The organism is Mycobacterium celatum (assembly GCF_002101595.1).
GTDB classification, from domain to species: domain Bacteria; phylum Actinomycetota; class Actinomycetes; order Mycobacteriales; family Mycobacteriaceae; genus Mycobacterium; species Mycobacterium celatum.
Map to the genome: position 1 here is coordinate 57,672 of NZ_LQOM01000050.1, position 57,289 is coordinate 114,960.

At 65.9% G+C, this 57,289-nt stretch carries 56 protein-coding genes and 1 pseudogene (2 of these 57 only partly in view); 35 read left to right on the forward strand and 22 right to left on the reverse strand.

The window, feature by feature from the left end; all coding sequences use genetic code 11:
- The 6 genes from eccD (AWB95_RS21500) to AWB95_RS21525 form a co-directional block, all read left to right on the forward strand.
- Positions 1-152, forward strand: partial view of a type VII secretion integral membrane protein EccD gene (gene eccD / locus AWB95_RS21500; RefSeq protein WP_084707037.1) — the 3' end only. It extends 1,381 nt beyond the left edge of the window; only the last 152 of its 1,533 coding nucleotides appear in the window; its start codon lies beyond the left edge, outside the window; its stop codon occupies positions 150-152.
- 75 nt (positions 153-227) lie between these two features.
- Entirely contained in the window at positions 228-410 is a 183-nt protein-coding gene (locus AWB95_RS21505) for a hypothetical protein (protein WP_062539441.1), read from the forward strand.
- Positions 407-1,066: a hypothetical protein gene (locus tag AWB95_RS21510; RefSeq protein ID WP_062539440.1), complete on the forward strand. Its 660-nt coding sequence runs from the start codon at positions 407-409 to the stop codon at positions 1,064-1,066. The genes AWB95_RS21505 and AWB95_RS21510 overlap by 4 nt, the downstream gene beginning before the upstream one ends.
- A 167-nt stretch (positions 1,067-1,233) precedes the next feature.
- Positions 1,234-2,394 carry an EspA/EspE family type VII secretion system effector gene (locus AWB95_RS21515; RefSeq protein ID WP_062539439.1) on the forward strand — a complete coding sequence of 387 codons (1,161 nt, stop codon included), beginning with the start codon at positions 1,234-1,236 and terminating at the stop codon, positions 2,392-2,394.
- A gap of 15 nt (positions 2,395-2,409) precedes the next feature.
- Entirely contained in the window at positions 2,410-2,727 is a 318-nt protein-coding gene (locus AWB95_RS21520; RefSeq protein ID WP_062539438.1) for a type VII secretion target, read from the forward strand.
- 54 nt (positions 2,728-2,781) lie between these two features.
- Positions 2,782-3,282: a hypothetical protein gene (locus AWB95_RS21525; RefSeq protein WP_062539437.1), complete on the forward strand. Its 501-nt coding sequence runs from the start codon at positions 2,782-2,784 to the stop codon at positions 3,280-3,282.
- 25 nt (positions 3,283-3,307) lie between these two features.
- Here AWB95_RS21525 and AWB95_RS23385 read toward each other — a convergent pair whose 3' ends face one another.
- The 10 genes and pseudogenes from AWB95_RS23385 to AWB95_RS21575 form a co-directional block, all read right to left on the reverse strand.
- Entirely contained in the window at positions 3,308-3,661 is a 354-nt protein-coding gene (locus AWB95_RS23385; protein ID WP_169714725.1) for an MmpS family transport accessory protein, read from the reverse strand.
- Between the two features lie 439 nt (positions 3,662-4,100).
- Positions 4,101-4,997 (reverse strand): hypothetical protein, encoded by an 897-nt coding sequence (locus AWB95_RS21535; protein ID WP_084707040.1) that lies wholly within the window; start codon positions 4,995-4,997, stop codon positions 4,101-4,103.
- Between the two features lie 1,062 nt (positions 4,998-6,059).
- Positions 6,060-6,371, reverse strand: a pseudogene (locus tag AWB95_RS24225) (WXG100-like domain-containing protein); the annotation flags it as partial.
- A 3-nt stretch (positions 6,372-6,374) separates the two neighbouring features.
- Positions 6,375-7,412: a PC4/YdbC family ssDNA-binding protein gene (locus AWB95_RS23125; protein WP_139818536.1), complete on the reverse strand. Its 1,038-nt coding sequence runs from the start codon at positions 7,410-7,412 to the stop codon at positions 6,375-6,377.
- Positions 7,413-7,957: 545 nt separating this feature from the next.
- Positions 7,958-8,308 (reverse strand): YbaB/EbfC family nucleoid-associated protein, encoded by a 351-nt coding sequence (locus AWB95_RS21550; protein ID WP_180276011.1) that lies wholly within the window; start codon positions 8,306-8,308, stop codon positions 7,958-7,960.
- Complete coding sequence (locus AWB95_RS23130) at positions 8,305-9,834, reverse strand: PPE domain-containing protein (RefSeq protein WP_139818537.1); 1,530 nt, start codon at positions 9,832-9,834, stop codon at positions 8,305-8,307. The genes AWB95_RS21550 and AWB95_RS23130 overlap by 4 nt, the downstream gene beginning before the upstream one ends.
- 19 nt (positions 9,835-9,853) lie before the next feature.
- Positions 9,854-11,242 carry a type VII secretion protein EccE gene (gene eccE / locus AWB95_RS21560; RefSeq protein ID WP_062539983.1) on the reverse strand — a complete coding sequence of 463 codons (1,389 nt, stop codon included), beginning with the start codon at positions 11,240-11,242 and terminating at the stop codon, positions 9,854-9,856.
- Positions 11,239-12,576, reverse strand: a complete 1,338-nt coding sequence (mycP, locus tag AWB95_RS21565) for a type VII secretion-associated serine protease mycosin (RefSeq protein WP_269745733.1) — start codon at positions 12,574-12,576, stop codon at positions 11,239-11,241. Before mycP (AWB95_RS21565) ends, eccE (AWB95_RS21560) begins: the two co-directional genes overlap by 4 nt.
- Positions 12,577-12,764: 188 nt before the next feature.
- Positions 12,765-13,106 (reverse strand): GNAT family N-acetyltransferase, encoded by a 342-nt coding sequence (locus AWB95_RS21570; RefSeq protein WP_062539982.1) that lies wholly within the window; start codon positions 13,104-13,106, stop codon positions 12,765-12,767.
- A 12-nt stretch (positions 13,107-13,118) separates the two neighbouring features.
- A complete protein-coding gene (locus AWB95_RS21575) occupies positions 13,119-14,102 on the reverse strand; it encodes a pirin family protein (RefSeq protein ID WP_062539981.1) in 984 nt (327 codons plus the stop codon).
- A 113-nt stretch (positions 14,103-14,215) separates the two neighbouring features.
- Here AWB95_RS21575 and AWB95_RS21580 point away from each other — a divergent pair, with 113 nt between their 5' ends.
- The 3 genes from AWB95_RS21580 to AWB95_RS21590 are packed head-to-tail and all read left to right on the forward strand — an operon-like array spanning position 14,216 to position 16,247.
- Positions 14,216-15,040: a type VII secretion target gene (locus AWB95_RS21580; protein WP_062539980.1), complete on the forward strand. Its 825-nt coding sequence runs from the start codon at positions 14,216-14,218 to the stop codon at positions 15,038-15,040.
- 25 nt (positions 15,041-15,065) lie between these two features.
- Positions 15,066-15,701, forward strand: coding sequence for a hypothetical protein (locus AWB95_RS21585; RefSeq protein WP_139818538.1), 636 nt, complete (start codon positions 15,066-15,068; stop codon positions 15,699-15,701).
- A 12-nt stretch (positions 15,702-15,713) separates the two neighbouring features.
- The gene (locus AWB95_RS21590; protein WP_062539978.1) at positions 15,714-16,247 is read left to right on the forward strand and encodes a WXG100 family type VII secretion target; all 534 of its coding nucleotides are present in this window, start codon (positions 15,714-15,716) and stop codon (positions 16,245-16,247) included.
- A 7-nt stretch (positions 16,248-16,254) separates the two neighbouring features.
- Here the strand turns inward: AWB95_RS21590 and AWB95_RS21595 are convergent, their stop codons facing one another.
- Positions 16,255-17,634 carry an acyl-CoA dehydrogenase family protein gene (locus tag AWB95_RS21595; protein ID WP_062539977.1) on the reverse strand — a complete coding sequence of 460 codons (1,380 nt, stop codon included), beginning with the start codon at positions 17,632-17,634 and terminating at the stop codon, positions 16,255-16,257.
- 71 nt (positions 17,635-17,705) lie between these two features.
- Positions 17,706-18,119 (reverse strand): WhiB family transcriptional regulator, encoded by a 414-nt coding sequence (locus tag AWB95_RS21600; protein ID WP_062539976.1) that lies wholly within the window; start codon positions 18,117-18,119, stop codon positions 17,706-17,708.
- Positions 18,120-18,262: 143 nt separating this feature from the next.
- On the opposite strand from AWB95_RS21600, the gene AWB95_RS21605 reads away from it, so the two are divergent.
- The 5 genes from AWB95_RS21605 (at position 18,263) to AWB95_RS21625 (ending at position 21,756) form a co-directional block, all read left to right on the forward strand.
- Positions 18,263-19,006, forward strand: a complete 744-nt coding sequence (locus tag AWB95_RS21605) for a helix-turn-helix domain-containing protein (protein ID WP_062539975.1) — start codon at positions 18,263-18,265, stop codon at positions 19,004-19,006.
- Between the two features lie 8 nt (positions 19,007-19,014).
- Entirely contained in the window at positions 19,015-19,836 is an 822-nt protein-coding gene (locus AWB95_RS21610; RefSeq protein WP_085168627.1) for a C40 family peptidase, read from the forward strand.
- Positions 19,837-19,899: 63 nt separating this feature from the next.
- Positions 19,900-21,081, forward strand: coding sequence for a DUF4226 domain-containing protein (locus tag AWB95_RS21615; RefSeq protein ID WP_062538699.1), 1,182 nt, complete (start codon positions 19,900-19,902; stop codon positions 21,079-21,081).
- Positions 21,082-21,121: 40 nt separating this feature from the next.
- Positions 21,122-21,439: an ESX-1 secretion-associated protein gene (locus AWB95_RS21620; RefSeq protein WP_062538700.1), complete on the forward strand. Its 318-nt coding sequence runs from the start codon at positions 21,122-21,124 to the stop codon at positions 21,437-21,439.
- Positions 21,436-21,756: a DUF2694 family protein gene (locus AWB95_RS21625; RefSeq protein ID WP_062538701.1), complete on the forward strand. Its 321-nt coding sequence runs from the start codon at positions 21,436-21,438 to the stop codon at positions 21,754-21,756. Before AWB95_RS21620 ends, AWB95_RS21625 begins: the two co-directional genes overlap by 4 nt.
- On the opposite strand, the gene AWB95_RS23390 is transcribed toward AWB95_RS21625, so the two are convergent.
- Entirely contained in the window at positions 21,748-21,891 is a 144-nt protein-coding gene (locus AWB95_RS23390) for a hypothetical protein (RefSeq protein WP_169714726.1), read from the reverse strand. The genes AWB95_RS21625 and AWB95_RS23390 overlap by 9 nt on opposite strands.
- A 315-nt stretch (positions 21,892-22,206) precedes the next feature.
- Here AWB95_RS23390 and AWB95_RS21630 point away from each other — a divergent pair, with 315 nt between their 5' ends.
- The 14 genes from AWB95_RS21630 (at position 22,207) to eccA (ending at position 39,382) form a co-directional block, all read left to right on the forward strand.
- Complete coding sequence (locus tag AWB95_RS21630) at positions 22,207-23,124, forward strand: DUF5631 domain-containing protein (RefSeq protein ID WP_306306542.1); 918 nt, start codon at positions 22,207-22,209, stop codon at positions 23,122-23,124.
- Positions 23,125-23,160: 36 nt separating this feature from the next.
- Entirely contained in the window at positions 23,161-23,478 is a 318-nt protein-coding gene (locus tag AWB95_RS21635; protein WP_062538703.1) for a DUF2710 family protein, read from the forward strand.
- The gene (locus AWB95_RS21640) at positions 23,475-24,383 is read left to right on the forward strand and encodes a transglycosylase SLT domain-containing protein (RefSeq protein WP_062538704.1); all 909 of its coding nucleotides are present in this window, start codon (positions 23,475-23,477) and stop codon (positions 24,381-24,383) included. The genes AWB95_RS21635 and AWB95_RS21640 overlap by 4 nt, the downstream gene beginning before the upstream one ends.
- 2 nt (positions 24,384-24,385) lie before the next feature.
- On the forward strand, positions 24,386-25,879 hold the full coding sequence (gene eccB, locus AWB95_RS21645; RefSeq protein ID WP_062538705.1) for a type VII secretion protein EccB: 1,494 nt from the start codon (positions 24,386-24,388) through the stop codon (positions 25,877-25,879).
- 2 nt (positions 25,880-25,881) lie between these two features.
- Positions 25,882-29,961: a type VII secretion protein EccCa gene (gene eccCa / locus AWB95_RS21650; RefSeq protein WP_062538706.1), complete on the forward strand. Its 4,080-nt coding sequence runs from the start codon at positions 25,882-25,884 to the stop codon at positions 29,959-29,961.
- Between the two features lie 12 nt (positions 29,962-29,973).
- Positions 29,974-30,273, forward strand: a complete 300-nt coding sequence (locus tag AWB95_RS21655; RefSeq protein ID WP_373280750.1) for a PE domain-containing protein — start codon at positions 29,974-29,976, stop codon at positions 30,271-30,273.
- Positions 30,274-30,283: 10 nt separating this feature from the next.
- Positions 30,284-31,465 (forward strand): PPE domain-containing protein, encoded by a 1,182-nt coding sequence (locus AWB95_RS21660; protein ID WP_062538707.1) that lies wholly within the window; start codon positions 30,284-30,286, stop codon positions 31,463-31,465.
- 167 nt (positions 31,466-31,632) lie between these two features.
- Positions 31,633-31,929, forward strand: coding sequence for a hypothetical protein (locus tag AWB95_RS21665; protein ID WP_084706941.1), 297 nt, complete (start codon positions 31,633-31,635; stop codon positions 31,927-31,929).
- Positions 31,930-31,950: 21 nt separating this feature from the next.
- A complete protein-coding gene (locus AWB95_RS21670; RefSeq protein WP_062538709.1) occupies positions 31,951-32,241 on the forward strand; it encodes a WXG100 family type VII secretion target in 291 nt (96 codons plus the stop codon).
- Positions 32,242-32,262: 21 nt separating this feature from the next.
- Positions 32,263-33,081: an ESX secretion-associated protein EspG gene (locus tag AWB95_RS21675; RefSeq protein WP_062538710.1), complete on the forward strand. Its 819-nt coding sequence runs from the start codon at positions 32,263-32,265 to the stop codon at positions 33,079-33,081.
- 4 nt (positions 33,082-33,085) lie between these two features.
- Positions 33,086-34,567: a type VII secretion integral membrane protein EccD gene (gene eccD, locus AWB95_RS21680; RefSeq protein WP_084706942.1), complete on the forward strand. Its 1,482-nt coding sequence runs from the start codon at positions 33,086-33,088 to the stop codon at positions 34,565-34,567.
- The gene (gene mycP / locus AWB95_RS21685) at positions 34,564-36,093 is read left to right on the forward strand and encodes a type VII secretion-associated serine protease mycosin (protein WP_085168628.1); all 1,530 of its coding nucleotides are present in this window, start codon (positions 34,564-34,566) and stop codon (positions 36,091-36,093) included. Before eccD (AWB95_RS21680) ends, mycP (AWB95_RS21685) begins: the two co-directional genes overlap by 4 nt.
- Positions 36,090-37,601 carry a type VII secretion protein EccE gene (eccE, locus tag AWB95_RS21690; protein ID WP_062538712.1) on the forward strand — a complete coding sequence of 504 codons (1,512 nt, stop codon included), beginning with the start codon at positions 36,090-36,092 and terminating at the stop codon, positions 37,599-37,601. Before mycP (AWB95_RS21685) ends, eccE (AWB95_RS21690) begins: the two co-directional genes overlap by 4 nt.
- Positions 37,598-39,382, forward strand: coding sequence for a type VII secretion AAA-ATPase EccA (eccA, locus tag AWB95_RS21695; RefSeq protein WP_062538719.1), 1,785 nt, complete (start codon positions 37,598-37,600; stop codon positions 39,380-39,382). The genes eccE (AWB95_RS21690) and eccA overlap by 4 nt, the downstream gene beginning before the upstream one ends.
- A 28-nt stretch (positions 39,383-39,410) precedes the next feature.
- Here the strand turns inward: eccA and AWB95_RS21700 are convergent, their stop codons facing one another.
- A complete protein-coding gene (locus AWB95_RS21700; RefSeq protein WP_062538713.1) occupies positions 39,411-39,851 on the reverse strand; it encodes a nitroreductase family deazaflavin-dependent oxidoreductase in 441 nt (146 codons plus the stop codon).
- A gap of 1 nt (position 39,852) precedes the next feature.
- The gene (locus AWB95_RS21705) at positions 39,853-40,692 is read right to left on the reverse strand and encodes an NmrA family NAD(P)-binding protein (protein ID WP_062538714.1); all 840 of its coding nucleotides are present in this window, start codon (positions 40,690-40,692) and stop codon (positions 39,853-39,855) included.
- 113 nt (positions 40,693-40,805) lie between these two features.
- Between AWB95_RS21705 and sigI the strand changes: the two genes are divergently transcribed.
- Complete coding sequence (gene sigI / locus AWB95_RS21710) at positions 40,806-41,678, forward strand: RNA polymerase sigma factor SigI (protein ID WP_062538715.1); 873 nt, start codon at positions 40,806-40,808, stop codon at positions 41,676-41,678.
- Between the two features lie 5 nt (positions 41,679-41,683).
- Positions 41,684-42,103: an SRPBCC family protein gene (locus AWB95_RS21715; RefSeq protein ID WP_062538716.1), complete on the forward strand. Its 420-nt coding sequence runs from the start codon at positions 41,684-41,686 to the stop codon at positions 42,101-42,103.
- A gap of 6 nt (positions 42,104-42,109) precedes the next feature.
- Here the strand turns inward: AWB95_RS21715 and AWB95_RS21720 are convergent, their stop codons facing one another.
- Complete coding sequence (locus tag AWB95_RS21720; protein ID WP_085168629.1) at positions 42,110-43,258, reverse strand: MinD/ParA family ATP-binding protein; 1,149 nt, start codon at positions 43,256-43,258, stop codon at positions 42,110-42,112.
- Between the two features lie 644 nt (positions 43,259-43,902).
- Here AWB95_RS21720 and gltB point away from each other — a divergent pair.
- Positions 43,903-48,486, forward strand: coding sequence for a glutamate synthase large subunit (gene gltB, locus AWB95_RS21725; RefSeq protein WP_062541609.1), 4,584 nt, complete (start codon positions 43,903-43,905; stop codon positions 48,484-48,486).
- Positions 48,479-49,945, forward strand: coding sequence for a glutamate synthase subunit beta (locus AWB95_RS21730; RefSeq protein WP_062541608.1), 1,467 nt, complete (start codon positions 48,479-48,481; stop codon positions 49,943-49,945). The genes gltB and AWB95_RS21730 overlap by 8 nt, the downstream gene beginning before the upstream one ends.
- A 374-nt stretch (positions 49,946-50,319) precedes the next feature.
- Here the strand turns inward: AWB95_RS21730 and AWB95_RS21735 are convergent, their stop codons facing one another.
- The gene (locus AWB95_RS21735) at positions 50,320-51,168 is read right to left on the reverse strand and encodes an LLM class F420-dependent oxidoreductase (RefSeq protein WP_085168630.1); all 849 of its coding nucleotides are present in this window, start codon (positions 51,166-51,168) and stop codon (positions 50,320-50,322) included.
- Positions 51,169-51,198: 30 nt separating this feature from the next.
- Between AWB95_RS21735 and AWB95_RS21740 the strand changes: the two genes are divergently transcribed.
- A complete protein-coding gene (locus tag AWB95_RS21740) occupies positions 51,199-51,624 on the forward strand; it encodes a hypothetical protein (protein WP_062541607.1) in 426 nt (141 codons plus the stop codon).
- A gap of 104 nt (positions 51,625-51,728) precedes the next feature.
- Positions 51,729-52,733, forward strand: coding sequence for a PHP domain-containing protein (locus tag AWB95_RS21745; protein ID WP_062541606.1), 1,005 nt, complete (start codon positions 51,729-51,731; stop codon positions 52,731-52,733).
- Between the two features lie 4 nt (positions 52,734-52,737).
- Here the strand turns inward: AWB95_RS21745 and dinB are convergent, their stop codons facing one another.
- Together dinB and AWB95_RS21755 are read right to left on the reverse strand one after the other, a co-directional pair.
- Positions 52,738-53,946 carry a DNA polymerase IV gene (gene dinB, locus AWB95_RS21750; protein WP_085168631.1) on the reverse strand — a complete coding sequence of 403 codons (1,209 nt, stop codon included), beginning with the start codon at positions 53,944-53,946 and terminating at the stop codon, positions 52,738-52,740.
- 24 nt (positions 53,947-53,970) lie between these two features.
- Positions 53,971-54,609 carry a TetR/AcrR family transcriptional regulator gene (locus AWB95_RS21755; protein ID WP_085168632.1) on the reverse strand — a complete coding sequence of 213 codons (639 nt, stop codon included), beginning with the start codon at positions 54,607-54,609 and terminating at the stop codon, positions 53,971-53,973.
- A 77-nt stretch (positions 54,610-54,686) separates the two neighbouring features.
- Here AWB95_RS21755 and AWB95_RS21760 point away from each other — a divergent pair, with 77 nt between their 5' ends.
- Positions 54,687-56,156 (forward strand): flavin-containing monooxygenase, encoded by a 1,470-nt coding sequence (locus AWB95_RS21760; RefSeq protein WP_085168633.1) that lies wholly within the window; start codon positions 54,687-54,689, stop codon positions 56,154-56,156.
- Positions 56,157-56,158: 2 nt separating this feature from the next.
- Here the strand turns inward: AWB95_RS21760 and rraA are convergent, their stop codons facing one another.
- From rraA to AWB95_RS21775, 3 genes are all read right to left on the reverse strand, one after another.
- Positions 56,159-56,641 (reverse strand): ribonuclease E activity regulator RraA, encoded by a 483-nt coding sequence (gene rraA / locus AWB95_RS21765; protein ID WP_099539684.1) that lies wholly within the window; start codon positions 56,639-56,641, stop codon positions 56,159-56,161.
- Between the two features lie 2 nt (positions 56,642-56,643).
- Entirely contained in the window at positions 56,644-57,147 is a 504-nt protein-coding gene (locus tag AWB95_RS24000) for an Rv3852 family protein (protein WP_085168634.1), read from the reverse strand.
- A 100-nt stretch (positions 57,148-57,247) separates the two neighbouring features.
- Positions 57,248-57,289 carry the final stretch of a copper resistance CopC family protein gene (locus AWB95_RS21775; protein ID WP_085168635.1) on the reverse strand. 462 nt of this gene lie beyond the right edge of the window, so the window shows 42 of its 504 coding nt (coding positions 463-504); the start codon falls outside the window, past its right edge — the gene reads right to left on this strand; the stop codon is at positions 57,248-57,250.

Here is a 57,289-nt window from a genome sequence, read left to right on the forward strand (position 1 = left end):
TTGCAGTCGGGGCGACAGCCGGCATCGGTCGTGTTTCGCCGGTGACGAAGCGAATTCTGGAATTGATCGACGGCACGGCGATCGCCGCTATTATTCCGTTGCTGCTGTGGATCGCTAGTGTCTACGACCTGATCCGGAATATCAGGCTCTAAATCGCTGCATTTCGACCTTGGTATGACCGGTTAGGATTTGCTCAACAGAAAATCACAGCGGCGGGGAGGTTAGCGATGACGCATGAGACGCTGAAAGTGGATACAGAGCGTTTGGCGCAGGCCGCGGCGAAGTTAGGCATGCATGCCGACGAGATCCCGACGATTCCACCGGGCTTCAGTGTTTCCGGGAGCGATCCGCTGTCGTCGGCGATCGCCGCTCAGGTACCCAAACTCGAAGAGCCGGTGGTCGGTCCATGACCTTGGACGAACTCAAGGCGGGCGCCAAGCGAGACGTCGCGAATCTCGCTGAAGCCGCACGCCGCTACGCGGGAACCGATCAACGGCTGGGAGACAAATTCAATCAGCAGCAGTTCGACCGGAACGGTCAAGGCCAGCCCGGCGGCGCGCCCGGTAGCGGTACTCCTGGAAGCGCAACATCGGGGGGCGCGGGCCAGTCGGGTAACCCTATGGGCGAGATGATGGGGCAAATGGGTCAGCTGATGCAGATGCCGATGCAAATGGCCTCTCAGCTCGGCCAGATACCGATGCAGATGGCGGGAATGGCCGGAGCTCTGCCGCAGGCCGTGATGCAGGGGGTGCAGCAGTTCAGCCAGATGTCAGGCCAATTCGGCAAAGGGCAAGGGCAGAACAAGGATCCGCTCGCTGATCAACTGCAGGACGACAAGCCGAAGGACGAGAAGCAGAACGACAAGCCCGCGGACGAATCCGGTCAGCAGCCGGGCGCGGCACCCGAGGCGAAGCCACAGTCCGCGCCGGCACCGGTTCACCAAGGCGCCGGGCCGGGTTACCACCGGCTGGAGGAAAACCCAGACCTGCCGAGCCCGCCGTTCTCACCACCAGTTGAGCCGGCACCCACCCAGCACGTACCCTCTCCAGGCGAGATCGATCTGTAGGTACCGCAACAGCGCGGCATTGAGGCTTCCGCACTGGTCGACACCATCAATAGCTGATCGACGCGACACCTTTTCAGCTGGAGGCTAACTCAGCGGTCGGCATCATTGGCGCACGTGACCCGTAGGTCGTGCTGGTACCGTCAACCTGCGACGAAAGGCACAAGCACATGGGGTTTTTCGATGCCATCGGTGACGTTGTCAGCGAGACGGCGGAGAAGGTCGAAAAGGGTGCCGAGTGGGTTGGGAAAGTCGCCGAGAAGGTTGGCCTGGACAAGATCGCCGACGCGGCTAAGTCGGTTTCGAAGTATGCGGGCAGGCTGGCCGTCGCGCCGACGCCCATACTCAGAAACGGTCAGAAGGTTATCGAGAAGATGCTTAAGGCGACCGGCGAGGGTGATCCCGAGCGGGCGGAGTCGTTCGGAAATTCTTCTCGTAAGTTCAAGGCGAGCCACGATACGCTGGCGAAGGCGCATGCTGGGCAGGGTTGGGAAGGCGGCACGGCGTCGAAGGCCTACAACGAGCGGACCGGCGAGCAAGTAAATTGGGTGACGACACTTGCGGACGGCGATAGCCAGGTCGCGACGATCGTGAGCCGTGAGGCCGACCAATTGAATGGCGTTCGAAAAATTTTGCATTACAACCACCAATTGTTGGCCGACGTCGCCTCGCATACCCAGTGGCTTGGAAGTCTCGGCCCAGAAGGAAAAGCCCTGCAGGCCACGATCGAGGGGTTCTATGTCGGGATGGCGATGGACCAGTGCGTGCCCAAGATTTGGCAGATGCACAACGAGGCTAACGCCAACGCCGCCGCGCTACGCCAAGTAACGAATACGATGTATCAGCAAGTGGCCTCTGGCGTCGTAGTCTCGGATTCAAGCAATGACTTCGACCCGCCAGGGGGGTTGTCCTCGAAGCCGGACCCAGGGTCCGGCCAGCCCGGCGATCCGAAGAATCCCGCACCGCCTGGCAGTGATCCTGTGCCCGCACCAGCTGTTCCGTCATCCCGTGGCACGGCGCCGGGGTCCGGCCCCCATGGAGCAAGCGCGTCCGCATCGACTCTCCGAGCTAGCGCACCAGCCCATGCAGCGAACTTCAGCGGTGGCGGCGGCGGGAGCGGCGTGTCGGCGAGTCAATTTTCCCAGACGCCCGGACAGCGCCCGGCGCCCCCGAACCGGGCCCATAGCCCAACCGCGGGCGAGTCGCTACTACCACCGGTTTCGAACGACATCGACGGTGCTTCCTCCGGCACAAGTGGCGAGCGGGCGCCCCTGCGGCCTGTCGACGAAGCATCGGAGAGTCCAAGTTCGTCGCCAAGTACTGATGGATGACCGGAGAATAGGGCAATGACCGATCTGCATATCATCGCGGAATACATCCGTTCGTTGGCCGACTTGCAGGAATACGCGGCCCGTGAAATCGGCGATGCAACCCTAGCCGTGGATAAGGTCGACGAGAAGGTGAGTGCTACGCACGGGTCGATCTGTGCGGTGACCGCCAATGCACTCAAAGAGGCGCAGTCTGAGCGGTTTATTGCGGCCCGTCGGACACAGGAGGCGTCCACGGACCTCGCCGCGAAACTTAAACATGCCGCTGGCAAATACGACGAGATCGACGCCGCCGAGAAGGACAAACTACACGGCCAGATGCGTCCTGGCGGCTGAGTTGACAAGTATCTTGCCGTGCCATTAGCGCCTCACTAGCTAAAAAGGGTCATTGTGAATCAAACATGGGATCCCTGGGACGACGCCGAAGATAGCGATGATGACGCCGTTGGCCATGGCGATCTTGGAGCACTGGACTTTTTTGCCGTTGACGAGCAGCAGCCCCAAGCCGATTCATACACGGAAAGCCTCGCCGCGCAAGAGTTGGAGGAGGAGACTTCGCCGCTCTTCACCGTGACCAACCCATCTGGATCGGTGGCGGTGACGACTGCAATTAATGGATGTGTGCGCCATATCGAGCTCGCGCCGAAGGTGGCGAACATGACGGAACGCGAACTCGCCCAAGAGATCCGGGCGATCGCGGACCTGGCCCGGCTCAAAGCGCTGTCGGTCACGCACACCTTCCTAGTGGAAGGGCTGCGGGGAAGTGGCTATGACGCATCGGTAATGAGCGCGAGTCTGACCCGTGGCCTGGGTATGCCCACCCCGGAACAGGCGGACGAAGCCGCTGCACAAGAATTCGCACACCGGTACGGCCGCGATCCGGATTGGTAGCGAGACACCGCAGGTTGGACGTTAGCTAATCGGCTCCGACATAGCCGCCACAGAACACGAATCCGCCAGCCGATTGCTTCCGGTCGATCGACTTGCCGTCTGCGGTAATGCGGCACGTCAACGGTTCGTCGGACGAGTCCGCCCGCTCACCTGACACGGAGACGAGTTGTTTGCTTCCCTCGCGGACTAGCACCTGCGCCTGCCACGGCGGGCTCACGGTTTGTGGGCGGGATAAGTGACCTTCCGAGTCGTGATATCGGATTTGCACCGAACCCGGGCTGCCGGTGACTTCGTAGGTCACGCTTATTGTTTGCGGCTCACTGTTGGGTCCACCGCGTGTGACGGCATAACCGCCGAGCGCGAGCAGGACTACCGCCACAGCGAGCATGGCACCGGCGACCCAGGGCCACCGACGTCTGCGGGGCCGCGGTGGCGGTGCGGGATACGGAGGGACCGGCACATGCCCCGGTGGGGGGGCGAACTGGCCTGGCCCGTACTGCGGCGGGTACGGCGGATAAGCCGCCTGCGGCCCGCTCTGGCCCGGTGACGCCGGGGAGTAGCCGCCGTCGTTGTCGTGCGCCACCGTCATTCTCCTCGCGCTACCGTGGCCATCAATCGCCATGAATGTATTCGTCGAGCAGCTTAGGCTAAGCCCGCGCAGGGGCGCGTGATGTTCCACGTCACCGGGGATGAGACGATGGTGTCATTGGGCGCCGGTACGGGGGTGAGAGCACCACGTCAAGCACTCGCGAAATTCCGCTATCCATTCGTCTCGTGATGCGGCTTCTCGCCGGCGGCTGTAGTTGTGACGTTCTGTGCTACGACACCGGCGCCGATTCGGCGAGGGCATCAATGACGAGCCCGGCAATGTGGTTCCAGTAAAGCCAGTCGGCGACCGCCGTGCGTTGAGCTTCTGCATGGACGGCGTGATGGGCCTGATAAAGCGTCAAATCTCTAACGTGCGCGACGTATTCCACGAACCGGGCCATGTGCAACTGCTCGCGATCTGTGGAACTCCACGTCAGCGGCTTGAATGCCTCAAACCACAACTTGGCGGACTGGTCGTCTGGCGGGTCGGCATTGACGGGCGCCGGGGGAACCATATCGACCAGGTTCAGATCGCCGACTGTGGCTAGCTGCGAAGCTAATGATGGTGCTACGACTTGGAGCCTGGAACGTCCTTGCATCTTTCCGCTAGCCGGAATGTCGGCCGGTTCGATTACTTTCTTGGGAGCCCCGGGATCGATTCCACTGAACTGGTCGGCAGTGGCAAACACCGCGCGCAATACGGTCCCGTGGTGGGCGGCCCAACCCAACAACGCAGCTACCGGGTATGTGGCCCAGCGGGCGCGTTCCGCGGCTGGGATCGTCTGATCCGCGGTTGCCATGTATACCGGTTCAGGCAGGTTAACTCGATCCGGGATGAAGCCCAGCCCGTAGTTGTTGGCCACGACGATTTCTCCATCAGCGGTCAGCGCCGTCATCCAGAAGAACGTGCTAGCCGTAAGGATCTGAGTCGTCATGTCGGGGGCGTTGAGTGCCGCGGCGATCCGATGTGCCAATGCCATCGGGTCGTGGCCGCCGTGTTTACGGCGGACTGCGTCGGCAGTGGTGGCCGCCAAGATCGCATCACGTTCAAGCCGCGTCGCAGACACCGGCACCGGTGCCGGGGCTGCCGCGTCACCGCCAGTATTGCTGGTCGACGCCGGATGCACCCCGGGACCGCCAGGTCCCTGCACCGGGGTGCCTGGAGTTCCTGGGCCGATCGGTCCGCCGCGATGGCCGCCACCGGACCCTACCGGCGCAGCCTGATGTGGTGTGGGGGGCGGACCCAACGGCGCTGTCCCCGACGAAGAACCGCCTCCGCTAGCCAAGCCCCCGGCAAGGCCACCCAGGCCGCCAGCAAGTCCGCCGAGACCGCCGCTTCCGCCACCACCGCCGTCTCCGCCGCCGTGGCCCCCGCCGCCAACAGCGCGTGTCCCCGAGACCGCCCCCGTGTGCTCCACCGGAGCTGACGGGGCTGGTGGAGCCCCACTGGCGGCCGCCGCCGCAGCCGTCGCGGCGTCGGCACCAGCGCCCGCAGCGGCGGGCAGCACAGCCGGTGTGGCCAACGCTGGCGGCAACCCTGTGTTCGCCGGGCCGCCTGCACTCGCCTTAGCTGCCGCATCTTGGTTCTGTGGGGAACCTGAATCCGCTGCCCGCCGGTCGTCGCCCAGCAAATTCTGCGGTGCACCCGACTGCGCCCCGGTCGGTGCAGTCGGTGCTCCACTAGCAGTGCTAGTCATACCCATGGATGGCGCACCGGATGCTGACGCCGGAGTACTTCCCGGACTTGCAGCTGACGGGGAAAAGCTGGGTGCCGAGGCTACGGGCGGCACGGTAGACCGCCCCGGCGATGGAGCAGGAGCAGGGCCGTTGCCGCCTGCGGGGCCGTTATTGGTGGCGAATGTCTGCGCTGGCGGTTGTTGTGATGGGTCGCCGGGTTGTGTAGCGCCTGCGGGGCCGTTATTGGTGGCGAATGTCTGGACCGGTGGCTGCCCCTGAGTATCGGCGGGTGGTGTACCACCGCCTGGTTTACCCGCAGACGGCTTAGGTGGGGCCGGCATCTGCAGCTTGAGTCCTAATTGGGAGCCTTCGTCGGAGGCTATTTCAGAATTCTCGTTCCACGCAGCGGTTATCTCGTTCTGAATTTTCGTGTCTAAGTCCGCAGCATTATCGCTGAAACCCCTGATTGTATTTTGATGCTTTTGTACGACATCGCTCATCTTGCTCTTAGTATCGTGTACGGCCTTGGCGGCAGATTGATACCACTTCGCAACCGAGTCGAGCTTGTCACGCATTTCTTGCATCTCGTTAAGCCGCTGCTCCAGCACCTTTTCCGCTGCAGTAGCAGCGCTGCCCGACCAAATGTTGTCGTGGAAAATCATATGATGCTCGCGAGCCCAATTTTGGATGACTTGACCTAACTCGGAGCTAGCCTGTGTGAACACCTCACCGCGAGCTTGTAGCTCATCCTCATTAATTTCCGGCCATAAGCCGGATACCATTTCCGTTGCATAGTCACCCGTAGGCTGCGGAATCGTCGTCATCGCCTAACCCCCCACAAACTTACATGCTTCCACGACAATCGCATTAGTCGCGTTAGTAGCTGCGGCCAAATAGCTATCAGACGGAATATAAGTGGGCAAACCCCGAACATAGGCGCGAAGGTATTGCGCTATGAAGGTCGCAAAATCTTGAATAGCTGGGTTACTGCTGCGGTGACCAAGTTGCTCAACGTTGTCCGCGTACGTCGACATCACCGGCTCCACCCCATCGATGATCGACTTTTGGTCAGCGGTCCACTGGGTCGCCGGAGTTCGGGAATCCAGTGTTAACCATGGGGCAGCGTCCGAGTGGTAGCGGTCCGCCAGGGCATTCCAGTTGTCACAAATCGGGTCGCGAGCACTGAGAAATAGTTGCGGATTTGCGGGATCCCTAGGCGTCGCCGGGTGCGATGGCGCTGGCGCTGCGGGAACGGATGGACCCCACGTACTAGCCGACCCTTGTGAAATAGCTTGGCAGACATAATAGATAGCAGAAGAAGCATTCGTGGCGACTAGCGCTAAGTGATCATCCGAAGCAGTGTAGTTACCTAGGCTGTCGGCATAGGCACGCGCGTAGGCGATGAATTGCTCGTAAAACTCACGCACCACGCGATGCGGTGTCTGCCTCGCCAAATGCACGAACTGGTCGGCTGTGTTGCGCATTGCGGTCCCCATCGCCGTATATTGAGCGCGCTGGTCTGGCGACCAATCGGCGACAGGGATCGAAGGGTCGCGGTCATTCCAACCGTTTTTTGCTTGGTTTGCGAACCCGCTGTTGATTGGCGTGAATTTGTCGCAGGTCGGTTCGTCGGTGATGACTGTGACCGGGCCGGTATCGTTAGTACTGGCGACATCCGAGGATGTTTGCGAACCGCGCCCGTCATTGGGACTCCCGCCTGAACCGCCTCGGGTGACAGCGAGGGTCACCGCCACCGCGACCGCAATAGCGGCGATCAGCGCTACCGCTCCTAATGCCCACTTAATACCGTTGTTCTTCTTTGGTGGACCGGATGGCGGCCAGGGATATTGCCCCGGCGTCGGCACGTAAGGAGACGACTGGCCAGCTGGATGAGCGGGCGACTGCCCCGGCGTGGACGGAGGAGGTTGCCACGGGCCTTGCGGTGGCTGGGGCGGCACACTCATACACGCACCTCCTGGTCTTGTTTACTCACAATGCCACCACTTGCAACCCGGGGGCGCCCTCGACTGCTGCCCGATGCTACCCGAGTACCCGCATACCAGCTTAAGAGACGAACCGACCGGTCCGACGCACGAAAATTTGAATCCGGACATGACAAGTGAAATGGCCAACTCGTCGCGAACAGCCATAGGCGCCGCCCCGGCGCGTGATCTGTGGTCATGTGGGACATGGCATTACGCGAAATCATCGGTGGTGCGTCGGCTGTAAAGCCGTGTGACGGTGGTCGCGATGGAAAACTATCCTCAGATAGTTTTCGTCCGCAATACGCATTGATGCCGAATTGTCGTTGGATAACCACCCAAACCCACGGCCGGGCGGGCCATCTCGACCACGCTGCAGATACCCAGCCGTGGGCCACCTTCGTTGCCAGTGGGCAGGGCTGCGGCTGTCAAGTAATCTCGCCGGCCAGGCCGCCAAGCTCGTCGGTGATCTCGGCCAGCACGGCGTTGATCCGTTCCTGGTCGGCCCGGCTCGATGCGGTGGCCTGACCAGTGGCTTTCTGCAAAGCCTCGTTGATTCGTTGCTCGACGATGTCGGCTCCCAGCCGCAGCAATCCATCTTTGATGTAAACATCGGTGAGCCAATGGTGGCCGTTGATGGTCACTTCGACTGTCTTGGATTCGTCTGTAGCAGTGAATGTTTCGTTCTGCATCTTGTACAGCTGGTCGTCCATGACCGACTGCAGTCGCTGCGCCTGATTCAGCACAGCAGCGACGTGTGGGTGCATCTCCTCGGTCACTTCGAATCCTTAGTGTCGGCAGCATCTTTCCGTTTGCGGTTGCCGATCACACCCTCGGTCCACGCCCGATCCTCTTTGTAAAGTTCCTCGTCGGGCGACAACCCGGGGGTGCGACGCTTTTCCTTGCCTTGGCCTTGGCCATGACCGCCCATCGGCATACCACCCATACCACCGCCGCCCATCGCACCGCTTGACGGCCCGGCAGCCCCACCGGCACCGCCGCCGTGTGCAGTGCCAGCGGACGGTGCCACGGCTTTGGCCGTCATCGCAGGACCCAGCGGCGAGGCTCCGCCACCCCCGCCGGCGCCGGCTCCGCCGCCTCCGGCATGGGCCGGTTTGAGGTTCGGCCCCTGCGGAACGTTCGGCGTATGCTTCGCCGCCGCCGGCATGCCGCCGGGCATGCCCCCTGGCATTCCGCCAGGCATCCCGCCACCCTTGCCGCCGCCCTGCTGGCCACCGCTTGGCATGCCGCCGGGCATGCCACCCGTCTGCGCTGCCGGTTGCTGAGCACCGGGCATCTCTGGCGTGCTCGGCATCTGCGGGGTGGGCACCGATGGCATGCTGGGCGCGCCGCCACCTCCACCAGTACCGCCACCTCCGGGGCTGCCCGGCCCTCCTGGCGAGGTGGGTGTCTGCGGAACGCTGTTTGCCTTCTTTATGTCACCCGGCGTCACAGGCGGCAGACCCGAAAGACGCGGTGGGTCATCGGGTTTCACCTGGCTGAGCGAGCCACCACCGTGGTAGTGGGCCATCGCAAAGTCTGAGCGGTATTGATTACGCGCGTACCCGCCCCACGAGTCGGGGTCGAGAACGCTGGCATTTTCGTAATTTGTTACATCCTGCATTGTGGGATGTTCTTGGACAAGTTTATCGTGCGCTGCTTTGAAGGATGCTGCCTGCTTAGCTAGGTCTTTACACTTCGCCTGAACGTCAGTCAGCCAGTTTTGGTGGGCCCGCATCGCGGCGGCGCATTGCTCGGCCGCGTCGCCATACCAATCCGGCGGTGGAGTGAAATGGCTCTTATATGTCTCGAGCTGAATGTCGGCGTATTCAGTCCACTTATCCACCATGCGCTGGACGTTTGACGCCTGCAAGTCCCCCGCGTAAATTACTCTCGCCCTGCTATCCCAAGCTTGCCCGGACCCCGCCATATGCCAGTCCCCCGGGTTTGGATAGGTCCAGTGCTCCACCCCCATGGAATCTGGGATGCCACCGAAGTTGACCGGTTCCGGGGCGACGTTCGCGTTACCGTTTCCGTCAGGGTCGAGCGCGGCTGCGCACTTCTGGTCCTGGTGGTCATACGCGTCAGCCGCGGCTCGAAGTGAAAACGCGAGACGCTGGGCTTCACGCTCCCCCGCCTTCAAACACTGCGTTAGTGAATTCCATGAACAATTCAGCTGGCTGGTCGCGTGGGCGGATATTTCGAGCTCGTCAGGCGTCAAGACGCCACCGGGGATCTCCGGCAAGGGCAAACTGATATCTTCTGCCTTCTTGCGAAGGGATTCGGTTTCGACTTGTACGTTCACGTCGTGGCCTCTCGTGTACCTACTTCTCCAGCGCGGCCTGGTAGCGGCTTTCCTCACGCGGGTGAATGAGCCGAATCGGCAATTGGCGGTGCCGCGGAGTGTCGATGAAATTGTGGCGAAGAATGACCCGGCCTACGCCTTTTTGCGGGCCGAGGTACGTCGTGGCGTTCGGCCACACCACCTTGTTCACTCGACCGATGCGGCCGTTCACATAGCCGGCGAATTCCTTGAACCTCGGTTCGAGCGTGACAACCGCCCCCGCGGCCGCTGAGCGCACCACGAATTGCGTAAACAGCCGGGCGTCACCGAGGTTGATGCTCACGTCGACGTCGTCGAACGGCATGTACACCGGGTAGCGCTCCGTCGTCTCACCAATCAGCACGCCCGCCGACCCGATCGGCAACTGATGGTGCTGATCGCTCACCGGAGCCTCACCTTGCAACGCCGCGCGCTGCCCGCCGAACAGGCACGAAAACCCCCGCGGTGTCTTGGGGTTAGCCAGCGTGGTCAGCAGGACGGTCGACTGGGGAGCCATGCCCGGCACAATCCGCACCCGGGTGATGGTGTGGTCGGCCTGCGCCGACCACCACACGTCCGGCCCACCCGGCGCGGTGTACGCGGCGGTGAACGCGCTGCGCCCCTTGATCGCCGACCAGGTCTCCCTCTCGAAGCTGATCTCGGTTGCCTGATCGAAGGCGTCGAAACTGCGCGCACACCTGGCATCGATGCCGTGGCTTGCCAACTGATCGGCGAGCCGCGTCGTCGACGCGACCAGATACCGGGCGAGCCCGGCAACGCCCGCAGCGCGCCGAGTCGCCGACTTGCGGGTGACCTCGGGATCGGCCCGCAGCATGATCCAGGTCCGCCGGTTGGCCGGGGCGGGGTAGGGGCCGATCACCTGCTGGTAGAGCCCGACCAGGTTCGCCGGAGCGGTCTTACCGACGCGGTAGCCCGCCGATACCACGTCTGCCGCCAGGTTCGGGCAGTGCGCCCAGAGCAATTGCTCCACCAACGCTGTGTCCAGCATGTCGTCGGTATACGCCTGCCCGTTGACCACGACCGTGGGGGTGAACGGCCGGGGGACCACCTCGATGAGCGACACCAGGTGATTGCCCTGCCAACGCACCGCCACGTGATCTCCGGGCATCACGGTGGCGCCTACCGCGGGTTCCGACGGCGCAGGGGGAGCGGTGCGGCGCCGTCGCCGCCACGCGTTCAGCGCCTGAATCCAGCCGGTCAGCCGCCTGCCGCGCACGGTCACCACGGACGCGAGGACCACCAGCACGGCCAGGGTGATGCCCACGGCCGGGTACCCCAGCCGCATCGACGCCGCGACGCAGGCCGGCGCAACCGCCGCCGCCACCAACCCATGTCCGGTGGTGAACCGCAGAGACACCGCGCTCGTCATCGGCGCCTCAACGCACGTCGGCCCAGCGCCCCCAGGCCCAGCACCAGCGCCAGGCCAACGCCTGCCAGGACGACCATCGTGATCGGGCCGCGGTCTGGCGGCGGGATGTACGCCGGGGGCGGGAGCTGCTTGACATTGAACTGAGCGGTCTTGTCGCCGGGCGGAAGATCCCACGTCAGCGCGGCGACGGGATCGATGACACCCGCCCCGACCAGGTCATCCACACCACCACCCGGGTGCCGCGCCGTCGCCGTGATCCGGTTGATGATCTGCGCCGCCGAAAGGTCAGGGAATCGCTGGCGCAGCAGCGCGGCCACCCCGGACACATACGCCGCCGAAAACGACGTACCCGCAATCGGAACCGGCCCGTCCTGGCCTTGCAACGCGTTGACCGGCATTCCGTCGTAGCCCAGCGCGATCACGTTGTCGCCGGGCGCGGCGGCGCCCAACCACGGCCCGTGCATCGAGAAATTGCTGGGCGAGGCGTCCTGGCCGATGCTTCCGACCGTCAGGACCAGCGGGTCATACCACGCCGGGGTGACGATGGTCTGGACCTGTTTCCACCCGCGCGGATCGTTGGGTACCGACGGGTCGGGCGGCGGATTCTGTGTGCAGTCCTGGCCGGTGTTGCCCGCCGCGACGACGATCACCACATTTTTGACGTTGACCGCATAGTTGACGGCCGCGCCCAGCATGGATTCGTCGATCGGTCGGGTCACCTTGATGCACGCCGCTTCGCTGACGTTGATGACGTTGGCGCCCAGGTTCGCGGCGTGCACGATCGCGCGCGCCAAACTGCGCACCGAGCCGGCCGTCGGGGTGCTGTTGGGGTCATTGGGGTCGACGCGCGCGCCGACCGGCTGAAATGCCTCGGACGTCTGGCGCAACGACAGCAGCCGTGCCTCCGGCGCGACACCGACAAATGCGTCCGTGGGCGCCGGCCGGCCGGCGATCAGCGACGCGGTCAGGGTGCCATGCGAGTCGCAATCGGAAAGGCCGTTGCCGCCCTTGTCGACGAAATCGCCGCCCGGCTCGGCCGGCACCCGCGGCGACGCGTTCACCCCGGTGTCGATTACGGCGACCGTCACCCCGGCGCCGGTAGCGAATTTCTGAGCATCGGCGACGTGCAAGAAGACGTTGGACCAGGGCGCGTCGGCGAACTTGGCATCCGGGAATGACGTGGGCGCCGAACAGATTTTGCGCTGCTCCATCGGCTGATCGGGGCCGGTTTCGTCGGGTGGCATTGCGCCCGGGTCGATCACCGGAGGCGTGATCGCCAGTGCGGGCGGCGCGTTGAGCAACGCCAGCGTCACCGCCGCCAGCACTACGGCGATACGACGTATCACCGACCACCCCTTCCATCTGCTGCCCTAGTCAAGCCGGGTCGTCGCACCCACGACAAAGCGCGGCCGCCCGGTAGAGAGCCACATCTTCTCACTCCGCGGCGGCACGCAGGCACTGACGGTAATCGTAAGGCGGCGCGGACCGCGCTCATTCCGGTTTTTCTAGCGCGAAAGGTGCGCTAACCCGTGGGCAGAGACTTTGCCCAACGCAGGATGTCCGGCGTGACCGGATCGGTGATGTCATCGAATTCGGGATGCTTTTTCAGCACGCCGGCCACCATCTCGCATACCGGGACGACGCGTTTGCCGTCGGCGCGGGTGGCTTCGAGCGCTTCTTGCACCAGGATGGTCGCAAGGCCGCGTCCGCCGAACTCGTCGTCGATCTCGGTGTGGTAGAAAACGCGCTGGTTGCCGTGGTCGGCGACGGCGGCGTGTCCGACGGTTTTGCCTTCGACCGCGATGGTGTACTTGCCGTTTTCGGTGTTGACGGCGGTTTGGGCGCCGGTCTTATCGGTGGTCATGTGGCTTCCTTTCTATCCGGCTCTATCCGGCGGCGGGCGCGGCCGCAGGGTGGTCGTCGGAAGGGGAGGAGCGGGCAGCCGCGGCGGTGAGCCACGGTAGCCCGCAACGACGCCGAAACGGTCATCGCCGTCCTCCCACAGCCGGCGGTAGCCGACGATCTCGTCGTGGCTTCGACCGACGAAGTTCCACCACATCACCAACTGCTCTGTGAACGGGGTGCCACCCAACAGCAGGGTACGGGCGGGTCGGTCGCCGACGTTGCGCAGTCGCAGCGACGACCCGCCGGGGCCCAGATAGCCCATGTCGCCGACGCCCAAAGCCCTTCCGTGGATGGCGAGCGCGCCTTGGCCGCACAGTACGACGTGCTCGAACCCCGGCTGGACCTCAAGTGTGACGTCTGCACCGGCCTCCAAGTCGAGTTGTGCCCCCAACAGCGGAGTAAAGGCATGTACGGGTGAGCGACTACCAGCCAGCCGACCGAGAAAGACATGCGCGACGCCCCCGCGCAGCGAAACCGGTTCGGGCACATAGTGGGCGAAGTCGCGGCCGGTGTTGCGATCGGCGTCCGGCAGAGCCACCCACAGCTGCGCGCCGTGCAGAACCGGCGCCGCATCGCGGTTGATCGACACTTCGGAGTGGCAGATTCCGGCGCCCGCGGTCATCGAATTCAATTCCCCCGGCCGGACCAGCGCATGCACACCCGCGCTGTCGCGGTGCTCGATCTCGCCGCTGAACAACCAGCTGACGGTCTGCAGGCCGGTGTGTGGATGCGGCGGTACCACCATGCCCGCGGAACGGCGCACATCATGCGGTCCGTAGTGGTCGGCGAAGCACCATGCGCCGATCAGCGAGCGTTGCCGCTGTGGCAACGTGCGCCGTACACGGATGGCCCGCGGCCCGCCCAGCGGCACGTCACGCGGATATAGCACCTCGACATCGGCCACTTGCGCAGTGGCGCAGGCAATTTCGGCCGGCGAGGTCTCCAAGTTGCTCATCGTCCACCGTTCTGGGGAGCGGATAGGGCCGATACCGCGACACTCCCGCGGACGTCGTTGACCACTGAATTCGTGTCCGGTCGGCGCATGCGAGTGCCATAGGATTCATCGATATGGCCCAAAGCTTGCGAGTCGATCCGGCGGTTCTGAGATCGGCCGCAACCGCGATCGCACAAGTCGGAAGCGAGCTTTCCGGAATGGCCTTGGCGCAGCCGCTGAGCGGCATGACCGGCGCCCTGGCGGGTTTTCAGTGCGGCGCCGGCTGCCAACAGGCCGGCACCGCGCTGGACAACGCGTCCAAACGGGTGGGCAGCGATTTATCGGACCTTGCGGCAAAACTGCATTCAGCGGCCGAGAAATACGAGCAGACCGACAAGCATCTGGGCAGCGAGCTGGACAAAGCCCTGCAAGAGATCGACTGCGAAACCGGTGACGCTCCGCCCGAGGCGGGGCGCGAGACGGGCAATCAACCGGTGCCCATCCCGGTGGATCAGGTGACCTACCACCAGGACAACTTCGCGGCCGGGCCGGACGCCACTCGCGACTACATCAACCAGGCGCTCGACCAACTTGGAATCACCGACCCCGCGGCGCGGCAACGCTGGACCGACGGCTATCTGACGATGGCGTTGCGCGAGTCGAGTTATGACCCGAATGCGGTCAACGATTGGGACGTTAACGCAGAACCGCCGAATTCGACATACAGCGTGTCCGACGGCTACGGAAACGGGTGTTCGCGCGGGATCGTGCAGTGCGTCCCCGGGACGTTCGCGCAGTATCACCAGCCAGGCACTTCGAACGATATCTATGACCCGGTCGCCAACATTGGCGCGTCGATGAATTACGTGATGGGGCACTATGGCGTTTCCCGGGATGCGTCCAATCTGGCTGCTCTGGTTCCGCAAGCGGATCCCACCGCCGGCCCGCAGGGATACTGAGATGTCTCGGCGTGCAGCAGTGCTGGTGGCGATTCTGATAATGGGCACCTCGGTTCCCGCCGCCGCGGCGACCTCGGTTCCCGCCGCGGCCTGGATCAGCACCAACCGGCTCCCACTCGATGACAGCCAGCATTGGCCGGACCTGGCCGGCATTGCAGAAGCACCTAACGACAACGCTTTTCAGGCCGAACTGCTCTGCCGAGCCCGCGCCCCCGACAAGCGGTTGGTGGACGCCGTGGGCGTCGATGCAGCGCGGGCGCGGGTCGACAAAGGCCACAACGAATGGTCGCTGCAGCAGCAGATCGTGCACTACCCCGGCGACCCGTGGCGCATGGGGCAAACCGCGGATCAGTTGTTCACCTCGTTGCAGAACACGCTGACCAACTGTGGGCCAACGGCGCCCGGCGCCCGGGTGACGGTGACCACCCCGCGCTCACATTGCCCGAGCATCCAACGAGGCGGCTGTAGCGAAATAGCTGCCGTCGTCGATATGCCGTCCACCCAAACCAGCGCGCATGTGTATCTGGCGAGTGTCGGCAGTTCGGTCACCGAGTTGGCTGTCTGGTCGACCGGCGACCCGGGTGTGGGGTGGTCGGCACCCAGCGATGAGGACGTGTTTTCGGCGATGAATCCACCACTGTGCGCAGTGTGGGAATGCTGACCAGGGGCGCGCATGTCGTTCCCGTTCACGATTGGCCAGGTCGAGAAGGCGAATTTTGACGCCTTGACGCAGGCCGCACGCCAGGTGGGCGCGCGTCTGCGGACCATGCAGCAGCAGCTGAAGGCCGGACAAGATGCCCTCGACCGACTACGCGGGGGCTGGGAGGGGCAGGCGTCAGACGCGGCCGTCGCCAAAGTCGGGCGCACGCTCGAGCGGCAGCAGCGGATCGTCGACGCGCTGCAGCGGGTCCAAAAAGCGTTGTCCGAGAGCGGATCCCAATTGTCGGCGACGCGGGCCGGCGTTCTGCAGGGCGTCGAGCAGTCCGGTCAGCAGGGCTGGCAGGTGGCGAAGGACGGCGGGCTGTCGGTGCAGGAGGGCAAGGGCTTGGATCGGCTGGCCAAGATGAGTCCGGCGACGGCGATGAAACTGCAGCAGGTGGCCGCGACCAAGTCCCTGAACATCAAGCGGCAGTTGGCCGACCTGGACAAATACGACCGGCAGCTCGCCAAGCAGTTGCGTGAGGCGATCGACGACCTGGAGGGCTAGCCGCGATTCAGCGGGGCGGGCGCAGGACTTTCATCGCGATTCGCTTGACCGGCTCGGGAATCCGGTCCTGCACCGACAACGCGGCCTCGGCGGCCCGTGACCGCAGCGGCGCGCCGCGGCCGAACATCCGGTTCAGCGGTCCGCCGGACGGCTCGATCTCGAAATGCAGCGGCGGGGCGCCCTCCGAGGCACCCAGCGCCTGGGAGATGACGATCCGCTGAATCTCGCTGGTTCCCTCAAAGATGGTGTACAGCTTGGCATCTCGATACCACTTCTCCACCGGGTGGTCGGTGATGTAGCCCCAGCCGCCCAGCGTCTGGATGGCGCGTTCGGTGGCCCGGACCGCGACCTCGCTGGCGGCCATCTTCGACATCGAACCCTCGCCGCGGTCGAACGCGATGCCGTTAGCCGCCATCCAGGAAGCCCGCCACGTCAGTAGCCGGGCGGCGTCGATCTGAGTGGCCAGCTCCGCCAGCGGAAACGCGATGCCCTGGTTGTCGATGATCGGGCCGCCGAATGCTTCACGCTGGGTGGCGTAGGTGGTGGCGTATTCCAGTGCGGCGCGGGCGATGCCGATCGCTTGGGCGGCGACCATCGGCCGGGTCTGCTCGAACGTGCCCAGCGTGGCCGAGCCCGACTTTTGCCCGCCGGCGACCGCCTCGCGGGCCTTGGCCAGCTTGTGCTCCAGTTTCTCTTGCCCGCCAAGCAGATTCGCTTCGGGGATTCGGACGCCGTCGAAGCGCAACTCGGCGGTGTGCGACGCCCGGCAGCCCAGCTTGTCGAGTTTGCGAACCAGCTCCAACCCGGGCGTGCCGCCCGGAACCACGAACAGCGCCTGGCCGCGGTGACCGAGTTCCTCGTCGACGACGGCGTTGACCACATGCACGTTTGCGAGGCCGCCGTTACCGATCCACATCTTGTGGCCGTCGATGATCCAGTCGTCGCCGTCGCGGCGGGCGGTGGTCCGCAGGTTGCGGACGTCGCTGCCGCCCTCGGGTTCGGAGATCGCCAGTGCGGCGAGTTTGAGATCGCCCGGTGTACCGAAGCATTCCGGCGCCCACTCCAGCATCTGCTCGGGGGAGGCGGCCTGCCCGATCGCCGAGAGCGCCAGGGCCGGCATGACGATCGCCAAACCGATTCCGGCACAACCCCAAAACAGTTCCTCCATGAACATCGGCAGCGACAGCCCAGTCGGGTCACCGATCAGGTCGCGATAGAACAGCGGACTGTAGAAACCCTGCTGGGCGGCCTCCTCGAGCACCGGCCACGGGAATTCCTGACGCTGGTCGTACTCGAGTGCGACCGGACGGATCACCGATTCGGCGAACTCGTGGGTGCGCTTGGCCAGGTCATGCTGAGCCGCCGTCGGTGTCAAGTCGAAGGTCATGAATGCGGCCCCTGCCGTCGCGTCGTCCGAACGGACTGTTGCCGCTTTGGGGGTCGATCAAACCCGATCGGTCAGGCGGCTGACTGCGGACCGAGCGCGGTCGGCAGGTGAAACACCGCGGTAGTCACCGGCATGACGTCCTTCTCGCGGCGTGCGAGCAACGCGGCGTTTTCGGGTAGCTGCCTGGAGTTGATGTCGCCGACGGCGATCCGCCGCAACGTGTTGTGGGCCCGGGCGAGCTGTTCACGCTTGCGGTACTGCCCTCCCGGCAGTTTCACGCCCGCCCACACGCCGTACTCCTCCCGGTGCTCGACGGCGTAGTGGGCGCATCGGCGCTGCTGAGCAAGCGGGCAGCGGCGCAGACACAGCAGCCGGGCCTCGGTTGCCGACCGCTCATACGCGCGGGCCTTGGCGGCGCCGTCACCGCCGTGGTCATCGGCATAGCCGAACCATAATTCCGGATTGGCTGAACACGGGTACCCCATCCTGTCGTCCTCCCCTTACGACTGAAACGTAGACGGGAGCGTATACACGTTTCGCCCGGACCGCAAGGAAACGCGACGAACTCGTATATCACCATCCCTGAGAGCTTGGCTGTGTACTATCCGGATATGGCCGGAGCGCTACGGTGAGCCGCGAATCGGCGGGAGCGGCTATCCGAGCCCTCCGCGAGGCGCGGGACTGGTCGCTAGCCGACCTCGCAGCCGTCACCGGGGTCAGCATCATGGGGCTGAGCTACCTGGAGCGCGGCGCCCGCAAACCGCACAAAAGCACGGTTCAGAAGGTGGAAAATGGCCTGGGGCTGCCGCCCGGCACCTACGCGCAGCTTCTGACTGCCCCCGACCCGGAGGCCGAGTTGGCCCGATTGATGGCGTCCACGGCAGCCGAGCCGGCATCCGCCCGACCCGCCGCAGCGATTGTGGTAGACCGGCACAACGACACCGAAGTCCTGGAGAGATACGCCGAAGCTCAGCTGGAGGCGCTCCATACGGTGATCGAGCGTTTACCTGCGAAGACATCGAACGAATATGAGACGTATATTCTTTCTGTGATCGGACAATGCGCGAAGGCCGAACTCTTGGCCGCTAACTCCTGGCGGGTCGCGGTCAACGCCGATGCGGAATCGGCGGGCCGGATCATGCAGCATTTGGAAGCAATCGACGCCACCCGCAGCGCGCTGCTGCAGCGAATGCCGGTGAGCCTGAGCGCGCGATTCGACCTAGCGTGCTCACAGTCTCCGCTGCCGGAAGCGGTCATCGCGGCACTACTCGGGGTCACTGCCGACGAGATGTGGGACATCCGTAATCGCGGCGTCATCCCCCCGGGAGCGCTCCCACGCGTCCGGGCCTTCGTCGAACACGTCGGCAGCTAGGGCAAGACGTGAGTCAGGGGGAGCTGGAGGTACTGCGGCGTGCCCATCAACTGTTCATGGGCAACGTCCCCCGCGCGACCATGACTGCGGTCGAGCGTGAAGCACCGGGGGCCGCGCCGGCCGCCACTGGTGAAGGGGCGCAGCGGTACCGCCTCGCGCTCCACACCGGCCGCGAAGCCGTGCGCTCGGCCGCTCGCACCGACGCCGCGGCTGCGACGGTTTTCGCCGACGCACATCGGCACCACCTTGCCGCCCATGCGCAGACCAAGAGCGTGCTCGACGAGGCCCGGGCCGAGGCTGCGGTCGCGCCGGACACTCCGATCGCACAGCGCGAGGCGACGCGGCGCCGGGTGGTACGGCTACGCGCCCAGCGAGTACACGTGCTGTCGGCTCGCGAGCGGGCACGCCGGCACCGGACCGCGTTGCGGCTGCTGCGTTACCGCGCATCACGGCGGCGGGGCATGGGACTATCGCGGCTGCCCTCACCAAACGGCCGCACCGGGATCGCGGTGCGCGCCGCGCTGTCGCGGCTGGGCCGGCCGTATGTCTGGGGCGCAACCGGACCGGATCAGTTCGATTGTTCCGGCCTCATGCAATGGTCCTACGCGCAGGCCGGAATTCCGTTGAGCCGCACCACGTACCAGCAGATCCACGACGGTATCCCGGTGCCGCGCGCGCAGGTGCGACCAGGGGACCTGGTATTCCCGCATGCAGGCCACGTTCAGATGTCCATCGGCAACAACCTTGTCGTGGAAGCCCCGTACTCGGGCGCCACGGTCAGGATCAGCGCGCTGGGCAACAACGTGCAGATCAGACGCCCACTGCCGTAGTCCGGTCCAGGCTGTTAGCCAGTGAATTGTCGCGGGGTAGCGGCCCGGGTACCGTCGCCCCTCATGGCGGGGCCGCTCTTGCAACACCAGCTCGGGGACGCGGCCGAGGTCATAAGGTGCGCTGAATCCCGTCTGGCACACCAGAATTCGACGATCGCGCAGATTGACCTGCAAGTAGTCAGCGCGATACTGAATGCGCATCTGAAGACGTCAGACGGTCGCGATGCGCTCGACACTTTGCAGAACGAGGTGCAGACGGCCGTGCGGACCCGAACCGACCTGGACACTCCTTCCGGAGCGCGCGATTTCCAGCGCTTCCTGATTACCAAGCTCAGGGACATCCGCACCGTCGTGGCGGACACCGGCCTCGACGATACGTCGAAGTCAGCACTGATGGCGGCGTGGACGTCGCTGTACGACGTCTCCAGGACGGCGAGCGGCGACCAGGGCGACACGCGGTTATCCTCGGCACCCCCAGCCGGTTCGCCGGCGCCGGGCGATGCGGCAGATTTGGCGGACGACGAGCTGGATCCCTACCTCGATTCGCTCCTGGCCGACGACCCCGGCCTCGTCTCCACCGAAACGCCACCGCAAATTGCCACCGCAGCAATGCCGATGCCACCGGCCATGTCAGGGATGCCCAACCTCGGCGGGGGAGGGATGCCGAGTTGGGGGATGCCGGGCGGATTGCCGTTGCCGACCTTGCCACCGGAAATGGACCGTGAACAGCCGGCCGAGCACATCGACGAGGCGCAGCCGGAAGATCCACTGCCGCTCGAAGAACCAGCGCCGACCGAGGGTGACGACCGGGAGTCCGACGACTCGGCGCCCTCGGCCGTGCCGGAGCCTGCGCCGCCCGAAGGGCCGACGACGGTCACGCTCCCGAACGGCGAGACCGTCACCGCCGCCAGTCCGCAGCTTGCCGCCGCGATCAAATCCGCTGCCGGTGGCACACCTATCCCGGAGGCGTTCCGGCAACAGGGAATCACGGTTCCACCGCCCGGGACCGCGGTCGCCGAACCGGTCGACCCGTCGCGGGTCGCGCCGGGCGACATCGGCATGTTCACGGATCGGCACGCTCTTGCGCTGGGCAACGGCAAAGCCCTTCTCAACGGGCAGATCCAGCAGATCTCCACCGTGAAAGGACCCAGCTTCCTCGGCTGGGAGCACCCGCCCGCGCCGGCGGGCGTCGCCGCAGCGACCGAAGGACCGGCACCCACCAGGCCGGCCGCGCCACCACACTGAACGCGCCCAGGAGAACGGATACGTCAAGAGGAGAAACCGGATGTCAGAAAGAATCCGCGTGGTGCCGGCGGAGCTGCGCGCAGCGGCCGACCAGCACCAGCAAATGTCGGACTATCTGCGCACGATCCCGTCGTCGCATCCCGCGATTCAGGACAGCCTCGACTCGCTGGGGCCGATCTTCTGCGAATTGCGCGAGGCCGGACGTGATCTGCTGGACCAGCGGCGGCAGTGCTATGAACAGCAAGCCGACGACCATGCCGGTATCGCGCACAAGCTGCGGACAGCGGCAAACATGTGGGAACAGCACGAGGACGACGCCGCGCACAACCTCGGCAGCGTCGTCGACGACGCTCGATGAGCAACCCGAATCCCGATTTCGACACCGTTCACCCGAGTGGACACATCCTGGTCCGCTCCTGCCGGGGCGGCTATCTGCACAGCCTCAGACTGAGCGCCGCTGCGATGGAAACCGACGCCGAAACACTGGCCCAGGGCATTTTGCTGGCAGCGGACGTGTCCTACCTCAAGGCGGTGCTGGAAGTGCGCGGTGAGATTGTCGCGGCCGGGCACACCCCATCCGCCGAGGTGCCCACCGTTTACGATCTCGACGCGGCGATCGAGAAGTTACGGGCGCATCGACTGCGCCACCGCCCGGTCCGGTCCCGCCTAGGGTAGCCGTGTCGCGCCGGACGCGCCGCTGGGTGCGATACCCGTCGGAGGCTCGATGGGATTGGCGCCAAACAACTCTCGCGCGCGATCGAGCAACAGCCTAACTTCGTCGAGCTGCTGCTGCAGCGCAGAATCAGCCATGACCCCACGCTAGTTAGCCCGCGTGATGCCCACAATTCAGTGTTGGCCGCGCACCGGTACTCTTGGCCGGTGGCGATCTTCGGTCGGATCACGGCGCGTCAGCGCCTCCGGAGAGCGGCTCAGGAATCACTGGCGATTCCGCCCTTCGGCCCTGCGGTTGATTACGCCCCCTGGGTGGTCGGCGAGCTCTGGCCTGCAGAACTGTCCACAATCACACCCGAAAATGCTTCCGTCGCAAGGTATCTGCGAGCTGAACTGGATAAGATAGTCCGTTCGACCAACGAGCAGTTGCGCACGATCCGGGGCGCAGGACCGATGGGGCCGGCCCAGCAAGCAGAAGCGGCCCGAGTCGTCAACAGCGCCCGCGCGTTTGCTGCCGAACGGGTCGAGGCAGCGCTTCGCCAGCTCGACAAGAAGATAGGAGACCTTCCCACCGACAACCTGCCGTCGATCTCGGCCGGCCCCGGCGACGGACCAAGCGCCGAAGATACGCAGCGGCTGCCCATCATCACCGCGGCGCCGGAGGATCCGGCCGACGAGCAGCCGCCGACTCAAGAGGCGGAGGAGGTCGCTGCCCAACCCGAATCCGATCAGGAACGGTTGCATCGACTGGTCGAGTTCATGGCCCGCCAAGAACCCGGCTTGTGCTGGGCGGCGGGGGACCAGGAGAACGGCATGACCGTTGTCGCCACCGACCTCGCCGAAGGCTGGATACCTCCAGGTATTGCGGTACCGCCCGACGTGCGGTTGCTGCCGCCACAGCGCCGCACCGGCGACGTGGTAGCGATTCTCGGTCCCACGACCATCTCGGCGACCTACGCACCGGGCGATCCGCTGGCGTGGTCGTTCGGCTGGGCAACCGAACTCGACCCCGCCGCATATTCGGTGCGGGCCCGCCGGTTGCCGCCCATCGACGGCCTGGGCTGGCTGCTGGCCGGCGCCACACACATGCGCGACGGCCTGCCGCGGATGGTGCACACCTTGGCCAAGGCAGGCGCGGCGAAAACGCCCATCCTGGAAACGGAAATAGAGGAGCTGCGGGCCCACCTGGAAACCGCGCGGGTCCAGCTGCTGGCCCAGTACCCGGAAGTGGACCACGCGGTCCTGCTCAACTGCCTGCTGCTGGCCGCCACCGATGGCATCGCCACCGGAGACCGGCTGACAGCCAATTACCACTTCGCCTGGTACCAGGCACTCAACGCGCCACCACCCCACAAGCGGCCCACAAGGTGAGTTGACGCTGATCGCGGTCGTGGAAATACTGCCACGATGTCGGGGGTGGGCAGCCGCGCAGAACTGAGCGACAACGATCTCGTCGAGGAGGTTCTGCGGGATCTCAGCGAAGCAGCCGACCGATGGGCGGCCGTCGTCGCCGAGGCCGAGACGGTCAGCTACAGCGTCGATTTGGGAGACGCGCAGGTGGTGACCAATGCGGACGGCAAGCTGATCGCGTTGACGTTGCATCCGGACGTGATGGCCGGCTACACGCATTACGAACTGGCCGACCGATTGAATTTTGCCATCGCGGCGCTGCGTGCGGAAGCCGAAGTCGACAACCAGACCCGGTATGGCGGCACTATCCGATGACCCCGGATCCACTGACGCTAAGGGCATTCGAGCTGTTGAATCGCGCCCACAATCTCTACGGCGCCCGGCTGTCGGTCGGACCCGTCGAAGGCCGGGTGGCACCGCCCGGAATTTTCACGGAAACGGCGTACGCGGCACCGGCGACCGCCCGGGCGATCGCCGTGCTGCGTCACGCCGCGGCGACGGACACCGAATTGGACACCGTGGTGGCGGATGCCGGCGCGGACCGTGCCCACGCACGGCATGCCAGTCGGATGATCCTGGACGACGCGCACGCCGACCCGATGCCGGCAAGCGACACCGTCCTGGGCCGACGGGAAGCCATGCGCCGCATGGCCGCTCGGCTGCGCATGCAACGACGAAGCATCCAGCGCTCACGCCGGCATTCGCGGCTGCTGGCCCGACGGCTCCGGCGGCTCGACTACGTACACCGGCGGCGCGGCGCCCGTTCCGCTGCGGGCCCCATCTCGCTCAGCGCGGTGCGACATGAAAGACCTGCTCGCTCGAGTAACCGAACCAGAGAGTACATCTGCGCCGCATTGGATCACCTCGGCATCAATGACCCGGCGGCCCGGCGCAATTGGCTGCACGGATACCAGACGCTGATAGCCCGGGAATCGGGTGGCCGGCCATCGGCCGTCGCCTCCGAGCCGGCCACCGGACCGGGACCACTACAGGCCGACGGCCACCGGCTGGGCTACGCACGCGGCATCACACAGACGATCCCGATCACATTCGCCCGCTACCACCAACCGGGCACGTCGACCAGTATCTACGATCCGGTCGCCAATATCTGCGCGTCGATGAACTATGTGATGCACCGGTACGGCGTTGCGGCTAACGGCCACAACCTTATTGCGCAGGTTCAGCAGGCGGATGCGAACCGATCGCCGAAGGGATATTGATCGTGCCGCTCAATCTGTCGAACCGCGATCAGAACTCGGGCCACCTGTTCTACAACAGACGCCTGCGCGCCGCCATCACCCGGTATTCGGTCCAGATGAAACACGACGACCGAAAACAACAGGCCGCCTTGGTGTTGTCCGTGGTGTTCGCTGTGCTCGGTGCAGGCTGGATGGCGTTGCTGCACTTCATGAAACCCGCGGGCCTGGTCGGTCAGTCGGCGCTGATCGGCGACCGCGATACGGGAGCGGTGTACGCAAAGATCGACGGGCGGCTCTATCCTGCTCTGAATCTGACGTCCGCGCGGCTGGCCGTGGGAAACGCCGGCGATCCGACCTGGGTCCGGGCCGCCGAAATCGCCAGGTATCCGTCCGGGCCGATGATCGGCATCCCCGGGATACCCGACAACCTCACTGTCAGAACAGCGTCGACCTCGGCTTGGTCGATATGCGACACCGCGGCCCCCGGGGGCAGCACCGCGTCACCGGTGGTGACCTCGATCGCCGGGGAGCTGCCCGACGCGGCCCCCGCCGTGCCGATCCGAGCCGACCAGGCCATCCTGGTGACCCATCGGGAGTCCACCTACGTGATCTGGGGCGGGCATCGGTCACGTATCGACCCCGCGGAGCGATCGGTGACGTTCAACCTGGGTCTGGACCCCGGCGTGACACGCGCCATCGGCATCTCCAATGCACTGTTCGACGCCATGCCTGCGACGGAACCGATTGCGGTTCCGCCGATTCCGGAAGCGGGAACCCCGTCGACATGGTTGACGGAAGCGACGGTGGGCAGTGTGCTGGAAACACGCGACGCCAACGGCGTGGTCAACGGCTTCTATGTGCTGCTGTCCGAAGGTGTGCAGAAGATCAACGGCTTCGTCGCAGATTTGTTGCGGACTGCGGATCCGCGCGGCATTGCCGCACCCAGGCTGGTTTCGCCCGGCAAGCTGGTCAACATTCCAACGATCGACAAACTCAACGTCGACTACTACCCGACGGGAAAGCTGACCTTTGTCGATACCGCTGCTAGCCCCGTCACCTGCCTCACGTGGACGAAACAACCCGGCGACCGGCAGGCCGCCATCAGGATCGTCAGTGGTCGGCGCCTGCCGGTGCCGGTCAGCATGGACTCCCACGTGGTGTCGCTGGTGCGCGACGACCGCAGCCTCGATTCGGTGGAAGCCGACCAGACATTAGTGTTGCCCGGCGCAGCGAATCTTGTTGCGACAACCAGCGGTGTCGTCACGTCCGACAGCCGGGAAAGCCTGTACTGGCTTTCACCGCAGGGAGTGCGGTACGGAATCCAGTGGGACAAAACAACCTTGCATGCGCTGGCGCTGAATCCGCGCGGCGCCCTGCAGGCGCCGTGGTCGATCATTCGCACTTTTGCGCCCGGGCCGGCGATCAGTCGGGAAAACGCTCTGGTGGCCCGCGACACCATCGACGGCGGCGCAGTCGCGCCGGTTACGCCATACAGTCACGAAGTGGCCGAAGGTTAGCCGTGTCGAAACGAGGGTTCGTGCCGCCTGCCCGCACGCCACCGCCGATCGTTCCGCCCACCCGGGTGGCGGTAGCTGCGCCGCTGGCGCTGCCTGAGCACGAACCGCGAAACATCCTGCTGATGGTCGCCCTGCCCGCCGTTTTGGTGGGGATCCTGGGAACGCTGGTGGTGATGTACACCTCCGGTGTCCGCTCTTTGCAGTCGGGTTTCTTCCCGATGATGGGGCTGTTCGGTTTCGGTGCCCTCATGGTCAGCGGCCGGTTTGGGCGTGGGCGCCGGATCACGTGGGGCGAACAGGAAAAGCAGCGCCGCGTGTACTTGCGTCAACTCGACGAGCATCGCGATCAGTTGCAGCGCCTCGCGCAGGATCAGCGGGCCAGCCAACTGTTCGTCCATGCCGATCCGCAGCGTTTGGATACCGTCATCGGCGGCCCACGGATGTGGGAGCGCCGGCCCGGTGATCCGGATTTTCTCGACGTCCGCCTCGGGATCGGGGTGCAGCAAACCGGCGACTCAGCGGTGTCGCTGCAATGGCCCGACGTCCCGGTAGGAGAAGAACTGGAGCCGGTAACCGGCGCCGCGCTACGGGATTTCATCCTGGCGCACAGCAAGATCCGTGGCATCGGAAAAGTGCTGAGCTTGCGTTCGAGGCCGGGCTTCAGTTTCATCGGTGATTCAGCCGAACTGCACAGCCTGATGCGTTCGATCCTGTGCTCGCTCGCGGTCTATCACGGCGCAGGCGATGTCAAGTTCTTGGTCGTCACCCGCCGTCCCCAGCAGTGGACCTGGCTGGTGTGGCTGCCGCACAACCAGCATGACGAAATGTTCGATGCCTGCGGGCATCGGCGTTTGGTGTTCACCTCACCCACCGAACTCGAGGAAGCACTCGATACCGAGTTGCACCGCAAGGGGCGAGGGCCGTGGACCCCACCGACGGGGTCGAGCCCGACGTTGACCCCGTCGCCGATGGAACCGCGCCCAGGCTTGGCGCTCGGCCCGCACTGGCTGATCGTCGACGACGCGGCCGGCACGCCCGAGGGTTGGGAGGGGGTTACCGGGCAGAAGGGCATGGCCGGAATCACCGTGCTGCGGTTGGGGACTCGTCCCGGCATCGGGGTGGGCTTCGCCGACGACGAGCGATTCACGCTGCGCGATGGAAGGCTCTGGCACCGCGACGCGTTCTACGCCGTCGCCGATACGCTCACCGACAGCACCGCCAACCGCTATGCGCGAAAGCTGGCACGATGGTCATTGACCAGCGTCGGCGAGCCGCGGGAAACAGACAGCCAGGGCGGGGAACTGCTGCGGGCGCTGGGCATCGGTGATCCCCGCCAACTCGACGTCGACCGGCTCTGGGCGGAAAGCCGCGGGCGCGGCGACCAGAACTGGGCAATGGTACCGGTCGGAGTGAAACCCAGCGGGGAAGTGCAGCATGTCATCCTGCGCGCCAAGGACTTCGGCGGCTTCGGATTCCATTCGGTGGTGATCGGTACGTCCGGCTCCGGCAAGTCGGAATACTTCCTGTCGCTGTGCAGCGGCATCGCGCTGACCCATTCGCCGGAAGCGTTCACTGTAATTTTCGTTGACATGAAGTTCGAGTCCGCTGCCCAAGATCTACAGGGATTCCCGCATGTTGCCGGCTCCCTGTCCAACCTGGGCAACGACGAGCGGCACCTCGCCGAGCGGATGCGCAAAGCCATCAACGGCGAAATAGCCAGGCGCTATCGCCTCTTCAAGGATGCCGGTGCCCGCGACGCCAACGAGTACGAGGAGATGCGCCTGGCCGGCCGTGATCTGGAGCCGGTGCCGATCCTGCTGGTCATCATCGACGAGTACCTGGAGTTGTTCGTCCACCATCCGAATTGGGTCGACCTGGTGATCCACATCGGGCAGGAAGGCCGTGGCTGCAACGTGTTCTTCACGCTGGGCGGTCAGCGACTGGACCTGTCGTCGCTGAGTAAAGTCAAAAGCAACATCGCTTTCCGGGTAGCGCTGCGCGCCGAGACCGCCGAGGATTCCCGCGACGTCATCGGCAGCGATGCGGCGCTGCACCTGCCGTCGAAAGAGAACGGCTACGCGCTGCTCAAGGTCGGGCCGCGAGATTTGGAACAGTTCCGCTGCTTTTATGTGTCGGCACCGTTTGTGCTGCCCCGCAAGACCGACCACCTGAACCGGACCGTCGACCGCAGCTTTTCCAAGCCCCGCCTACTCACCTGGGAATACCAGCCGCTGAGCGCCACAGACAGCGCTGCACTTGCTTCCGGCGAGCCGGAACACGCGGATGAGTTCTTGTTCGACTCCGACGGCTTCCGGAAGAAGAAACTCGTCGACATCATCCGCGAATCGCTGGTCTCTCACCCGGTGCGGCCGCCGCACCAGATCTGGCTTGCGCCTTTGGACGTCAGCGAACCGATCGACGCAGTGGTGGCGCGCTGGCGCGGTAAGCCGTGGACTGTCGGCTACGGGCAGAACCCAGGGCTGGTCTTGCCTGTCGGAGTGGTCGATATTCCCGAGGAGCATGCCCAGCATGTACATGCGATCGACGCAGAGATGGACAACATCATGGTGGTCGCCACGGCGCAGCGCGGTAAGTCGACGACTTTGATGACGCTGATCGTGTCCGCCGCGCTGATGTACCGGCCGGAACGGCTCACCTTCTTCTGCATCGGCGCATCACTGTATCCAGTCGACGACGTCCCGCACGTCGCCTCAGTGGTCAGCTTGACTGACAGCGAGGGCGTTTCGCGCACGATATCCGCGATCGAGGCGCTGATCCTCGCCCGAGAGGTCTCGTTCAAACATCACCAAATCGACATCTGCGAGTTCCGTGAACGACGGTTCGGCGCAGGCAGGGGCGGCACCGATATGAGTGACAAATTCGGCGACGTCTTCCTGGTCATCGACAACTTCGGGGACCTGTATGAGAAGGAGCCCGCCCTTGGTGACCGCGCGATCGCCATTGCCCGGCAGGGACTGTCCTACGGTGTGCACGTCATGAGCAGCGCCAACGCGTGGCTCGTCGGGCAGAAGCAGGCGCTGCTCAACGTGTCGAATGCGCGAATCCAGCTGCGGCTCAGCAATCCGGAGGAGTCGCAGATGGGTACCACCATCGACCAGCGCAAGGCGGCGCGAAACACCTTGGACCGCCCCGGCTTCGGCCTTACCAGACAAGGCCACGAGCTGCTGATCGCGATGCCGGAGATCAGCGCCGCCGACGGCGCGCGAGTGGTGGCGCGCGAGGTCGGTCCTCGAATCGCCGAGCTGACCGGCACACGCAAGTTGGAGAGCCTCGCGAGGCTGCCCGGATCCATTCCGCTGCGCCAGGTGTTGGACAGCTTCGCCGCCACACCCGGGGCCGAGGACAGCCTGGACATTCCCTTCGCGGTCGGTGAAAGCGCCTTGCAGCCCGTATCGCTCCCGATGCGACGATTACCCAACCTACTCGTGGTCGGCCGCCAATTGTGCGGGAAGACGACAACTTTGGCTGCGATCGGCCTGGCAATCGCGAGTCGGCTTGAGCCGGAGCAGGCGCAGATAACGATCATCGATCCGAAGACGTCACTGATTGGCCGGATCCGAGCGCCACACGTACGCACCTATGCGTACACGCCCGACCACATCGACGATGTGATCGCGAAATTGGCGCAGATCATGCGCGACCGGCTGCCGCCCCTGGGCTTGAGCCAGGACGAACTGCTCGACCGGCGCGGCTGGGACGGTCCACACCACTTCGTTCTGATCGACGACGAGCAAGAGCTGCGCCCGCATGGTGGCATCGGAAAGCCCGCCGCCACCGCACCTTTGTGGGGACTGATCGAACGTGGACGTGAAATCGGTCTGCATGTCATCGCCTCGCGTCTGCCGGGCAACTGGGCGGGGGTGTCGGTGATGAACCTGTTCTTGCAGAAGATGACCGATTCGCGTGCGCCCACCCTGTTCATGGACAACGATCCGGCGGCGGTCAAAGTCTTCGGGCGGGTCAGTGCTCAGCAGCTGCCTCCCGGCCGAGGGTTGTTGGTGACGACAGACGGAGCAGTCGAGGGGGTGCTGGTCGGCACCCCTGAAGCAGGTTCTCAATGACAAGGAGATATCGTGTTGCCACTCAACGTAATACCGGGCGCCGTCGATGCGTCGGCGGCGATTGAAGCGGCAATCAGTACGGAATCCGCGGCGGCTACGGCGACTGCCGCGGCCGTGCTCACAACTGTGGCACCCATGGCTGCGGATCAGGATTCGGTCGAATTCGCGGCTGCCTTGAACGCGACGGGTGCCGCCTACCTTGCAGCCGCCGCAGAGCACGTCGGGCAACGTGCGGGATATGCGGGCAGCCAAGCGCTCGCGTCCGGCACCTACGTGGCCACCGAGGCGATCCGCGCCACCAACCTGGCCTAGCCCGGACATCATGCCTGACCCCAGGTGGGCCGGCCCGCCGGAGGCGATCGCGATCATTTTCGAAACCGGTTGTCCGGCCGCGGTGCTGGCGAACAATGCGGCATGGGCGGCCGAATCAGCCTGCCATGAGACATCGGCCGGGCTTTCGGCGATCAACATGGCGGCCACCGCAGCGTTGTGGCAGGGCGTGGGTGCGACCGCCTCGACGGCGGCAGGGCTAGGACTCAACGCCGGGCTACAGATGCTGGTCGGCTGGATCGCGGAAAAGGTCGCGGTTACGCAAGCCGCCGTGGACGCTTTCACCAGCGCGCGGTCCGCCGTGATTCCCTCGGCGGTATGTCAGGCCAACCGCGATGAGTGGGCCACCGCCAACGCCACGAACTTCTTCGGGATACGGACACCCGAGATCGTGGCACTGGACAGCGAATACTTCGGTGAGCACTGGCCGCACAATTCGAGTGTGGGGTGGGCGTATTCGGGTGCGCTGAGCACCCTGATGGCCGCATTGGCAGTCCCGCCGCCCGTTGCCCCGATGGGCGCGTCGCCGGCGGCCCCGGTGGCGGCGGGCGAGGCCGTCGCGCAGGCGGCCGCGCAAACCGGAATGAGCGACGCGATGCGGGCTTCCGGGCAAGCCACGCAGACCGTGAGCGCACCAGCCGATGCGACCGGACAGGTCGGCTCACTCACCCAACCGTTGCAGCAGGGGCTGTCGAGTGCGATGCAGCCGTTGACAACGCTGGTGCAGTCACCGATGCAAGCGGTGCAAGGATCAGCCAGCATGCCTCAAGCGCTGATGCAGTCAGTCACTGGCGTGTTCCCGGCTGCCTTCACCGCTGCGCCCGAAGCCGTAGCCGAGTCCGCGGTCGCCGGAGGTGGGCCCGCAGGAGGGTCAGGAGCCGGAACACCAAGCACCACAGGCGGTATGGGCGCCTACCCGGGTGCGGGGTTGACCAGCTATACCCGTCCCACCAACAGCTTCGAGGCGCCGACCGGGGGGAGGCCGACGGGGTCGCGGGCCGATTCGCTGGGCGCGCTGCGTGAAGTGCATGGGCTGACGACCACGTCGGTGGCGGGCGGCGCAGCAATGCCGCTTTCGGCCGGTCTGCCCGCGCGCGAAGGCGGCGGGCCGGAGAAAAAGTCGATGACTCGCGCACGCGTTTCGGTTGGGCACGGGGAAGACAAACCGGACTGAGGCGCGGTGATCAACCAAGCCGGTTCGTGCATCGATCCGGAACGGCTAACAGCTTGTCAGTGGGTGAAGTGATACGGCGCCGTACGTGCTTAGACTTCGAGCCAACCTCCGGGTCGGAGGTACGCGGAAATGAAAATCTAGGAGCAGGCATGCCAAACGCTACGGTCGTGACACCGGAATTGCTGCGTAGCACCCAGCAGGCCATCGAATCGGCATTGCAGTATGCAACCGCAGTCGCCAACGACTACTTGAGCGGTCACGAAAACGTCATCAATGTGTCGACTTGGCATGGCCAGGCCGGGTTCACGTCGTTGGCCACCGCGGGGCAAATCAACCACGATCTGCAGCAGACGGTGGTCGGCGGTCAACGCTTGGCCCACGGGCTGGGGCAGGCTGCCGTGCTGATGGAAAATCACGAAGTCGATGCGTCCCATGGCTTTACCGGTCTGTTCGGCACACATTAGTCAAGTAAAGGAATCAGAAATATGTCCGACCAAATCACCTACAACTACGGGGCGGTCAGCGGTTTCGCATCAGATGTCGCCTCGCGGGCAGCTCAACTGATGGAAATCCACGACGACATCCAGCACCGCACCCAGGCGCTGGCAGATTTCTTCCAAGGTGCCGGTGCGACAGCATTTTTCGATGCCCAACAACAGATGCTGCACGGCTTGGAGGGCCTGATCCAGACCGTCAGCCAGCACGGCCACGTCGTGAACAACACCGCCGAAAGCGCCCAGGCAACCGACCAGGCGATCAGCCAGGCCTTCATCTGAAACGTGTAGTAAGGCGGCACGGTGTTAACTACCACCGTTGACGGTTTGTGGGTCCTTCAGGTTCTCACCGGTACGGAGGTGATCGCACCGGAGCTGGGACTGCGGCCCCATCTGCCCAGCGGTGAGAGCAGACAAGTGGCGTTGGCTCATCCAGTGACCGCCGAATTGCGTGAACAGGGCGTCGTTGACGCGCGGGGGGAAGTCGATGCTCCTGTCGCGGAGTGGCTCACCGTGTTGTGCCGCCGAGACGTCGCACTGTTTGCCCAGCGCCAAGCACCGGGCGCGCCTGCGGCGGCGCAAACGCTTGTAGCGCGATACGCCGGTTGGTCGGTGGCGATCGAGCGGTCGGCGGAACTGATCCGGATCCGCGGCGCGGGAGCCGCCGTGACCGAGGATGCGGCCGACGCCCTGCTGAGCGCCCAAATCGAGTATGTATGCGGGCCGGCAGCACCGGCGCCGTTACGGCCGGTGACCATAGAGCGCGGAGCACTGCGCGCCGCGGCGACCAGCCCAAAGACGTTGCGCCGGTTCTTGGTTGAGGAACGACTCGACGCCGATCAGGTCCTGCTGCTGATGTCGGCTGTCGAGACCCGGCGCACGGTCCAGACATCAGTCGTGGCGCTCCAATCCGGCACCACCCGGGCACACATCGACGACGGCGCAGTGACGATCATCGACACTCCCGACGGTCGCCTGGTGGCCGAGCATGTGCTATCCGGCGGCAGAACCTGGATGATCGTCGCGCCCGGTACGTCGAGCAGCATTGTGTCGGCGGTGAGCCGCATGATGCAGCGCCTGCCCGCGCAAGAAGAGTGGCATTCACATCGAAAAGTCTTCTAGGGCAATGGCCAAGGCTTCGTATCCGACGCGCTGCGCGGTCGCGGTGGTGTGCGGCGAGCACCTCATTTCTCAGGTGTACCCGGCGTCCGTGCCGATCGAAATGTTCATCGACAGCGTCGTCGAGTTGCTCACCGACGAGCTCAAGCGGCGCGGTGTGCGCGGACTGCCGACCGGCGTGGCCCACGAACTACACAGAGCCGACGGCACCCGACTCGACGGCCACAAAAGCCTCGACGAGCTCGGCATCGAGGACGGGGCCACTTTGGTACTGGTCCCCGAGGCGCGAGGCGAATCCTTTGAACCGCACTATGAGTCGCTGTCGTCCGGCTTGGCGCAGATCGGCAAGACATTGTTCGAACCGGTCACAGCCAAGACCGCCTCGGATACCGCAGTGCTGATTGTCGCGATGGTCGCCGCGATCATTCTCGCGCTGTCGGTGCGGGTCCGGGCCGGCAGCGATTCGCTGGTGCCCGGCATCGTCACCGCAGCATCGGGCCTGCTGGTCGCCGCCGGCATGGCCGCCGTCCGGCTGTGGTGGCCGCATCGCGCCGACCTGCTAGACGGATTCGCGTGGATCGCAATGCCACTGCTGGCGACGAGCCTCGGCGCGGCCGCACCCGGGCCGATCGGAGCCCCTCATCTGTTCATCACGAGCCTCGGCCTCGCGGTGATGTGCTGGGGTACCGGCGCGGCGACGCGGCGCCATATCACTGTGACGGCAACCGTGGTGACCGTGTGCACGGTGGGCGGGGCGGTGGCCGCGGCCCGAATGTGGCGACCCATTCCCGCTCAATGGCTCGGCATGTGCGCGCTGGTCGCACTGCTGGTGCTGTTGACGCTCGCCCCGACCATCACGCTGTGGGCCACCCGAATCCGGCCACCCCATTTCGGATCGATCACCGGGCGAGACCTGTTTCGTCGCAGCGACGGCCTGCCGGCGGACACCGTGTCACCGGTCGACACGGAAGGCGAGGACGAGGCGAACCTCGACTCCACGCCCAGCGGGGCGCAGATCACGGCTGCGGCGGTACTGGCCAACCGGGTCCTCACCGGAATTTGTGTGGGCATCGCGGCGGCGCTGCCGGTAGGGGTGTGGGCAACGCTGATGCCGGAGCTTGGCCGCAGTCTGGCCGCGGCGATCCTTGCCGGGCTGTTCGTGGTGATTTTCATCAGCCGCGGACGGGCATTCGCCGACAAACGGCAAGCCGTCGCGCTGGTGTGCGGCGCTGCGGCAGCGATGTGTGCCGGCGCCGTCAAATATGTTGTGCACCAGCCGGCGCAATCTGTCGAACCGATGGTCTGGGCCGCGCTCGCCCTGGCCGGTTTCGGCTCCGCGGGCCTGACTGCGGCGCTGCTGGTGCCCATCACCCGATTCACGCCGCTGGTGCGGATGGCGACCGAATGGCTCGAACTGGCGGCGATCACCGCTGTCGTACCGTTGGCCGCCTGGACCGGGGGACTGTTCACCTGGGTGCGGATGCGATGACGAAGTGGACGCGCCGTGCCTGGTCGATGACGATGGCAACGCTGATCGCGTTGCTGGTCAATCCCGCTGCAGCGCAGGCACTTCCGGCACCGAGCGTCGACCCTGCCCGCGTGCCGGCGGATAGCACGCCGGTCCCGGACCAGCCCATGCGGCAACGCAATGCGTGCTCCCGGCCGATAACGGTCGCCGACCCGGACGTGACGGCCACCGCCCCGGGCTTCACGATGCTCAACGTCAGCAAGGCATGGCAGTACTCGACCGGCAACGGGGTGCCGGTAGCGGTGATCGACACCGGAATCAATCCGAGCAGCCGATTGCCCGTCGTCGCCGGCGGCGACTACATCATGGGCGGCGACGGGTTACTGGACTGCGACGCCCACGGCACCATCGTGGCCTCGGTGATAGGTGCTGCACCCCAAGGTATTCCGATGCCCGCCCCGATGCCGCCCGCCGCGGCGTATCCGGCTCCGCCAGGCCTGCCGCCTGCCGGTGCGGCACCACCACCGCCGGCTTCGGCCGACCAACCGGAAACCGATGAGCCGGAGAACCCCGAGCTGGCGGCGCCGCCGCAAGATGCCCCCGACGGCGTCGCCGGGGTCGCGCCGCATGCGGTTCTCATCTCGGTCCGCCAATCGTCCCGGGCCTACGAGCCGGTCAGTCCGAAAGCCGGCGACTCCGAAACCCGCAGAAAGGCCGGCACCGTCGGCACACTGGCGAAGGCGATCGTGCATGCGGCCAACATGGGCGCCAAAGTGATCAACATCAGCGTCGCATCGTGTGTGTCGGCGGCCGACCCGTTGGATCAGAGCGCCGTCGGCGCAGCAGTCTGGTACGCCGTCACCGTGAAGGATTCGGTCATCGTCGCTGCAGCGGGAAACGACGGCGAGGAGTCGTGTGTGCAAAATCCCGTCTACGACCCGCTGCAGCCCGCTGACCCGCGCGACTGGCATCAAGTCAAGACGGTGTCGTCGCCATCCTGGTTCGCCGACTACGTGTTATCGGTGGGCGCAGTCGACCACGCCGGCGCGCCGGTCAGCAAAAGCCTCGCCGGGCCATGGGTTGCGGTGGCGGCGCCGGGTGTCGGAATCATGGGCCTGTCACCGCAAACCGCCTGCGCAGTCAACGCATATCCGCCGAACCGTCCCGGCGAGCAGGCCAAGCCGTTTTGGGGAACGAGCTTCTCGGCCGCGTACGTGAGCGGAGTGGCCGCACTGGTTCGCGCCAAATACCCACAGCTGTCCGCCCATCAGGTCGTCAACCGGATCCTGCAGACGGCGCATAACCCGCCGCGCGGAGTCGACAATCAGGTCGGTTACGGGGTGGTGGACCCGGTGGCTGCGCTGACATTCGATGTGCCGCCCGGAGATCGGGTTGCGCCCGGGGCGCAGAGCCGAGTGATTGTCCCCGCTGCCCCGCCGCCGGCGCCGGACCGTCGGGCCACCACCATGGCGCTGGTATTCAGCGGTGCGGTGCTGGCAGCCGTCGTAGTGGCATCGATGATCGCCCGGGCTCGGCGGGCGCGATGACCCCGGCGACCGCGCTGGCTACCGCAACCGGTGTCCTGCTCAGTGATCTTGTCGGATGGGCGGCTGGCGGATACCCCGGAGCGGCAGCCGGTTTGGTGCTGGGAATTCTCGTAGGGGTGGTTCGGTGGCGGCGCCGGCCGCTGTGGTCGTGGGCGATCTTGCGGCTTCGGCAACGCCGGCCGATGGCATGGACCACACCCGCGACGGTGGCCAACGATCGCGCCGGGGGAGGCATTCGATACCAAGACGGCGTCGCTGTTGCCGCGGTACAGGTGCTCGGAAAACCGCACACCCCAACGCTGCTTACTGCCTGCGCCTCGGCTTATACCGAGAACACGCTCGACATCTCCGAGCTGCAGGCGCAGCTGCGGCAAAGTCTTGGGCTGACCATAGATTCGCTGAGCGTCGTCAGTGCCGGCGCGAGGCGGCGCAGTGGCGGCGACTATCCGCGGGTGTATGACACCTTGGTCGGTGCCGCTCCCTATGCCGGACGACGCGAGACCTGGATCATCCTGCGTGTCGAGGCTACTCAAAACGCCGAGGCGCTGCGGTGGCGAAAGTCGCTCGGCACCGCAACGCTCGGGGCCGCACAGCGGATCAGCAATGGCTTGCGGCAGCGGGGGATTCGAGCCAGGCTCGCGACTGCCACCGAAATCGTCGAATTGGAGCGGCGACTCGGACGGTCCGCGCTGGACACGGGCACCCGACGCTGGAGCTCGGTCCGCAGTGACATCGGCTGGTTGACGACCTACTGCTACCAGGCGCACGACATTATTGCCGACAACCTGGCGCAAGCCTGGGCAACGCACGCCGACGGAATAATCCAGAACATCACACTTTTCGCGGACGGGAGCGCGGCGGCAGCCATCGCGGTCCTCAGTACACAGCCGCCGAGGAAGCCCCCATCTCGTATGCTCCGGCGGCTACCCGGAGAGCAGCTGCCCGCCGTGGCGGCCAACCTCTGCGGTCCAAGACCCGAGCTTTGGGGACTGGCTCGGGGACCGTTGCATCGCCCGTTCATCGTTCCGATCGGAGCGACGGGTGTGCTGCTCGGCAAGGTGGCGGGTGGCAGCCGGCTCGCAGTGCCCTTCGCCGACCCGGCCGAATTCAGCCGCGTGCACATCGCCGCCGACGACAATACGGCGAAGCGGATCGTGATCCGGATTGCCGGGACCGGTGAACGCATCACGATCCACACCCGGAACCTTCAGCGCTGGGCCAGTGTTCGGATGCCCGACATCGCCCTAACAGACCAGTCACGACCTGTCGGCGGTACCACGGTCAGCGTCGCCGACGGCACCGTCGTGCCCTCGCCCCGGCCGAGCACGCTTGTTACGATCGGCCCGCCGGGTGAGCCCTGCTGCGGAACTGCCGACGTCGTGATCACACAGGCTGGCCCAATGATGGTGGAGGTGCGCGCAGCCGGCCAGGTGCACACGGTCGAGATCGAGTCGCTTCGCGCCGAAACCCGCTACGTGTCGCCGGCCCCGGCGTGCCGGTCCAGATGACGATCAGCATGTCGATTGTCGCGGCTCGCAAGCGGTTCGACCGGGCGATGTCGTTGCTCGACAGCGACCCAAGAGACGCCCGGGCGTGGTTTCGGGAGGCGACCGAGCTCGATCCGTCGATGGCCGACGCGTGGCTGGGCCGGATTGCCACCGGCGACGAAGTGTTGTCGACGCTGCAGAACCTGCACGCATGCAGTGGCCGGTTGCGCCGGGAAACCAACCGGCTCGGCGTATACCTGTCGGCACCTGTCAAGGCGGGGCCGTACCTGTCGATCACGGTGACCGAGTCGTCCCACGTGGGTCTTGCTCTGGCCAGCGCACTCATCGACCGCCGCCAGTATGAGAAAGCCGCTGCGCTACTTGATGATTCGTCGCTGCTGGACGGCTGGGAAAACCATCAGTGGCAGCAGCACATTCGAGCGTATCTGATGTTCGCTGCGCAGCGATGGGCGGACGTCGTATCCGTCGCGGCGAGCACCTTGCCGCCGCAGGCCGTCATCATGTCAGCGCTCAGCGCGGCAACCAATACATTGGCCGCGCACGCGGCAGCCCACCTCGGACAGGCACGAGTCGCCATTGACTGGACGAATCGCACCGAGCTGCGCCCGGGCGAATTCGAGTTGATCGCCGCAGATTCGGCCTATGTGCGCGGAATGGCTCACCGCCTGCTAGACGAAGAGGACGACGCCCGGATCTGGTTGTCCAAGGCGACAATCAACGGCGCGCTTGTCGAATCCGCCAAGCGGGCGCTGGCTGACCCCGCATTGCAACTCGTAATCACCTCCGAGGAAACGATCAACACGCGCACCGACAAATGGGACGTCACCACCGAACAGTCCGATCAGCAACGAAGCGAACAGGAGAACACCGAGCGGCGCGCCGCCCTCTTGGCGGAGGGGCGCGCCTTGCTCGGCAATCAGGTGGGTTTGGCCGACGTCAAACGCGCGGTGGCCGAACTCGAAGATCAGATCGAGGTGCGGTCGTTGCGGCTGGCGGCCGGCCTGCCGGTGGCCAGTCAGACCAATCACATGCTGCTGGTTGGGCCGCCCGGCACCGGCAAGACCACCACTGCGGAAGTGCTGGGCAAGATTTACGCGGGGTTGGGCATCGTGGCGCACCCCGAGATCATCGAAGTCAAGCGCGGCGACTTCTGCGGCGAATACATCGGGGCGTCGGGGCCCAAGACCAACGAGTTGATCCGCCGCTCCCTGGGCCGGATCCTGTTCATGGACGAGTTTTATTCGCTGGTGGAGCGTCATCACGATGGCCGGCCCGACATGATCGGCATGGAGGCGGTCAACCAGTTGCTCGTCGCACTGGAGGTGCATCGGTTCGACTTCTGCTTCATCGGCGCGGGCTACGAACAGGAGGTCGACGAATTCCTCACCGTCAACCCGGGTTTGGCCGGCCGGTTCAACCGCAAACTACGGTTCGAGTCCTATACGCCCGACGAGCTCGTCGAAATCGCGGTGCGATACGGCACGCCACGCGCCACGGTGATGGAGCCTGCTGCGCGGGAAGCGTTGCGCGCCGCATGCACGGCGTTGCGAACCCATTTAGCACCGGACGGTAGTCACGGCATCGACGTCATGCAGAACGGGCGGTTTGCCCGTAACGTGGTCGAACGCGCCGAACGACTGCGGGATTCCCGGGTCGCCGGTCAGCACCGCGCCGACAACGGCTCGGTGACAGTCGAAGACCTGCAGACGCTGCGCGCACGGGACATCACCCGGGCAGTGATCGAGGCATGCGCGGAAAAGCATGTGCCGCTGATGCTCTAAGTGCGTTGAGTTTACACTCGACGTCTGATTACACGGGGTCGAAGCGGAACACCGTCATCCGGTCAGCGAGCGCCTCGAACTCGTCGGGCGTGCCGTCGCGCACCATGCCGGAGCGCTTCGCGAAGCCGACCCCGACCGGAACTTCGGTCGCAAATGCGCGCAGCACCGGACGCGCCTGTTCTGCGGTCAACTCGACGATCCTGACTTCCCGCGACCGGCGTCCCCGGCTCAGCGTGCCAGTGCCCGCCGCCCGGGCGTTGGCCGCCCAATCCGCGCCGGGATAGCCGGCCACGACATAGAGTTCGCCGTCGACTTCGAACGGCGTCATCGGCGTGCTGCGCGGCTGGCCCGACTTTCGGCCCGGCACCGTCAGCACCATCGCCGGGCCGGTCGGTATGCCGAGCTTCTGAACGGCGATCATCAACTTGTTCATCGGCTTGAGAAAGCGCGGCGGGCGCAGGTCCGTCATGTCACGCCTCATTCGTGAACACCTCACGTCGGTCGGCGACCCACTGAGCGAACGTAACCGCCGGGCGGCCCACGATCTTCTCCACCTCGTGGGTGACCAGTGCCGGCTTGTCGGCTGTCTCAGCGAGCAGCGCGATGTAGGCGTCGGCGAATCCGGCGCCCAGCCCGATCCGAATGAACTGCTCTCGCACCACATCCGAGGGCACCTCGCGGTAGACCAGTGGGCGACCCAGAGCAGTGCCGATGATGTTCACCAACTCCGAGTTGGTGAACGCCTGCGGCCCGGTCAACGGCACCTTGCGGCCGTCGAGCTCGTCGCTCAGCAACACCCGCGCCGCAACGGCGGCAATGTCGCTGTCGACGATCGGGGCGGTCGACGCCCCCGCGCACGGGCCGCCGACCACGTCGCCGGCCCGAATCTGCACCGCCCACATGCCGAGAAAATTCGACGCGAACACCCCGGGCCGCAGGCTCACCCACGCCAGGCCGGACTCGACCGCCAACTGCTCGACCTCCTTGTTGCGGTCCCCGCGAAACCGCGACGGCTGCCGCGAGAAGTCGTCGTCGGCGTTGAGCGCCGACAACGCGACCAGCTTGGTGACGCCGCCGCGTACAGCCGAGTCGACCACGTCGGCCAGCTGCGCACCCAGCGCGCGGGAGTTGAGAAACACCGCCGAGGCGCCTTCGAGCGCGTCGACGGGCGAGGTCACCACCTCGACACCGGCGGGAAAGGCGGCGTCGGGATTGCGGGTGACTGCCCGCACCCGGCAACCGGCTGCGGCTAATTCGTTGACGAGGGGCCGGCCGACATTGCCGGTCGCTCCGGTCACGACGATCGTCATGGTGTGCTCCTTCGTGGAATCGAGAAAGTGCTTTTCACCAAGGACGGGGTGAAGCGTGGGAAAGTTACAGCCGAAATGCGTAACTTTTTCGGCTCCTGGATCGTCGTCGCTACATGACCGCACCACAGTCAGAGCAGCTCGCCGAAGCCTGGCAACGCCACCGCCCCTATCTGGTCAACCTCGCCTACCAGATGCTCGGTGATGTCGGCGACGCCGAAGACGTTGCGCAAGAAGCATTTCTGCGGCTGTCGCGCGTTGACCTGAGCCAGATCGACGACGTCCGCGGCTGGCTGACGGTGGTGGCCGGGCGGCTGTGCCTCGACGAGGTCCGTTCGGCGCGGGCCCGCCGCGAGCATCCGGAAGACCTTGGCCCAGATGTGGCCGCCCTCAACCAATCTCGCCGTGTCGACCCTGCCGACCGGATCACGCTCGACGACGAGATCCGCACCGCGCTGCTGGAAGTGCTGCAACGACTCAGTCCCGGTGAGCGGGTGTCGTTCGTGTTGCACGACGTGTTTGGGGTCCCGTTCGACGCCATCGCCGACACCGTGGGCCGACCCGTCGGCACCTGCCGGCAGCTGGCGCGTCGCGCGCGATCGAAGTTCACCGAGGAGCGGCCGAAGCTGACCGAGGTGCCGCCGGCAGAACATCAGCTCGTCACCGAGAAGTTCATCACCGCCTGTGCCAACGGCGATCTGCAAGGACTGGCCGCGGTGCTGGATCCGACGGTCTGGGGGATTGGCACGCTGCTCGCCGATCCTGCGCCGCCGCCACAGGTCAACCACGGCCCGCACGATGTCGCCACCAACCTGCTGCGCTACCTGGGTCCGGGCGTGACCCTGGTCAGCGGGCCGGCCGGCCAGCCGGTGGTGCTGGCCTTCGCCAACCGGCGGCTCTTCGCCGTGATCGTGCTGAGCATCGGCGGCGGGCTGGTCACCAAGATCGAAGCAACCGCCGATCCGGCGGCCCGCGCTGCGGCATTCTGAAGCCCATGCGATATGTCCGTGAAGAAACCGTGCACGCGCCGGCCCAACGAGTCTGGCAACTGCTCGTCGACGTGGCGGGCTGGCCCAACTGGACCGAGTCGATGCGCGAGATCACCCGCTTGGACGACGGCCCATTGGCGGTGGGCAGCCGCTCGCGCGTGACCCAGCCCAAGGGCAGGCCGATGGTGTGGACGGTGACCGAGCTCGAGCCGCTGCGCAACTTCACCTGGGTCACCCGGCGGCCCGGCCTGTCCTTCGAGGCGCTGCACCTCATCGAGGACACCGGCGACCACGTGCGCACCAGACTGGAGTTCGTCGCGACCGGTCCGCTGGCCTGGCTGGCGTCTCTGCTCGGGGGATCGCGGGTCCGTACCTACGTCGACATGGAAAGCGCCGGACTCAAGCGGGCCGCCGAGGCCGGCTGAGTCCCGTTAACGGACGCGGCGTTCCCGCGCGCCCTCGGGTTCCGTCGCGAAAAACCCCGCGACGGCCGCGGCGATCTCGAGGAAGCTGCGCCGCGTCGCGGGAGCCATCTCATGGCTGACGTCGATCACGCCGCCGGGCCGCAGGTGGGGATCGAAGGGCACCTCGACCACCATCTGACCGCGGTCGAGGAACTGGCGGGCCAGCACCGAACGCGTGCGCTTGTCGGCGTGCCCGTCCGAATCGTTGAGCACCACGATGCTGCGGCGCAGCAGACCCGTCCGGCCATGCGCCGCCAGCCATTCCATGGTCTGCGCGGCGGCCGAGGCCCCGTCGGCCCACGGCGAGGACACCACGATCAGCGCATCCAGGTCGCTCAGCGCCTCCTGAGTCACCGGCGCGTCCATCGTCGAACCGCAGTCGACGATCGAGATCGTGAAATGCCGGTCCAGCCGCAACGTGGCTTCCCGGTAGATCGCCGGGTCGAGCACCCGCCGCGGACCCGCCGGCGGCTCACCGGCCAGCACGTACAGGCCCGCGGAATTGCTGCCGACGCGGGCGCTGACATCGGCGAACGACTGAATGTTCTTGTCGGCGGTCAATTCCCAATACGAGCCGCTGCCCTGCGGGTCGATTCTGCTGCCCAGGCGGCCGAACGCGGTATCGGCGTCGATCGCCACGATGCGGTCCTGGCGGCGCAGCTCGGCGAAGATCGACCCGACGCTCGCGGCGACCGTGGTTTTGCCGACGCCGCCCTTGCCCAGCACGCCGACCTTGTAGTTGCCGTGCAGCGCCGACTTGATGACCGCTTCGAATTCGGCCTCCCGGCGTTCCAGCGGCGACGGGCCGAGGTTGATCAGGCCGCGGGAGGCCTTCCACAGCATGCGCCGCCAGCCGCGGCCGGGGACCGGCCGTCGCGGCGGTTCGGCAGGCGGCGCGCCGACCTCGAGACCGGGCCAGCGATCCGGCTGCGGCACGCCGGTCGGCGGCGCAGGCGAGTGGTGAGGCGGCTGCAACGGCTGATGCGGACGAAGTGGCTGAGGTGGCTGAGGCATCACGCGGGGGGCTCGGGCCGGCGCGTGCGACGGGCGCGCCAAGGGTGCGTCAGGCGGTGCGGGCCGCAGACGGTCCCGCAGGAAGTCGTCGCGCTCGCTCATGAGCTCCCTAGCTCCATCCGGCAATTCCAGGCATGGAATCAGTATCAGCCACCGGCCTGGCTGAAAAGCCCCGGCGCCGGCGCGCCGACCTCGTGCAAACTCGCGTTCCAAGCAGCCCGCCGAGTCTCTCTCCGCGGTGCAGCGGTTGGATCAGCCGCCCCGACAGCAGCGCTGCCACGACTTTTTGGTGAGTTTCGTCACCGGCCGAGCGGCTGGCTGTGATCTGGCCCATCACGCTGGCAGGCGGCAAGCGGCGATCACAGCAAATTGACCGGCGACGGCCCTGGTGGCGGCCCACCGCCAATCCCGGCGTGGTCGGTGCAAATACTCAGCGGCGCAACCGGACCCGGCAAATTCGCTATGGGCGACGGCTGCGTCGGCACGGCATGCCCAACCGACGGGTTAGTATTGACCAAGTTGGCATGTCAGGCGGGTTTTGTCATATCGTTTTACGACTTGTCGAGACCGGGTAAACAGGGCCACCGTTCAGCGCTGCACGGACGTTCCCCTGTCCGGACCATCGCCAGTTGGCGACCAGCATATCGACAAGACCGAAGGAGCCCAGCCCGCATCGTAAAGGGCGCGGCGCCGACGGAGCCGCAAATGAATGCCGCGCAGAAAGTTTTCTGGAAGGTCAGGTGGGAATGGCGCCCAACCGCGTCGGGCTGTACAACCCCGCGTTCGAGCATGACTCGTGCGGGGTGGCCATGGTCGTCGACATGCATGGCCGCCGCAGCCGCGACATCGTGGACAAGGCGATCACCGCGCTGCTCAACCTCGAGCACCGCGGCGCCGCCGGCGCCGAGCCGCACAGCGGTGACGGCGCGGGCATCCTGATCCAGGTTCCCGACGAGTTCCTGCGTTCGGTCGTCGACTTCGAGCTGCCGCCCGCCGGCAGCTACGCCACCGGCATCGCGTTTTTGCCGCAATCGTCCAAAGACGCCGCCGCGGCATGTGCGGCGGTGGAGAAGATCGTGTCCTCCGAGGGTTTGCAGGTGCTCGGCTGGCGCGACGTGCCCACCGACGACTCGTCGTTGGGCGCGTTGGCCCGCGACGCGATGCCCACCTTCCGCCAGCTGTTCATCGCCGGCGCCTCGGGCATGACCCTGGAGCGACGCGCCTACGTGATCCGCAAGCGCGCCGAACACGAGCTGGGCACAAAAGGCCCCGGGCAGGATGGCCCCGGGCGTGAAACCGTTTATTTCCCAAGCCTTTCCGGTCAGACTCTGGTCTACAAGGGCATGCTGACCACGCCGCAGCTCAAGGCCTTCTACCTGGATCTGCAGGACGATCGGCTGACCAGTGCGCTGGGCATCGTGCACTCGCGGTTCTCGACCAACACCTTCCCGTCCTGGCCGCTGGCCCACCCCTACCGGCGGATCGCCCACAACGGCGAGATCAACACCGTCACCGGCAACGAGAACTGGATGCGCGCCCGGGAGGCGCTGATCCGCACCGATGTCTTTGGCTCTTACGAGGACGTCGACAAGCTGTTCCCGATCTGCACCCCGGGAGGCTCGGACACCGCGCGGTTCGACGAGGTGCTGGAACTGCTGCACCTCGGCGGGCGCAGCCTCGCGCATGCGGTGCTGATGATGATCCCCGAGGCGTGGGAACGCCACGAGTCGATGGATCCGGCGCGCCGCGCGTTCTACGCCTACCACGCATCGCTGATGGAGCCGTGGGACGGCCCGGCGTCGATGACCTTCACCGACGGCACCATTGTGGGCGCGGTGCTGGACCGCAACGGCCTTCGGCCGTCCCGCATTTGGGTGACCGACGACGGTCTGGTGGTGATGGCCTCGGAGGCCGGGGTGCTCGACCTCGACCCGTCGAAGGTGGTTCGCCGGATGCGCCTGCAGCCGGGCCGGATGTTCCTGGTGGACACCGCGCAAGGCCGCATTGTGTCCGACGAGGAGATCAAGGCCGAGCTGGCTGCCGAACACCCGTACCAGGAGTGGCTGCAGCGCGGACTGATCCCGCTCGACGAGTTACCGCAGGGCAACTACGTGCGGATGCCACACCACCGAGTTGTCTTGCGCCAGTTGGTTTTCGGATACACCTACGAGGAGCTGAACCTGCTGGTGGCGCCGATGGTCCGCACCGGCGCCGAGCCGATCGGATCGATGGGCACCGACACCCCGGTCGCGGTGCTGTCGTCGCGGCCGCGGATGCTGTTCGACTACTTCCACCAACTCTTCGCGCAGGTGACCAACCCGCCGCTGGACGCCATCCGTGAAGAGGTGGTGACCAGCCTGCACGGCACCCTCGGGCCGGAGGGCGACCTGCTCAACCCCGACGAGAACTCTTGCCACCAGATCGTGTTGCCGCAACCGATCCTGCGCAACCACGAGCTGGCCAAGCTGATCAACCTCGACCCCGACGTGCAGGTCAACGGCCGCCGGCACGGCTTGCGGTCCAAGGTGATTCGCTGCCTGTACCCGGTTGCCGACGGCGGCGCCGGCCTGAAGGAGGCGCTCGACGAGGTGCGCGCAGAGACGTCGGCGGCCATCGCCGACGGCGCGCGGATCATCATCTTGAGCGACCGCGAGTCCGACGAGACCATGGCGCCGATCCCGTCGCTGCTGGCGGTGTCGGCCGTGCATCACCACCTGGTGCGGGAACGCAGCCGCACCAAGGTCGGCCTCGTCGTCGAGTCCGGCGATGCCCGCGAGGTGCACCACATGGCCATGCTGTGTGGATTCGGGGCCGCGGCGATCAACCCTTACATGGCGTTCGAATCCATCGCCGACATGCTCGACCGTGGCGTCATCACCGGCATCGACCGCGAGAAGGCACTGCAGAACTACATCAAGGCCGCCGGCAAGGGTGTGCTGAAAGTAATGTCCAAGATGGGCATCTCGACGCTGGCGTCCTACACCGGTGCGCAACTTTTCCAGGCCGTCGGGGTCTCCGAGGACTTGCTCGACGAGTACTTCACCGGATTGACCTGCCCCACCGGCGGCATCACGCTCGACGACATCGCCGCGGACGTCGCCGCCCGCCACGCGCTGGCGTTCCTGGACCGGCCCAACGAGCGGGCGCACCGCGAACTCGAAGTGGGCGGGGAATACCAGTGGCGCCGCGAAGGCGAGTACCACCTGTTCAACCCGGACACGGTGTTCAAGCTGCAGCACTCCACCCGCACCGGTCAGTACAAGATCTTCAAGGAATACACGAAGCTGGTCGACGACCAAAGCGAGCGGATGGCGTCGCTGCGCGGGCTACTGAAGTTCCGTCAGGGGCTGCGGCCGCCGGTCCCGCTCGACGAGGTGGAGCCGGCCAGCGAGATCGTCAAACGCTTTGCCACCGGCGCGATGAGCTACGGCTCGATCTCGGCCGAGGCGCACGAGACACTGGCCATCGCGATGAACCGGCTGGGCGGCCGGTCCAACTGCGGTGAGGGCGGCGAACACGTCAGCCGCTACGAACGTGACCCCAACGGCGACTGGCGCCGCAGCGCGATCAAGCAGGTCGCCTCGGCCCGGTTCGGTGTCACGTCGCACTACCTGACCAACTGCACCGACATCCAGATCAAGATGGCCCAGGGCGCAAAACCCGGTGAGGGCGGCCAGCTTCCGGGCGGCAAGGTGTACCCGTGGATCGCCGAGGTGCGCCACTCCACCCCCGGGGTGGGACTGATCTCGCCGCCGCCGCACCACGACATCTACTCGATCGAGGACCTGGCGCAGCTGATCCACGATTTGAAGAACGCCAACCCGGCTGCGCGGATTCACGTCAAGCTGGTCTCCGAGAACGGGGTAGGCACGGTTGCGGCCGGCGTGTCGAAGGCGCACGCCGACGTGGTGCTGATCTCCGGGCACGACGGCGGGACCGGCGCCACCCCGCTGACGTCGATGAAACACGCCGGCGCGCCCTGGGAGCTTGGCCTCGCCGAAACTCAGCAGACGTTGCTGCTCAACGGGTTACGCGACCGGATCGTGGTGCAGGTCGACGGTCAGCTCAAGACCGGCCGCGACGTGATGATCGCCGCGCTGCTGGGTGCCGAGGAGTTCGGCTTTGCCACCGCGCCGCTGGTGGTGTCGGGCTGCGTGATGATGCGGGTGTGCCACCTGGATACCTGCCCGGTCGGGGTGGCCACCCAGAACCCGGTGCTGCGGCAGCGGTTCACCGGCAAGCCGGAGTTTGTCGAGAACTTCTTCATGTTCATCGCCGAAGAAGTGCGGGAATACTTGGCGCAGCTCGGTTTCCGCACGCTCAACGAGGCCGTCGGCCAGGTCGGGTCGCTGGACACCACGTTGGCGCGCGCACATTGGAAGGCGCACAAGCTGGACCTCACTCCGGTGCTGCACGAGCCGGAGTCGGCGTTCATGAACCAGGACCTGTACTGCAGCTCCAGCCAGGACCACGGCCTGGACAAGGCGCTGGACCAGCAGCTGATCGTGATGAGCCGCGAGGCGCTGGATTCGGGGACACCCGTTCGCTTTTCGACGACGATCGCGAACGTCAACCGCACCGTCGGCACCATGCTCGGCCACGAGGTGACCAAAGCCTATGGCGGCCAAGGCCTGCCGGACGGCACCATCGACATCACGTTCGACGGTTCGGCCGGCAACAGCTTCGGCGCATTCGTGCCGAAGGGCATCACGTTGCGGGTCTACGGCGACGCCAACGACTATGTCGGCAAGGGTCTGTCCGGCGGCCGGATCGTGGTGCGCCCTTCCGACGACGCGCCGGAAAGCTATGTGGCCGAGGATAACATCATCGGCGGCAACGTGATCCTGTTCGGCGCCACCAGCGGTGAGGCGTTCCTGCGGGGAGTGGTCGGCGAACGCTTCGCCGTGCGCAACTCGGGCGCCCACGCGGTGGTCGAGGGAGTCGGCGATCACGGCTGCGAGTACATGACCGGCGGCAAGGTCGTCATCCTCGGCCGCACCGGACGCAACTTCGCGGCCGGGATGTCCGGCGGTGTGGCCTACGTCTACGACCCGGACAGCGTCTTTCCCGACCACCTCAATACCGAGATGGTGGAATTGGAGAGCCTCGACGGGGATGACGTGGAGTGGCTGCACGGCATGATCCAGGCTCATGTCGACAACACCGATTCCACGGTCGGGCAGCGCATTCTGGCCGACTGGGCGGTGCAGCAACGGTGCTTTGTCAAGGTGATGCCCCGCGACTACAAGCGGGTGCTGGAGGCGATTGCCGAGGCCGAGCGCACCGGCACGGATGTCGACGAGGCGATCATGGCGGCAGCGCATGGCTGATCCGAAGGGCTTTCTGAAATACACCCACCGCGAGACACCGAAACGTCGACCGGTGGAGCTGCGGCTGCGCGACTGGAAGGAAGTCTACGAAGACTTTCCGCACGAGACGCTGCAGCAGCAGGCGACCCGCTGCATGGATTGCGGGATTCCGTTCTGCCACAACGGCTGCCCGCTGGGCAACCTAATCCCGGAATGGAACGACCTGGTTCGCACCGGCCGGTGGCGTGATGCGATCGAACGGCTGCACGCCACCAACAACTTTCCCGACTTCACCGGCCGGCTCTGTCCGGCGCCGTGTGAGTCGTCGTGCGTGCTGGGCATCAACCAGGATCCGGTGACCATCAAGCAGATCGAGCTGGACATCATCGACAACGCCTTCGACGAAGGTTGGGTGGTGCCGTTGCCGCCGGACCGGCTGACCGGCAAGACGGTCGCGGTGGTGGGATCCGGCCCGGCCGGTCTGGCCGCCGCGCAGCAACTCACCCGGGCCGGGCACAGCGTGACCGTCTTCGAGCGCGCGGACCGGATCGGCGGGCTGCTGCGCTATGGGATTCCCGAGTTCAAGATGGAGAAACGCCATCTGAATCGCCGGCTGGACCAGATGAAGGCCGAGGGCACCGAGTTCCGCGCCGGTGTCAACGTCGGCGTCGACATCACCGCCGACCAACTGCGCGCCGACTTCGACGCGGTGGTGCTGGCCGGCGGCGCGACCGCCTGGCGTGATCTGCCCATTCCCGGCCGCGAACTGGACGGCATCCACCAGGCGATGGAATTCCTGCCGTGGGCCAACCGGGTGCAGGAAGGCGACGACGTGCTCGGCCCGGACGGGCAGCCGCCGATCACCGCCAAGGGCAAGAAGGTCGTCATCATCGGCGGCGGTGACACCGGCGCCGACTGCCTGGGCACCGTGCATCGCCAGGGTGCGGTCAGCGTGCACCAATTCGAGATCATGCCGCGCCCGCCGGACACCCGGGCCCCGTCGACGCCATGGCCGCTGTATGAGCTGATGTTCCGGGTGTCGTCGGCACACGAGGAAGGCGGCGAGCGGGTGTTCTCGGTCAACACCGAGGAATTCGTCGGCCGCGACGGTCACGTCACTGCCCTCAAGGTGCACGAGGTGACGATGCAGGACGGCAAGTTCGTCAAGGTCGAGGGCAGCGATTTCGAAATCGAAGCCGACCTCGTGTTGCTGGCGATGGGCTTTGTCGGCCCCGAGAAGTCGGCGCTGCTGACGGATCTCGGGGTGGAGTTCACCGAACGCGGAAACGTCGCCCGCGGCGACGACTACGAAACGTCGGTGCCGGGCGTCTACGTTGCCGGCGACATGGGGCGGGGCCAGTCGCTGATCGTCTGGGCGATTGCCGAGGGGCGCGCCGCGGCGGCGGCCGTCGACCGCTTCCTGATGGGCCGTAGCGCGCTGCCGGCGCCCATCAAACCCACCGCGGCACCACAACGCTAGTCACATTTGACTCAGCTGAAACATTTGATAAATTGCTCGGCGAGTCTTACTCTGTTTGCCAGATGTTAGGTGTCTAATAACCCGATATGGGCGCCACCGCGTGTGGTGCCCCGGTTTGGTTGACCGACCGCAGGAGTGATCACTGTGCACATCAACCCAGTGCCCCGGTCGCGGATGGGGCGAATCGCCTGGTCATGGTTTCGGCACCCGGTTAAGAGCCGCGAGTTTCCGGCCCGCCACGAACGTCTGGTGACCGCAGAAGAACTCCTGCGCTTCGGCGTCTGACGGCGCTTGTTCCTGCCGGGCCAGCGACCCCGCGCGTTTGCTCTACTTAATCAAGCTGTTATCTGGGGTAGTCGGCTCTGTGACCGGGTTCACGTGGTCAGCCCCGAGTCGCGGATGGCTTCGGCCAGCGGTTCGAGCACGGCCGGGTCGTGCGGCGGAGTGATGTACACGATCCCCAGATCCAGGCCCTCGGCGGCCAGCGCGGCGGCGTCGTCCACAACCTTCTGGTAATTACGGTCCTCGCCCAGGCCCAGGTGCGCGGACAGCTTGATTTCTTTGGGGTCGCGCCCGATGTCGGCGCAATGTGCGGCCAGCACGTCGCGCTTGCGGGCGAACTCCTCGGGCGGGCCGCCGACGAAGTTCCAGTGCTGGGCATAGCGGGCGGTGATCCGCAGCGTGCGCTTCTCGCCGCTGCCGCCGATGCAGATCGGCGGGTGCGGCCGTTGCGGACCCTTGGGCTCGTTGCGGGCGGCTTTGAGGTGGTAGTACTTGCCGTCGAAGTCGGTGGTCTCCTGGCTCAGCAGGCTGATCAGCACCTCACACGCCTCTTCGAACCGGTCGAAGCGTTCCCTGATGCTGCCCAATTCGATGCCGTAGGCGCCGGACTCCTCCTCGTTCCAGCCGGCGCCGATACCCAACTCAAGCCGCCCGTCGGAGATGATGTCGAGCGCCGCGGCCATGTTGGCCAGGACTGCGGGGTGGCGGTAATGGATGCCGGTGACCAGCGTGCCCAGCCGCAGCCGCGTGGTGGCCTGGGCGAGCGCGGTGAGCGTGGTCCAACCTTCCAGGCAGGGGCCGGTGGAATCGCTGAAGATCGGGTAGAAGTGGTCGAACGTCCAGCCGGACTCGTAGACGTCGATGTCGTCGGCCGCTTTCCAGACGGCCAACATTTGTGCCCACGTGGTGTTTTGCGGTGAGGTTTTGAACGCGAATCGCATTATCCGACCGTAACTACACTCGACCGCACGATGGAACTCGGTATCGACACCAAGATCACGCTGCTGGCGGCCGGCCTGATCTTTCTGCTTGCGCTGGCTTTGGGAGTGTGGAAGTACCGGCAAATCATGGCCGCCGAGGATCATCGCGCCCACCCGTACGTCGACATCGCGCATCGCGCGGCGCTGCTGTATTCGTTTGCCACGCTGCTGGCGGCGGTTTTCGTCGAGCTGAGCGCCTGGCCGACGCGGGTGAATCTGGTTGCGGCGATGGTGCTGGTGTTCTTCTTCGCCGGCGCGATCCTGAGCTACATCGTGCACGGGGCGCGGCGGGACACCACCAACCAGTTCGAGCATCCCGATCGCGGGCTGGTGGTGTCGATGGCGTTGTTGATAATCGGTGAGATCGGCGGTTTCGCGGTGCTGCTCGCGGGTTTCGTCGCCGGACAGCTGGTCTAGCTTGGCTTTTGCCGCACCGAGGTTCGCGTTTTGCAGAGGAAGTACGAGTAGCGACCTGCAAAGCGTCGATCTCGGCGTCAGACCGCGCCAGGCACACTGGTGGTATGGATCCGGTAGCCGCGCTGCGAGAGATCGCCTACTACAAAGACCGGGCGCGCGAGGACCCGCGTCGCGTCATGGCCTACCGCAACGCCGCCGACATCGTCGAGGGCCTGAGCGAGGCCGACCGGGAGCGCCACGGTCAGGCCAACAGCTGGCAGTCGCTGCCGGGCATCGGCCCGAAGACCGCGAAGGTGATCGACCAGGCCTGGTCCGGACGCGAACCCGACGTACTGGTCGAATTACGCGCTGCCGCAGAGGATCTCGGTGGAGGCGACATCCGGGCCGCACTGCGCGGCGACTTGCATCTGCATTCGAACTGGTCGGACGGCTCCGCGCCGATCGAGGAGATGATGGCCACTGCGTCGGCGCTGGGCCACGAGTACTGCGCGCTCACCGATCACTCGCCGCGGCTGACCATCGCCAACGGGCTGTCGCCGGAACGGCTTCGCAAGCAGCTCGAGGTGATCGACGGGCTGCGTGAGCAGTTTGCGCCGATGCGTGTCCTCACGGGGATCGAAGTCGACATCCTCGAGGACGGCAGCCTGGACCAGGAGCCCGAACTGCTGGAGCGCCTCGACATCGTCGTGGCCAGCGTGCACTCGAAGCTGTCGATGGATTCGGAGTCGATGACCCGCCGGATGGTGCGCGCCGTCAGCAACGAACACGCCGACGTCCTCGGCCACTGCACCGGCCGGCTGGTCGCCGGTAATCGCGGGATCCGGCCGGAGTCCAAGTTCGACGCGGAAAAGGTGTTCACCGCCTGCCGCGAGCACGGCACCGCGGTCGAGATCAACTCGCGTCCCGAGCGACGTGATCCACCGAGCCGCTTGCTGAACCTCGCGCTGGAAATCGGCTGCGACTTCAGCATCGACACCGACGCGCACGCCCCGGGCCAGCTCGACTTTCTCGGCTACGGCGCGCAGCGGGCCTTGGACGCCGGCGTGCCCGTCGACCGGATCGTCAACACCTGGCCGGTCGACAAGCTGCTGGCATGGGCGGCGTCGTGAAGAGTCAGTCGGGTAGGTGCGGCATCTCCAGGCCGGGATCGCGGCCGACCAGGACGCCGCGCGTCAGCGCCGCCTTGCCGTAGCGGTCGCGCACCCGGTCGACCGCCGCGTCGATGGCCGGTGGCCGCGCGTCGGCCGTGGTGAAGGGCAGCAGCAGTTGCTCGGCGCCACTACGGTCGATCTCCGCCACCGCGAACCCGACCAGGGTCAGTCCGCGCTCGGCGATCAGCGGCGCCGCCGACGCGACCAGCCGTCGCGCCGCCGCCAGGATGATCGGTGTCGAGGCGGTCGCCCACGGCAATGTGTGCGACCGGCTGGCCCGGGTGAAGTCGTCGAACCGCAACCGCAGCATCACCGTGCGGCCGGTGCGGCCCGCCTTGCGCATCCGGCCGGTGATCCGGTCGATCAGGGTGATGACGACCGCGTCGATCTCGGCCGCCGAGATGGTGTTGCCAGCCCGCCCCAACGCGCGCTGGGCGCCGATCGACCGCCTGCGCACGGCCGTGCTCACCCGGCGGCGGTCGAGATTGCGGGAGAGTGCATAGAGCTGGTGGCCCATCGCCCTGCCGACCAGCGAGCCGAGCATCGACTCGCTGAGCTCTGCGACGTCGGCGACGGTTTCGATGCCGTGCGTGCGCAGCTTGTCCGCGGTTACCGCGCCCACGCCCCACAACCGGCGCACCGGCAGCGGATGCAGGAAGGCAAGCTCGCGGTCGGGCGGCACGAGCAGCAACCCGTCGGGCTTGGCTTCGCGGCTGGCGACTTTCGCCAGAAACTTCGTCCGGGCGATGCCGACCGTGATCGGCAGCCCGACGCGCTCGCGCACGTCCTCCCGTAGCCGCGCCGCGATCTGCACGGGTGAGCCCGAAACCCGGCGCAGCCCCGACACGTCCAGAAACGCCTCGTCCACCGAGATCCGCTCCACCAGCGGAGTGGTGTCACGGAAGACGTCGAACACCGCGTCGCTGGCCCGCATGTAGGCGCTCATCCGCGGCGGTACCACCACCGCGTGCGGGCACAGCCGCCGCGCCTGTCCGCCGTCCATCGCCGTGCGCACGCCGTAGGCTTTAGCCTCGTAGCTTGCGGCCAGCACCACCCCGCCGCCGACGATGACCGGCCGGCCACGCAGCGTCGGGTCGTCGCGCTGCTCGACGGACGCGTAGAACGAGTCCAGGTCCGCATGCAGGATCGAGGCAACCGATCGCACGAACATATGTTCGCATGCGGCGACGACGTGTCAGCTGGGTTCGTTGTAGATGCTGGTCACCCAGACGTGGACCAGCGTCTCGAGCAACTGCTCGTCGGGAACCGACGGACGCTCGTGGGCGAACGACGTGAGCATGACCTTCTCGTTGAGCAGGTTGAGCGCCGTGGACAGATCGCGGGCCGGCAGCGTCACCGGCGCGGCGCCGCGGGAGCGTTCGGCTTCGATCACCACGGCGATGTGGTCGACCCACTTCTGCATGAACCTCGACCATAGGTCGCCGATGTCCTTGTTGGTGCGCGCCGCGTCGGCGGCCAGCGACACCGCGCGGTGTGACCCGAACGTCTCGACGAACAGATTGATGCCTGTGCGCCACAACGTCTTGATGTCGGCCGGCGGGTTGGCGACCATCCCCTCCAGCGCGGAGTCGGCCTCCACAATCACCCGCTCGAACAGGGTGAGCAGAACGGCGTCCTTGGACGCGAAATAGAAGTAGAAGGTCGGGCGGGACAGGCCGGCGCCCTTAGCCAGGTCGTCCACCGAGATCTCGGCGAGCGGACGCTCCGCCAGCAGCCGCTCGGCGGTGGCCAGGATCGCGAGCTCGCGGTCGTCGCCCGAGGGGCGGGCCGAACGCCGTCCGCGCGGCGCGCGTGCCGGGCTGGTGGTGGTCACAACCGCTACTTTACACGCCGTTGAGTAATTCAACAGTATGTTGACTAAATCAACACCGCGTTGATACCGTCGGTTACATGACCGAACACCTCGACGTTGTCATCGTGGGCGCCGGCATCTCCGGCATCAGCGCGGCCTGGCACTTGCAGGACCGCTGCCCGACCAAGAGCTACGTGATCCTCGAGCGCCGCGACGACCTCGGCGGCACCTGGGACTTGTTCAAGTACCCGGGTATCCGCTCCGACTCCGACATGTTCACGCTCGGCTTCCGGTTCAAGCCGTGGCGTTCGGCCCAGTCGATCGCCGACGGCCCTTCGATCAAGGCCTACATCAAGGAGGCCGCGGCGGAGAACGGTATCGACCGGCACATCCGCTACAGCCAGAAAGTGGTGGCCGCCGATTGGTCGGATGCCGACAACCGCTGGACACTGACCGTGGAGCACGACGGCCAGCAGAGCACGATCAGCTGCTCCTTCCTGTTCGCGTGCAGCGGCTACTACAACTACGACGAGGGCTACTCGCCGAAATTCGAGGGCGCCGGCGACTTCGAGGGCACGATCGTGCACCCGCAGCACTGGCCGGAAGATCTGGACTACGCCGGCAAGAAGATCGTCGTGATCGGATCCGGTGCCACTGCGGTGACTCTCATTCCGGCCCTGGTGAATTCGGGCGCCGGGCATGTGACCATGCTGCAGCGCTCACCGACGTACATCGGCTCACTGCCGGCGGTCGACCCGTTCGCCGAGCGGGCCAACCGGATGCTGCCGGCCAAGGCCGCGCACTTCGCCAACCGCTGGAAGGCGATCGCTTTCGCCACCGGCCAGTACCAGTTTTCGCGGCGGTTCCCCAAAGCGATGCGCAAGACGCTGCTCACGATGGCCAAGCGGCGGCTGCCCGAGGGCTACGACGTCGAGAAGCACTTCGGCCCGCGGTACAAGCCGTGGGACCAGCGGCTGTGCCTGGCGCCCAACGGTGATCTGTTCCGCACCATCCGCCGCGGCCAGGCCGACGTCGTCACCGACACCATCGACCGGTTCACCAAAACCGGCATCAAGCTCAGCTCCGGCGACGAGCTGCAAGCCGACATCATCGTCACCGCAACGGGTTTGAACCTGCAGCTGTTCGGCGGCGCACAGATCCGGCGCAACGGCGTGCCGGTCGAGCTCAACGAGACCATGGCCTACAAGGGCATGATGCTGACCGGCATGCCGAACATGGCGTTCACCATCGGCTACACCAATGCGTCCTGGACGTTGAAGGCCGACCTGGTTTCGGAGTTCGTCTGCCGGGTGCTCAACTACATGGATTCCCGCGGGTACGACACCGTGGTGCCGCAGCACCCCGGCGACTCGGTCGACGAGCGGCCGCTAATGGACTTCACCCCGGGGTACGTGCTGCGGGCACTGGACTATCTGCCCAAGGCCGGCTCGCGGATGCCCTGGCGGCTCAAGCAGAACTACCTGCTGGACCTGCGACTGATTCGGCGCGGCCGAGTCGACGACGAGGCGCTGAGCTTCAGTAGGCAGCGGGCCGCGGTCGCGGCTTAGGCTTAGGCCGCAGCGACGACGACGATGCCGTCGTCGTCGCTGTAGGCGACGTCACCGGGCACAAACGTGACGCCGCCCAGCTCGACGGGTACATCCCGCTCGCCGGCGCCGGTCTTGCTGCTCTTGCGGGGATTGGTGCCCAGCGCCTTGATGCCGATGTCGATGCCCCGCAGCGCCGCCGCGTCCCGGACCGCGCCGTACACCACCAGCCCCGCCCAGCCGTTGGAACGGGCGAGTTCGGCGATGACGTCACCCACCAGCGCGGCGTGCAGCGAACCCGCTCCGTCGATCACGAGCACCCCACCGTCGCCGGGCTCGGAGAGCACCGACTTCAGCAACGCGTTGTCCTCGAAGCAGCGCACCGTGCTGATCGGACCGGCGAATTGCGCGCGGGCGCCGAACTGGCGGAATTGGATGTCGCAGCTGCGGACGTCGGGCCCGATGTCGTCGACGAGGTCGGCGGTGGGCCGGAAAGTCACCGGCACGGTCAGCTGCCGCGCCGCCGTAGTTGGCGCACCAGCAGCAACGCCAGCAGACTGACCGCCACGGCTACCGCGAGCGGCAGCGGCGAGCGACCCCCAGAGGACAGCGCCGGTGCCACCGGGTTGTTGGCTGCTGCCACAGTTGACTTAGCTTGTGCCGCGGCTTCTTTGGCGCCAGTGGCGAGTTGGCCGTTGGTCTCGATCCGCGGCTGTTCGATCGGTTTGACGGGAGCCGGCTCTGCTTTCTTGGCGGGGGCCTTCTTGGCGGGCGCCTTCTTGGCCGGTGATTTCTTGGCCGCCGGCGGCTGGGCCTTCTTCGCCGGCGCCTTCTTGGCGGCCTTCTTGGCCGCCTTCTCGGGTGGCGTGTCCGGTGCTTCGTCCGCGCGGGCCTCGTCGACCGGCGGCGGTGGTGCCTTGTCGGCGGGGGGTGCGGGCGGCGACGGCGGGGTTGGGCCTGCGCCGGGTGCGTCTTCCGGTGCGTTGTCCGGTTGATCCTGCGGGTCTGCCATGCGGCCGCTCCTTTGCAGTTTCTCGTCGCGTACACCGGTCGACACCAACGGTCGAACCCCATCATGCCAGGACGGTCGCGGCGCCCGCCTCGGCCAGGGGCTACTGCCGGTGCCGCAGCGCCCAGAGCGCGGCGCCGGCGAC

Coding starts and splice junctions, on each gene's coding strand:
- AWB95_RS21505 (WP_062539441.1), top strand. CDS start 228: ATGACGCATGAGACGCTGAAAGTGGATACAGAGCGTTTGGCGCAGGCC.
- AWB95_RS21510 (WP_062539440.1), top strand. CDS start 407: ATGACCTTGGACGAACTCAAGGCGGGCGCCAAGCGAGACGTCGCGAAT.
- AWB95_RS21515 (WP_062539439.1), top strand. CDS start 1,234: ATGGGGTTTTTCGATGCCATCGGTGACGTTGTCAGCGAGACGGCGGAG.
- AWB95_RS21520 (WP_062539438.1), top strand. CDS start 2,410: ATGACCGATCTGCATATCATCGCGGAATACATCCGTTCGTTGGCCGAC.
- eccE (WP_062539983.1), bottom strand. CDS start 11,242: ATGACGAGCGCGGTGTCTCTGCGGTTCACCACCGGACATGGGTTGGTG.
- AWB95_RS21570 (WP_062539982.1), bottom strand. CDS start 13,106: ATGACCACCGATAAGACCGGCGCCCAAACCGCCGTCAACACCGAAAAC.
- AWB95_RS21575 (WP_062539981.1), bottom strand. CDS start 14,102: ATGAGCAACTTGGAGACCTCGCCGGCCGAAATTGCCTGCGCCACTGCG.
- AWB95_RS21580 (WP_062539980.1), top strand. CDS start 14,216: ATGGCCCAAAGCTTGCGAGTCGATCCGGCGGTTCTGAGATCGGCCGCA.
- AWB95_RS21590 (WP_062539978.1), top strand. CDS start 15,714: ATGTCGTTCCCGTTCACGATTGGCCAGGTCGAGAAGGCGAATTTTGAC.
- AWB95_RS21595 (WP_062539977.1), bottom strand. CDS start 17,634: ATGACCTTCGACTTGACACCGACGGCGGCTCAGCATGACCTGGCCAAG.
- AWB95_RS21600 (WP_062539976.1), bottom strand. CDS start 18,119: ATGGGGTACCCGTGTTCAGCCAATCCGGAATTATGGTTCGGCTATGCC.
- AWB95_RS21615 (WP_062538699.1), top strand. CDS start 19,900: ATGGCGGGGCCGCTCTTGCAACACCAGCTCGGGGACGCGGCCGAGGTC.
- AWB95_RS21620 (WP_062538700.1), top strand. CDS start 21,122: ATGTCAGAAAGAATCCGCGTGGTGCCGGCGGAGCTGCGCGCAGCGGCC.
- AWB95_RS21625 (WP_062538701.1), top strand. CDS start 21,436: ATGAGCAACCCGAATCCCGATTTCGACACCGTTCACCCGAGTGGACAC.
- AWB95_RS23390 (WP_169714726.1), bottom strand. CDS start 21,891: ATGGCTGATTCTGCGCTGCAGCAGCAGCTCGACGAAGTTAGGCTGTTG.
- AWB95_RS21630 (WP_306306542.1), top strand. CDS start 22,207: ATGGGGCCGGCCCAGCAAGCAGAAGCGGCCCGAGTCGTCAACAGCGCC.
- AWB95_RS21635 (WP_062538703.1), top strand. CDS start 23,161: ATGTCGGGGGTGGGCAGCCGCGCAGAACTGAGCGACAACGATCTCGTC.
- AWB95_RS21640 (WP_062538704.1), top strand. CDS start 23,475: ATGACCCCGGATCCACTGACGCTAAGGGCATTCGAGCTGTTGAATCGC.
- AWB95_RS21660 (WP_062538707.1), top strand. CDS start 30,284: ATGCCTGACCCCAGGTGGGCCGGCCCGCCGGAGGCGATCGCGATCATT.
- AWB95_RS21670 (WP_062538709.1), top strand. CDS start 31,951: ATGTCCGACCAAATCACCTACAACTACGGGGCGGTCAGCGGTTTCGCA.
- eccD (WP_084706942.1), top strand. CDS start 33,086: ATGGCCAAGGCTTCGTATCCGACGCGCTGCGCGGTCGCGGTGGTGTGC.
- mycP (WP_085168628.1), top strand. CDS start 34,564: ATGACGAAGTGGACGCGCCGTGCCTGGTCGATGACGATGGCAACGCTG.
- eccE (WP_062538712.1), top strand. CDS start 36,090: ATGACCCCGGCGACCGCGCTGGCTACCGCAACCGGTGTCCTGCTCAGT.
- eccA (WP_062538719.1), top strand. CDS start 37,598: ATGACGATCAGCATGTCGATTGTCGCGGCTCGCAAGCGGTTCGACCGG.
- AWB95_RS21700 (WP_062538713.1), bottom strand. CDS start 39,851: ATGACGGACCTGCGCCCGCCGCGCTTTCTCAAGCCGATGAACAAGTTG.
- AWB95_RS21705 (WP_062538714.1), bottom strand. CDS start 40,692: ATGACGATCGTCGTGACCGGAGCGACCGGCAATGTCGGCCGGCCCCTC.
- sigI (WP_062538715.1), top strand. CDS start 40,806: ATGACCGCACCACAGTCAGAGCAGCTCGCCGAAGCCTGGCAACGCCAC.
- AWB95_RS21715 (WP_062538716.1), top strand. CDS start 41,684: ATGCGATATGTCCGTGAAGAAACCGTGCACGCGCCGGCCCAACGAGTC.
- AWB95_RS21720 (WP_085168629.1), bottom strand. CDS start 43,258: ATGAGCGAGCGCGACGACTTCCTGCGGGACCGTCTGCGGCCCGCACCG.
- gltB (WP_062541609.1), top strand. CDS start 43,903: ATGGCGCCCAACCGCGTCGGGCTGTACAACCCCGCGTTCGAGCATGAC.
- AWB95_RS21730 (WP_062541608.1), top strand. CDS start 48,479: ATGGCTGATCCGAAGGGCTTTCTGAAATACACCCACCGCGAGACACCG.
- AWB95_RS21735 (WP_085168630.1), bottom strand. CDS start 51,168: ATGCGATTCGCGTTCAAAACCTCACCGCAAAACACCACGTGGGCACAA.
- AWB95_RS21740 (WP_062541607.1), top strand. CDS start 51,199: ATGGAACTCGGTATCGACACCAAGATCACGCTGCTGGCGGCCGGCCTG.
- AWB95_RS21745 (WP_062541606.1), top strand. CDS start 51,729: ATGGATCCGGTAGCCGCGCTGCGAGAGATCGCCTACTACAAAGACCGG.
- dinB (WP_085168631.1), bottom strand. CDS start 53,946: ATGTTCGTGCGATCGGTTGCCTCGATCCTGCATGCGGACCTGGACTCG.
- AWB95_RS21760 (WP_085168633.1), top strand. CDS start 54,687: ATGACCGAACACCTCGACGTTGTCATCGTGGGCGCCGGCATCTCCGGC.
- AWB95_RS24000 (WP_085168634.1), bottom strand. CDS start 57,147: ATGGCAGACCCGCAGGATCAACCGGACAACGCACCGGAAGACGCACCC.